Genomic DNA, 57,671 nt, shown 5'->3' on the forward strand with positions numbered 1-57,671 from the left:
TGATTTCGGGTATAGATCGCGGGATCTCCCGATTCCAGATGGCGGATGAGTTCACAGGCGCTCATTCCAAATTTTTCGGAGTCGATCCTCAGCTCCGCCCTGTAAATCTCCCGCCCTGCTTCATCTTGTACCACTCTGCCTTCAATCCCTGCCATGCCTTTGATCTGTTCCACCAGCCGGAGCATCCGCTGTTTTTGTTCCTGAGACAAGTCTTCCCTTGATTCATAGCGCTTCAGGGCTGTTAATAACCCCACAACCGCTTCCTTTCCCACCTTCATGGCTCTTCCTATTCCTTGGTACTGGGCGCGGCAGGCTTCAATCAAATGGGACCGGCCACAAATAAATCCGGACGTCGGTCCTTCAATCGCTTTTCCGCCACTATAGATCACAAGGTCCGCCCCCATGTTAATATATTTGCGAAGATCCTCTTCAGCTGCAGCATCAACAATAACGGGGATCACGCGCTCCTTTGCAATAGAAATCATCGTTTCGAGTGATTGCATCCCCTTTTGAACAGCATGGTGTGATTTCACATAAAAAAGAGCCGCTGTTTGATCTGTGACGGAGTGGATCAGATGGTCTTTTTCCACATGGTTGGCCTGTCCGGCTTCAATGACTTTTCCTCCGCCTAAAGAAATCATCTGTGTCACTGAAGCACCAAAGTGAACCGCGTGCCCTTTTTGGATCAAAATTTCATTTTTAAGCCCATCCGAAAAAGGCAGCTTTTCAATCCGGGTCAAATTTGTGCCCGCAATAACAGCGGCCACACTGATCGCGATTCCGGCGGCGGCCCCTGAAGTCGGGCATCCATCCTCAGCCCCGGTGACGGTTGCAATCGTTTTGCCTGCTGCAACCATTAGTTCTTGAATATCAACATAATCCATCGCTGCCTCGGAAATCGCCCCGGCCACTTTCGGATGGACCGCACTTGCACCCAGTGCAGTCATTTTCCCGCTCGCATTTACAATTTTTTTTAAACCAAAGTTCTGATAAATCCCCATACGAACACCCCTCATAAAAAGAGGGCTGAAATACAGCCCGGATTAGTTTGTGGAAATGGGAAAAATGGCTCCCATCACCATGGCACCCAGAATAGCCCCTCCGGCAATTGGCTTTTTATAAGCGTAGAATACGGCCGCCCCAACCGTCGCTCCAATCCCTACCGGAATTGAAGCCATAATGGCCGCAATCACAATCAACGGTCCCAAATAACGTCCTGCTGCGTTCCCAGCCCCCATCATCACATCGGCACCAAAGGTGGAGTTTGTGGAGCGGATTGTAAATTTACGAATGAAAATAATAATAAAACCAATCAATGCACCGATTCCCGTACCCGTTACAATTGAAAAGGGAAAGGAAGTTAAAGGAGCGGTTATTCCCGCGGCCAGCATGATGGCGGGAATTCCAATGCCAACACCGGTTTGCAAGGAGCCGCCAATGTCGAGAATCCCGACCAGCGGGCCTTCCAGGATCCGGGCGAATAAAAAGCTGGCTCCAAATGCGGCAGCAGCACCAAAGCTGCCTCCTTTCATACCGGCCTCCAACATTGCCACAACCGCAATGTCATTAAATGCACCGATATGATAAACATAGTATGTGAGTTCCCGCAAAAATTCCGGCTGAAAGACAAGCAACAAACAGGATGAAAGCATTTTCGGAATACCAGAAACCTTGATAGGATGAATCCAATTTACTTCACCTCCGAACCAAAAAACTTGTGAAATTCGATCAGCCACTCTGGAACCTCTGCATGGATGCTTTGCAACAATTTTGCATCAAAGCCGCGGAAAAACGCGCTGAGCACAAACAGCAGAACTACAGCAATCACAAGTGTTTTGGTAATTCTGTTCCAGCCGCTGTCATCGACACCTTTCCCGATCAAAATGCCCAATACTATGCCCGGAACGGCATTCCCCATGATCAAGTGTGCCATCCCTCCCAGAACAGTTCCCCATATCCCTGTACGCTTTCCGGCATCCATCGCCGCCGTCCAGAATACAATCGGCATAATCGGGTTTATCAACCAGTCCGCAGCAGGAATCAGAACTGTAGTCGCTACCTTCTGCATCGATTCAGGGATTGAAGCCGCCGTAGAATTCATTACAGTTACAACGATCATCCCTGTAATCGCACCTGCCAGTGCCATCTTTTTGGGATTGTGCAATGTCTCTGCGACATTTTTGTTTTTCCACAAGAGGGCAGCAGCCGCCCAGTTAGGAATAATCCTGTGTTCAACATCCTGGGTAAGCGCTCCGGCGCCTACGACAGATGCCCATGAGTTAAATAAAAATCCCAGGCCAAAAGAAAAATGGGCAATAGGGTCCCCTTCACAGGCATTCAATTCCCCAAAGGTACGGAAAGCGCCCATCCCTTGTACTCTGGGAGCGTGAAACATTCTGGCTGCCCCCGCGCCAACACCGAATCCGACCAATGCGCCGATCATGATGGATTTTAAAACAATGATGAAGGTATCCATATTATCCCTCCCATAGCGAGACTCGGGGCTGATCCCCTGCAAGGCTTGTATTTCTCCGGTCTTCTGACAGCTATGTGATATCCGGAAATTTACTCCATGCGAATCAGGTGCTGAAGCGGTGACATCTCCTTTTCTTCTGTCTCAAATTCAATCTTTTCAACATCAATCATCCGCACTTGAACAGTAATTTTTGCTGTTATTTCATAACGTGTCCGTGTCCTTGGAAAGAAAATTCCCAAAAATCTTTCCGTGTAAAAGGTTTTCTTAGCCTGGAGGATTTCAACGTTTTGCGGCTCGATCCGTAAAGGCAATCCGTCAACTTCCCGGGCGATTTTGCTTTTAACCTGTAAGAAAATCTGATTAAATGCGGCCTCCTTTGTTTCTCCCGCTCCGCTCAAAGTTAAATGATGGACCAACGATTTAACCATTTCTTACCCCCCAATCCTTTTCATATATGCTTGTGTAAGCCGTCTCCCCAACTCTTCCGTATCCATAAATCCAAACCCGATCACTTTCTTTCCGTCCTGCAAAGCCCTCACACCGGCTTCAACCGAACGAAGACTATATTCAACCGGATATTGATATTTCGTTTTTGCAGTTAGTGCACCTGCTCCGCCGCTGCCGCAAAAACAGATGCCAAAGTCTGCTCCTTCTGTATGCATAAAATCCCCAACCTTCATGTCCGCTCCGACACCCGGGATCAAAATGGGGATTCCACCGGCAGCTTCAACTCCTTTCGCCACCTGTTGCCCTTTTCCTAACCGGTCACCAATGACCACTTTTACTTTTCGTTCCATTTTTATTCCCCCTGTTGTTCCATTTTTGCCGTCTCAAAATGCAGGGCAAGCAGAAGTATCTCAGTATTGCAAATATTTCGTCCATTATGATGGCCATAAGCTTCAAGAACAAGCCGGCTAACCTCTTTCATTTCATCACTTACTTCTTCCCACACTTCCGCTTCAATTGGCGGGAGAGATTCCCCCTTCTCCATGCGCTTTATAAAGGCCAGCAAGTGAACGGCGACTGCCATCCAGCGCTCCTGTGAAAGAGACAGCGAGATCTGTTCCGTCCGTTTTTTGATATTGAAAAGCAAAGATGTTAATTCGGTTTTTTCCTGCCAAACAAGCGGATTTTGTTGTGAAATCTCCTGAATCAACTGATCAATCATGTCTCCATACCTTTCCAGATTTAATAGTGTACTTTACTTTCAGGTAAGAATTTGCTTTCATCTGTTGATTTTCCGAATCAACAAGCGTAACAGGCTCAGGAATCCGTTTTAGAATGGTGACATCAGCAATGTTCTGTTTTTTTAACGTCCCTATTTCATCGCTTAAACCCAACACTTTTGCCGGTGTCCACGTGGATGCTTCGATCACCTCACTGAGCGGGAATCCCAGAGATAAACATTTCGCCATCGTCATAACCAGACTGAATACCGGACCGTTCACATTCCCGCGATAAATATCGGTACTGATTGTATGAGGGAACACCTGAAGTTCCTTGGCCCTTTTCATCGTTTGAAAGCTAAAGCTTGAACTGCCGTGCCCTACATCAAAAAGCACCCCTCGCTTTAATGCCCGATCCGCTTCCGGAATCAAATGCCCATCTTCATCCAGGATCCCCCCTCTCTTTCCGTGAAATGCGTGTGTGACAACATCACCCCGATCAAGAAGGTCTAAAATATCTCCAAGCCCAGGCGGGGAGTTTCCGATATGAACCATTAAAGGAAGTCCTGTTTTTTGTGCCAGTTTCTTGGCAATCAAGAGAGGCTTTATGCCATTTTCCTTCACGACAGATCTGCTCATACGTGCTTTAATGCCTCGAATAAGCGGATACTGCTTGATCAGCTCTTCCGTTTCAGCCGGTTTCAGCATACTTAGATCAGACAACTCTGAAAGGCCATCACAAAGCCCCTGAGATGCGATATTGATCCACAAAAGGACCCGGGTTTGATTTTTCTCCACAACATTCCTGAGAAAGGAACGAAAATCACGACAACCTGTGCTGCCCGCATCCACAATCGAGGTTACACCCTGCTCCACTCCGACATGATCTGCATTTATTCCCAAAGCCGTTCGTTGTTCAAATACATGAGTGTGAAGATCAATCAAACCCGGGGTCACCAAACAACCGGAAGCATCAATTGTTTCTTTTGCAGAATCTTCCGGAACCGAGCCTGGCTGAAATATTCCCGCCATTCTTCCGTTGTTTATTCCGACATCAAAGGAACCGAAAATGTGTTGAGAAGGGTCTATAACCGTTCCGTTTACAATCAACAGGTCCATCAGACTCTCCTTTCTCAGACAAAATAGCAAAGAATGGCATTAATTTCACTCTCAGGCACATCTAACTTTTTTTCTTGTAAAATCCGTATCAGCTTGGCCCGAATCGTCGCCATTGGTTCCGTTTTCCACTCATGATTCGCTCCTGTGCCGTCGTATAAGGCGCCAAATGCCATTCGGTTAACCATTAACATCAGATGCAGAGCCAGTCCCTCCGCACGTTGATCACTCAAATACTCCCTCATTTCTGACCGTATGGTCCGGCTAAGATCAAATCCCTTGCAGATCACCTCCTGAGTAAACCGCTCCATCGCCGGAAGATTCATGAAATTTTGGTCAACCGCGGGTTGAAGGTGATGGTTTGAACGAAGTTCTGTTATCGTTTCTTCAATGAAAGTAAAATCTTGTTTGGTCGGAATGCTGTTTACCACCACAACAGGAATTGACGCCTCCACATCGACGACACTTATGACTAAATCAGGTCTTTGCGATTGAATTTGACTTTCCAATCCAATCGCTGAACAGCATCCAATCACTTTCAGGTGCCTGATTTCCTGCTCTAAAATGGTCTGTAAGAATTGCGCAGTCCCTCTTCCGGTTCCACACACCACCAACGCTCTACATTTCTTTACCTCTTCCTTCCGCCTGATTGAGGCAAGAAAATGAAGAACGATATAGCCAATGTCCGGGTCAGCAAAATGGATCTTCCGTTCCCCAAATACATCATGGCAAGCTTTTTTTACAATTTTAAATATATCCGGGTAAGAGCGTATGATATCAGAGATGAGAGGATTTGGGTCGGCGACACCACATTGATATTTTGACAGCTTTTCTGTCATATGCGCCAACAGATGTTTGATCAAAAGAGCATCCTCTGCAAACGCAACCTTCATTTGCACACTTACTTGTGCAATAAGCTCCAGGGTTAAAGTATAAAAGTCCCGCTGTCCCAGTTGGGTTAGAGATGTAAATCCCCTCATAGTGTGCCGGCAGATAAAACACGTTTCATGATCAGTCACTTGCAGATCTAATAAGACAGATAACCGGGCCAGATTTTCCTTAAATATTCCGAATAAGTCTGATTCCTTTATTTCAAGAAACTCATCCTTCTTATAGACAATCTCCTGATGTAAACGCAAACGTTGGACAACGATACACAGCCGAATAAAAATCCCGATCACCATTCGATCTGTAAAATCAATCCGGGCCTCTTTTTCAGATTGCTCGGCGATACTCTTTACAACTTGAAAAATGGACTTGAGATCATACCGTGATAAGCGAAACTTTTTCATCACCCGTCTGACCTGCAACGGGATATCACTTCCCTGAATAATCGCCCGGACAATATCAAACATCTCGCTTCCGGTCAGCATCTCTTGCACAGTATTTTCCAAAGCGGCACGGCGGAATATTTCAGTGGCTGCCAACCGAATCCCCAGCCGGCTTCGTTCAACATTTACATTCCAATCTTTAAGCAGACTTTCCGCCACAGACAGATCAGAGACAAGGGTATTCCTGCTTACATTCAAGTTTACGGCCAGCTCATCCATTTTGATAAACCGATCCTGCAGCAATAATTCCAACATCAAATATTTCACCCGTTCCTGCGGTTGCAGGAACACATTTGTTTCCCCGCTTTTTTCCAAAATACGCTGCAAATTGTGACGAGTGGCAGGCTCCCCGCCAATCCAGATCCCTTTATTCGGTTTGGAGTGCAGTTCAATTTGGTGGCTGTTTAACCAACTCCGCACAGATTCGAGATCATATTTTACTGTCCGCTCACTCACCTGCAATTCCCGGGCAATATCTTTAATCCGGATGGGTTCCTGCGAATTTAAAATCATGCACAACATTTTATGGGAACGTGATGTTATCAGCATGATTTTCCTCCCGCAAAAGCTCCTTGTTTATAGAAATTATATGATAAGCGCTTATATTGTAAAAAGAACAAATTTATTCACCATAAATTAGTGCAACTTTTGATAAACTGGATATATTATTCAAAAAATACAAAAAAGTATTCGTTTCATGCGCTTAAATATGTGCCAAAGCGTAACATATGGCCTTTACCGGGTCATCGGCAATCTGCCCCGTCCGCCCCTCAAATTATTTTAGTCTATTGGTATAGACAACTTTACCACTTTAGAGTAAACTACGAATAGATAGAATATTTTATCCTTTACGAATCATTGTAAACGCATACACCAATAGGGGCTTTTATCAGTTTTCGCCTGTGCCACAATTTATCCAGTAAAGAAGAGGTGGGAATGTTGATCTTAAGAGGAAAGCAGACAGCGTTGATTGCTTCGCTGATCGCGGTACTTATTTTTAGTACCTTTCCGGTAGCGGATTCCACAAATGTTTTTGCGGCGGGCAACCAAGTGAGTGCAACAACCTGCCAGGAACCGGCTTGGAATGCGTCAACCGTCTACCATGGAGGGGACCGGGTTTCCTATAACGGTAAAATTTATGAAGCGAAATGGTGGACACAAGGTGAGCAGCCGGACCAAAGCGACCAATGGGGCGTATGGAAATTTATCGGTGACTGCGGAGGCGGGGTTGAAGATACAGAAGCTCCCTCGGCTCCCGGCGGGTTGACGGTTACCGGAACCACCAGTTCCAGTATCTCTCTTTCCTGGAATGCATCAACAGACAACGTTGGCGTTTCAGGATACGACGTATACCGTGGCACCACTCTCGCTACAAGCGTAACGGGTACTACAGCGGTTGTATCCAGATTGGCGTCAAACACCACCTACTCATTTACCGTAAAAGCAAAAGACGCGGCAGGAAATGTCTCCGCGGCGAGCAATCAGGTAAGTGCAACAACCAAGCCCGGCAATTCAAACGAGATCACACGGCGATATGTAGCCTACGCAAGTACGTGGAATACGAGTCTTTACGATCTTACACCCGGGAATATTCCGAACTACATCACTAATGTGAACCTTGCTTTTGCGAGGCCGGATACAACCTATCAAAAAGGTTCGTACGAATTTGACCAGGCGGTGGCCGGCTTTGAGTTCGTCGAAGGGGCGACGACCAGCAACGGACAGAAAAAACTTACCCCTCAACAGGCACAGGATCTGCGCAATCATATCGCGGCTTTGAAGGCACGCGGCACAGAGGTCTGGGTTTCGGTCGGCGGCTGGGCGTACAGCCAGGGAAGTCAGTGGTCCAACTTTAACGCACAGCGCGTAGTCGATCTGGCACTCGATTTGGGCGCATCCGGCATTGATATTGACTGGGAATCCAGCGGCAGCAGTTGTAACAAACTGGAGGCCTCCCAGTTCCAGTGCACCAAAGACGGTGAGATTGCCGGCATCATCACCAGCCTTTACAATGAGATCCATTCGCGCGGGGTAAACCTGAAAATCTCCATCGCCGGATGGTCGACCGGCGCTTATTACGTCAAAGGGACACCGTTTGAGGAAGGAAAAGTGCAGTGGGGTTCTCCTTTCGGCGGAACGATGTACCGTGTTGTTAAGGATCATGGCGACAAAATTGATTTCATTAACCTGATGTCCTACGATGCGGGTGACTATTATGATCCGCGCGAGGGGTATGAGTCTTACCGCGCCATCTACAACGGTCCGATCAATATGGGGATGGAGATCGCTCCCGAGGGTTCCGGCGGAGCTATTCTGGAGGTAGAAGCCCCACCCGGCACCGTGTATGACGCTGAGATGCTTACCGGGCAAAATAACATAGCGTCCAGGTACTACAATGTCGAAACCATGGTCAACTACATTAAGAACAAAGGCAGATCCTACGACGGCTTCATGATCTGGCAGCTCTGGAAACAGCGCGTCCATCAACCGGCTCCGGCGGGAGCAGCAACAGAGAACAGTGCGGGACAATACGTTTGCCGCAACCTGCCGCTGGCGGGAGACTGCAACCAGACGATCCCGAACCTGCCGAAGCTGACTCCTTGATCAAAAGCTACAAAGGGTAATTTGCAGGCAGACTGCTTATTGCCTGTCAACCGGTTCGTGTAAAGTCCTGTTCTGACAAGACATGTTCAAAAACAGAGGCAATCAACCGGTAAGAGTCCCTTCACGCCAAGAAGGAGATTCCGGAATTACCATTTAGCAGAAGTGGTTCAACTATCGGAGACCGTTAGGATTCCCTGGGGAGGGATAACGGTCTCCTTTTCCTCTGGCAAAAATCTATTCTTCTTATAAAAATGATATTCACCAGGGCGTTGCATTTAATCTTTTAATTATAAAATTCCCCTGCCTGTGGATCAAACAGAATGGCGTTATAATCTTCCGCAATCATTTCCAGGATAAATAGTACTTCGTTAAAATACTCCATCTCCACATCATCATCACCAAATGTTTCTATCATTTGTCTCGCATTTCAGAAAGTTTGGAAGGCTGTCTCCACATCAGAAGGTATTGCTGCATGGTTTATGCCAAATGATTTTCAGCCAAAAGTCGGACATGAATTTACTTTGCAGTCACCTTTCGGGCCCTCCCCCTGCAAAGTCCTGGAACTTGATCCTCCCAAGCGGCTTTCCTTTGCCTGGGATGAATCCGGCTGGCGTGTTACTTTTGAACTAACAGAACTGGAAGGAAAAACAGAGTTCACACTCATTCATTCCGGCTGGGGAAAACCGGATGAAATTGTTGCAAAACCGTCAGAAAAAAATTCCGTGATACGCGACAGAATGAACAAAGGTTGGGAGGGGCTTGTTAACAACAATCTTCGCAAGGTAGTTGAGCTCTAATGTCATCCCAGCCAAAGCATGATATATTTCAGGCAATCGCCGATCCTACCCGGCGTCAGTTACTGAGATTGCTTGCTGACAAGGAATTGCCCGTTACCGTAATAAGCAAACACTTCCCTATGAGCCGTACAGCCGTTTCCAAACATCTGCGCATTTTGTCAGAGGCGGGACTGGTGGGGGAGCAGAAAGTGGGGCGGGAGAAAAGGTACAGGCTCCAAGCGGAACCATTGATCGAGCTGAAACAGTGGCTTTCCTTTTACGAGCGATTCTGGGAAAACAAGATCTCCATGCTTAAACATTTTGTGGAAAATGAAGAGACAGCCGATAGGAAACTTGTGACCTCCGACCGAAACAAGCGGGAATCAGAGGAATAATCGCTGCGGGAGGTGCTGTACCCGCACATGCAGCCATTCAAGAAGAAGGCTGGTTTGAGATTAGCAAACATGAAGCTCCCCCGCTGATAGAAGCAGGGGAAACTTAAATGTGTACTGCATCGCCATGTAAATTGAGAGTTCTTTCGCTTATCTTAAACTTCTGCAAGTATCGATTTCATTTCATTTTACATACCACGATGCAACTCTGCCTTTATTTTTCCGTGAACCCTTTCATCTATCTTCCACGTTTCCGGGAGTAATACACTCATCATCCCCGCCGCAATGAGCAAGGCAATGCTGATCGAAAATGACAGCTGGTAACTTCCTGACCAGTCAAAGAGCAATCCCGGTATGTATGATCCAAGGGCTGAACCAATCTGATGGCTCATAAATAACCATCCAGTAATTAGACCGATCGATTGCTTATGAAAGTAGGTTGACAGCAATTTAATTGTTGGAGCAACGGTTGAAAAATCCACCAACCCGAATGATAATGAGAACGCAAACAGCAGAACCGGGTATTCCAGGAATATGGCGAGCAATCGGATATCGCTGGAGAATACCAAAAGAAGAGCAATCGTCAAAGCCCTTATAAAGTAGAGCAGAGATAAAAAAATTCGATTACTCCATCGGTCGGCCACTATTCCGGAGATTAATGTACCGATTATATTAAAAGCCGCAAGTGTAGCCACTGCAACACTGATAACGCCTGGCGCAAAACCACAGTTCTGTGTAAACGGAATCAAGTGGGTATCCATTAATCCGGTTGTCGTAAAACCGCACACAAAAAAAGGGATGATCAGGAACCAGAACGCCCGGCTTTTAAGTACACTCTTATCAGTTGCCAGTTGATCCGGCATTGCAGTCTTCGCGTCATTCTCCCTCCGGCCATACGCGCTTGCTCCTACATCAGACGGCTCATTTCGTAAAAAGAAAAGCAATACTGGAGTAACAACTGCCACAATGAACATTCCCAGGATCATGACGGTATATTTCCATCCTACATAGCCAATCAAAAGGACAGAAGCAGGCACCAGAATCATCTGTCCTGCACCAAAGCCTGCCTCCACCAAACCCAGAGCAAACCCCCGTTTAGCATCAAACCATTTCGTAACAGCTACAGAAGCCGTTAACCCGGAAGCACCCCCGAATCCTAAAGATGCAATGATTCCATAGATGATCAGTAATTGCCAGACCGATGTGGCATAAAAGCTGCACAAAGTAGCTCCACCCACGACTAACATACTGATGATAAAAACACTGCGTATTCCAAACCTGTCAATCATCTTTCCGATGAGAGGCTGGGAGATTGCAAATACGATATAACTGACAAAAGAAATAGCAGAGATCGTTCCCCTGCTCACAGAAAACTGTTTCTCCCACGGGCCGATAAAAGCTCCAAACGAAAGGCGAACACCTTGTGCAGCCAAAACACCCAGAAAAGAGATGATTAAAATAATCCAGGCATAATGAATATTCCGTTGACTCATCTTTCTATTTCCCCAATTTTGGCGAGGATTTTTGTTAATACATGTTTTTCTTCTGCGGACAGATCCAATAAGATCTCTTCATGTGCCTGGTTCATCGCTTCATTTAATGAGGTTTTGAGGGAGATTGCTTTTTGGGTCAGATGGATCGTATTAATCCGGCGGTCAGTATCATCCGGACGCCTTTCAATCATATCTTTTTGCACCAGACGATCCAGTAAACCAGTCATTGTTGCTCCATCCAATTTTAAACGTGCGCCTAATTCGGCGCTATAGAGTCCATCCTTCTCCCATAAAACAAGCAGTAAGGCATATTGAACCGGAGTGATTTGATATGCATTCAACTTTTGTTTGGCAACTTGCTGGGACTTCTGATAAGCCTTTCCTAAAAGAAAAGTGATGCATTGTTCGATTTTTTCCATTCTGCCCCCTCCAATAGCAGGATTGTGATGATTATTATAACACTTAATATTTGATTACAAAATATTTGTGTACAAATATTTTTCGTGAAAGAATGTTCACATCAAGAAATGCCGTCTATCTTTAAGCCCGTTAAGAGAAAGGATCCGCCAGGAAGCCTCATTTGGGTGTTTGACTTATTCCGATATGGAACAGCTGTCATATGATACTCATATATCACAAATCATCAAAAGTACCACAAAAGGAGCGTATAACATGCATCACAAGTATTACATGAAGCCTCACATGGACCGTCACGAGATGTATAAAGCCTATTACCATTGCAAAAAAGCCTATAAATTGATGAAGCGCTTGATGAAACATTGTCATTACGGCAATCCGCACCACTATTACCATAATCCTGACGGCTTCTTTATCCCAAGTCCCGAAAGTCCGGAGAGCCCGGAAAGTCCCTGATACTTAATAAGGACTACAGCTGCCTGTAGTCCTATTTTTACAGAGTAAACTCAAATCCCGGCTTCGATCCCTCTGATAAAAGGGTTTTACATGTCAAATTCAGTTAAATAAAACTTGGAAATACACTGATACCCTAAAGATTCGTATAACTTGACAGCTGGTATATTATCGCTAAACACATACAAATATACATCTTTGGAGATTTCCCTTCCCTTGCGTGTAAGTTCTGCAGAGATTCTTTTCCCCCAGCCTTTTCTCCTCATATGTTCAACTGTCCCTATATTTCCAACTTCAACATAATCGCGATCAAAGATATGATATCCACCAACAGCAATCAGATCTTCATTTTGCATAACTCCAAAGAATGGAAAATTGAACTCTTCTTCTATAAAAGCCATAGCGTTGAACTCTTTCATTTTCAATTGAATCATATCAAAATGTGTGAGATCTAATCTTATGACTCTGTCATCTGTCGGGGGAAGACAAGCAAGATCTGTATGTTTCATCAATAACATTTCTTTCACGGGATGAACAGGTTCAATTTGAGATAAGAAAAAGGTTTGATCCCGTTCATTGACAAGGGTACTCCCAATAGAGCCATCCGGAATCCTTAAATCAGTCTTGATATAGGACAGCAACGGATGGATTTTAATAGTTTCCTTTATAAAGTAATAGGAAAAGGCATGAAACGGCAACCCCTTTAAATAGGCGATAATCCCCAATAGTTCACCATCATCAGTAAATTGGCCATAGTGAATGGTTTTCTTCTGTCTGACGGTAAGATAACTATAGAAAAGGAGTTGTTTTTCTTTTTTGATATCCTTTAAAATGCAGTCTCTCTCTTTTTGCTTTAACCGTCGGTGAAACATAAAAAAACTTCTCCTTGTCTGCTTGTTACTCACCATGATGTTTGCAGGACATTTTTACATAAAGAGTAAGGGTTAACGCAGGGGCAAGGTCAACAGATTATTCTTTATTGGCAATGATGTTCATCAAGTTCGGGGTTAAACTTTGATCGCCATCAAGTCCTCATCCCAATATTGCCCGTTCATTTTTAAAGCATTGCATTCTGTTCCATATCTGGTAAAGCCAACTGATTCGTAGAGCTTTTTCGCTGCAATGTTGTTTGCAACTACAGTTAAATGAATCTGCTCTAAACCGGCACATTTTTTTGCCCTTTGAAGCAACTCTGAAATCAATCTGTAACCTACCCGCTTTCCACGGAATTCAGGAACTACGTACATCCCAAATACATATCCCTTATGCGTGATTTTGGGTTTACTTTCCCGCACAAATGTAACAATTCCAACTAACTCATCGTTGTCCGTAAAACAACCTAAAGTAAATTTAAAATCTGTATGTTGAAGATTCTGCCGTGTGGTCTCAATCGGTTTTTCTCTCTCTATTTCATAGGTCGTTAAAAAAGCTTCAGGGTTTTCCTGTAATGACCTGAGTCTGATCTCCCGATAAATTTCAGCATCTGAAGGCTCCAGATATCGTATATGCACTGGCACTACTCCTTTCTAACACAATAGAAATAAGGTAAATTTTTATAATTATATAGTTTTTCATGACGATCAAACAAGGTTGTAATCAGGAAAAAACCTATTCTACCAACAACCTGAAAAACGCGGCACTTTCTCGTCATCCGTACGGTTGTTCCAAGCGTCGGCATATGTTGAAAGGACTACAGCTGCAAACTGTAGTCCTTTTCTCCAAATCTATCCGACTCCCTTGACCATGGACCTTGGTCAAGTTGAACATGTCCCTTTCGGGTAAGTTTGTTCCAGCCCATAGAAACTCCTTTAAATGCAGAGATAAAAGAACGGACAACCACATACGACATGAGCTGTCTGTATACAAAACGCTGGATAAACAGCCAGATCAGCGGCTTGGGATTTTCTTTTTCCTGTCTAAAAGCAAAGTAGGCGGCCAGCAGATCAAACAGCAAAAAACCAATGTAAAAAGTAGCTGTGTTTACTGCATACTCGGTAAATAAACTTAAAACAAACAGAAGATCTACGAACAGAGAAAATGTTTGTACCCCGTACTGAAAGATCCACATATTAGGAAGGGAGACTAATCCCAGCGCTTTTTGCTCTCTGGAAAAAAGAGCGCCTCTGTGTTTCCACAGACACTGCAAAGTTCCATAAATCCAGCGGATTCGTTGTTTAATGAGACTTTTTAAGTCCTCAGGAGCTTCTGTATAGGCAAATGCGTGATCTTCAAACTGCACCTTATAACCGTGCCGCAAAAGCGTAATTGTAATATCGGTATCCTCAGCCAGTGTATCATGTTGGAAATATCCCACTTCTTCCACTGCTTTTTTACGCCACGCACCGATGGCTCCCGGAACCACAGGGATACAGTTCAGATTATCAAAAGCCCGCCTTTCCAGGTTAAAACCTGTAATATATTCGACATGTTGCCATAAAGTAAGAAGGTTTCTTACGTTTCCAACCTTCACATTACCTGAAACTGCGGCAACTTTCTTATCTTGAAAATGTCTCACAAGAAGCGGAACCGTATTGTCTGCAATCAGTGTATCCGCATCGATAGATATGATGATTTCTCCTTTAGCGAAGCGATATCCCAGATTAATCGCGGCTGTTTTGCCGCTGTTTGGTTGTGTAATCACATGGACTTGAGGGTTCCCGGAAAATTCCCGTTTAATTACCGCCTCTGTTTGATCCTTGGAGCCGTCATTTACAATGATCACTTCAAGCGGCGCATATTTGCTTCGCAAAACAGAATGAATGGTTTTATTAATTACTTTTTCCTCGTTGTAAGCAGCAATGACCACACTCACCAAAGGATTATATTCGATGAGTTCCGACCCCCGCTTTAACCAGCGATTGCGCCTTTTTATTTTCATTCTCTGTCTGAAGGAGAAGTACATCAGAATAGCGACGCGTACAAATCCCAGGCCAATCCCTGCATAGATCATAAAGGTAAAACTGTGCTGAAACAAGCCGCTAACTGTATAAACGGCCTTAGCAAACGGCATATAAATCTTTTCTTCCGGCTGAATGGATGGCATCGCCTGCTCTCTGGATTTTCCCGTCAGTTCACTTGCCGTTACAAATTGATACCCTTTTGCCTTTAGCTCCCTGATTAAAACAGGCAAAGCTTTAACTGTAGCGGAACGGTCTCCTCCTGCATCGTGCAACAACGCGATATGCCCCAGATTCAGCTGTTTTATGGTTCTCTCTGTAATCTTTTCGCTGGGCGGGTTTTGCCAATCAAATGTTTCAATGTTTTTGCTGATCATCGTATAGCCATACCTGTGTCCGCGCACCATAGCCAGGATTTCATCCCATTTTTGGGGTTCAGATTCTACTTGATACGGAGGGCGGAACGTAGTCATGGTATGATCGGTAAATGCCTGGAACAGGCGCTGGATTGAATGTAATTCCAATTGTACCCGCAGCGGAGAAACCTGCCCCAGATGGGGATGGGAATAGGTATGGTTTCCAACTTCATGCCCTTCTTCATATAACCGTTCTACCAGACCGGGATTTAAAACGGCATTTTCGCCCGTGATATAGAAAGAAGCTTTCACGTTGTGTTCCTTTAAGATATCTAAAATTTGCTCTGTATACTTTGAATCCGGCCCGTCATCAAAGGTAAGGGCTATTTTCTTCTCTCCAGTTTTTCCAAACCGTTGAACTTGCAGAGGAGCGGAAGGAGAACGATAATCGACATTTTGAATCCAATTACCTTGTTCCAATTCAACAGAACGACTTCCCTGTTTGGCCTCGGCCGATACAGACAAGATCTCCCCGTCTCCGATATACTCAGGAATAGGGCTCGTTATTTTCTCCATCGCAGAAACGGAGTTCTGTTTACCTTTCAGTAAGTCCCAAACCGCCGGATCTTCCGATCCCAACCGCCAAAATGCAATCCCTTCTGCCCCGTATTGCCGGATCAGACGCAGCTGGTTATAAAAAGCGGGACCATCTAAAAACCAGACGATGTGTTCTTCATTTCCTTTTTTGTAGCGAAGGTAAGGGTGACTGCTGGCCGTGTCCCACTCTACTTTAAGATGGTGACGATCTGCCAACATCATCACTTGATGAAAGGTTAATGCTTTGGCAGAGCTGCTTTTTCCAACAGTCCAGTCATACCCGTATGCACCCAAACTGATGATTCGCTTGGAGGCCGGAATCGGCAGACGTTCCAGGGATTCTTTCATCCAGTTAAATGAGGCAATGGGGCCCGGCTTACCTTCATTATGATGCTGCTCGTACATGATAACATCCATGTAATCAGCAATGTTGGCCAGTGTTTTATAATCATAGGCAGGGTCATCGGGGGGGAACACTTTGGATCACTTTTAGCCCGTCCCGATGGAAAACAAGCACTAATTCTTTCATAAATTTGGTTAATAGTCTTTTGTCTTTTGGTCTCAATTTATCAAAATATATATTGATCCCCGCATAGCGGTGTTTTTTTACATCCTGATGCAACTGCTTTATCAAATCCGTCCGCTTTTGCGGCGAAATGAGCATTTGATGCACAACCGACTCATCCCAGTTTCCGTCCACAACGTTATTGATTCTCGGGAATATTTGTACACGATGTTTCTTAGCCAGTTGATCCACATTTTCTTCTCTTTTGATGTCAATGGACAAATCAGAATTAAGCGAGTACCACTCCGGAATGAGAACATCTATATCTTTGATACGCCCCAGGCTGTTCAGGTCAAACCATCCTTTTGAGTCCCAGGGAACGTAAAAGGCGTAAGTAGTGAAATCTTTTTGTTTTTCTTGACTCACAAAGACAGGAAACGAAGGTTCCCTGCTGTTTGAGCTATTTATTTTTTGATTGATGGGCTGGATCGACGGGTCCGGGGGCGACGCCTGTATCAAAGGCGTGACAACCGGATGGTCATACAGACTGATACCAAACACCGTAAGGGTGACAAGAGACAGAACAAATAAAATAAGAATTGTCCGTTTCAAAAACATCCATCTTCTTCCTAAATCGTGAAAGACAAACATTTTCTCATCATTTAATAATTCTCTTTTATGTACATCTTTATAAACCCATCGGAATACCAAGTAACACAAAGATAAAAAAAAGAGTCCCAGCAAGATATCCAGTACAATCGAGTCGGGAGAGGAAAATAAACTCTCCAGTCCCAACCAGTGAGCAGCTACGACAATGAGCGGGAATAGCAGTGAAGTGATAATTCCGACATAGACGGCTAAAATATTGAGGCGAAAGATCAGGCAAAGAATCAACCCAATGATCCAGGCGATGTGACCAATCGGTAAGATTCCCAACAGAACACCAAGCGTTCCCCCGACTGCTCTTCTCTGATAGGAACCTAGAAAAAAGATAGAAAAGAACAGATTTGCAATTTTCCTTCTCATGTTGTAATCCCTTTCTATGTACACAAATCAACTAGTTAAAATTATCTATGCCTGTAAGTCCCGGAGTGAAAAAATGGCTGTTCTATTTTGTTTGAAAGGATCACATCCTCTCAGTATACTTCACAAATCCCCTTAATAAAAGAAAGATCCTGCAATAGGATTATACTTATTTATATAATTTACATATTTATTCGTAACCGCATTCAAATTTAATGTTTATTTCTCGCAAATTCATTCGTTTTTTTAAGTATTACTTTTTTTGTCTGTCCTGAAAATATAAAAACCCCCCGAAAAAACTCGAGGGATTGTAAATGGGAAATTATATTTAAAACGGGTCCCTAGAAACTCAACGCTACAAAGATATCAAAAGCAATAAGAGTCCCGCAAAGCTTGATTATCGTTATTCTATAAATTCAGGTGGTTCATTCTGATTCCCTTCGTATGTATGCATATTCAGCTCTTTAAAAATACTGTTGTTCATGGATTTGGAGCTGTTGCTGGAAGAAGTTTTAATATTTTTTAACTCAGCAAGCAACTGTTGAATATCTTCTTTCGTAGCCGGTTGTTTATTTGGCTTCAGTTCATAGCCCAATTGCTCGTTAACCTCTAATGTAGCTGTCTTAACATCATCAATAGACGAGATCCCCTCTTATCATCACCTCTTATCGATTATTATCTTTTCCGAAGCAAGTGCATATACAGGGATCAGTATGTATCATGATAACTTCATATAAGAAGAAGGAGGGAGAAAATTGCGCATTCCTCCCCGACCTGTAGAGGATCGGGGTCTCCTGCGCCAATTGAAGATGAAAATGGATGGTGTTCTGCTGTGGTTATGTCAAACGATCCGATTGAAACAGATTTCCCATTCTATTTTTTCGTAACGCCTGTATAGATGTGAATCGCGTCTCTCAGGAATTCTGTCATACCGGGCTGCTTTTCATAGTAAGCCTTAAACCGTTCATCATCCACATACATTTGGGCAAGGCCCGCGTGCGCTCCTTTGCTGTATTCGCTCCAGTAATATATAAGCCACTGCTTATGCAACTCCGCCGTTTTTTGTGCAAGCTCTCCGGCCGGGTCGCCATTTGCAAACGCTTCGGACAGTGTTGCCAGGACTTCATCCTCGAGACGGGCAACATCTTCATACTCTTCTTGAGTCATGTTTTTCAATTTTTCATTGGACCGGTTCACGACATCGTCGCCATATTTCGCACGGATCTCTTTTCCGTACTTAGCCTCGTTGTCTTCAATCATCTGCTGCTTGAAACCCTCAAACTTCTCTTTATCGGTCATGATAATTCTCCCTTCCATTGAAGCGATTGTTTTTTCCACATTGGCAATTAGCACTTCCAACTGCTTTCTTTTGTCGAGGAGCTGTTCACGGTGTTCCCGCAGAGCTTTGGCTCCGTCATAGGAAGGGGAAGTAACGATTTCTTTAATCCTTTCAAGACTAACCCCTAATTCCTTGTAAAAGAGGATTTGCTGTAAACGGTCTACTTCCGCCTGACCATAGATACGATATCCCGACGAGTTGATTCTTGCCGGCTTCAGAATCCCAATCTCATCATAATACCGAAGCGTTCTGGTACTAATCCCCGCCAACTGAGCCAGCTTCTTCACGGTGTACTCCATGTCATCACCTCCTGACACCTTCACTGTACACCTTGACGCATACGTCAATGTCAATATTTTTTCATCAGGAATGTGCCTATTTTCTTATTCAATATTCAAATGCAAACAAAAGCTGATTTCCCTGGATAACCACGGTTATCAGCAGAGAATACAGCTTCATTGAAATCGACGGATTGTTTCGATCATCTGCTTGATAAGGAACCATTTCATCATTGTTTAGAAAAAATATACCGTATTAAAAAAGAACTCAAAATAAGAAAGTAAAACTGAGATTCAGTCAGCGTTGATGGCGACTAAGACGAATGATCCGGACTGTTATAAAAGGGCTGAAGAGTTGTATCTCAAAAGTTGAGGAACGATACCATTTGGAAGATGAGAACGGTCAAAAATGAGATGCCATGATTGGACAAGTGTTTGGCAATTTTGCTTCATTCAGATGACTGTCACGGCAGATAAGATAATGGGGGTCTGCGGGAGCCCATTATTTTTTATCATCTGCATCCTCGATCTTCTCATCTATTTTATTTTTTTCTTCTTTCCACCATAAGGCTTCTTCAGGATCTTTTAAAACAGCCTGTATTTCATGTTTCTCTTCAACCGCTGGCGGCGACCCGCGAAGTGGTCTGCCTGATGGATCTTTGACAAAATAGGTGACGACCAGAATCCCTATAAGGGCAGCCGCAATAATATAATAAGCCGGTACCAGATGATTCCCGGTCATATTAATCAACCAGGTGACAACCAACGGGGTCGTGCCCCCAAATAATGAAGCCGATATGTTGTATGTTATAGCCAATGCCCCGTATCTCACTTCAGTAAAGAATAAAGAAGGCAGAACCGACGGCATCGTTCCTTGAAATGAAGCCAAAAAGATGGCTAATATCATCAAGCCCAAAAAAACCAGCCAATGATTGCCGCTTCCGATCAATAAAAACGATGGGATCGATAAGATAACCAATCCGATCAAACCGCCTTGAATGATTCGTTTTGCCCCAATACGGTCACTGTAATAGCCCATTATTAAAACAATCGGGATCATAATTAACATGACGATTAAAATTAGCAGCAGCCCTGTCGTTTCCCGATAACCCAGCACGGCGTTTAAGTGCGAAGGCATATAAGACAAAACCATGTAGTCAACGACGTTATAGAAAAAAACCAATATCATACCGATCATCAAAGGCTTCCAATGAAAGGCAAAAATATTTTTTATAAACTTATGTTTATCGGTGTTCTTTGTCTCTTTTTCCATTGCTTCAAAAGCAGGTGTTTCTTCTAAGTGGTTGCGTAAGTAAAGACCGATGAGGCCAATAGGTGCGGCTATCAAAAAAGGAATCCGCCATCCCCATTCCAGCATTTTTTCAGATCCTAAAATAAAGGTGAGCAATGTGACAATCCCGGAGCCCGCAACAAATCCCACTAAGGTGCCCACTTCCAAACCACTTGCCATCACGCCCCGCTTCTTATCCGGTGTCGATTCGGCGATAAAAGTCATTGCACCGGAATACTCTCCGCCCGTGGAAAATCCCTGTACCAACCGGGCGATCAGCAATAATACAGATGCCGTTACACCAATGGATGCGTAACCTGGAATCAACCCGATACTCAGGGTAGCTACCGCCATTAACACTAATGTCATTGCCAAAGTATTTTTACGCCCCAATCGATCTCCCAACATCCCGAAAAATATCCCACCGAGCGGCCGGACAAGAAAGGCTGCAGCAAAAGTGGCAAAAGAATAAACTAATTGAACCGTCCCTTTCATTTCAGGGAAAAATACTTTTCCAATCGTAACAGCCAAATAAGAATAAATCCCAAAATCAAACCATTCCATGGCATTGCCGATTGCTGTTGCCACAACCGCTTTTTTCGCAACTTGCGCATCTACAACGGTAATATCCTCTTTATGTAATGTTTGTTTCGATCTTTTTTTGATCGAAAACCTTGATCGCTTTTGATTGTATTCTTTTTCATCCAATCGTTTACTCCTCCTTGCACGATCATTGGATATACTTCTCCCGTCTAAATCCAGTATTAGTATTAACGAGTATCTATTTCCTAACTCAAATCTTCGTCATCCGAATAATCTGCTTACTTGTGGTGGACATGAAAAAACCTCCTTATCACGCGTAAATAACGTTTTAAGAAGGTTAGGTAAGTTCCTATATAATTGTTTTGTCTACAGTTTATGAAAATGACCTCTGTTCAGGCCAGGAGCCTTGTAATTTGCGAATTTGCACAATTTGTCCCGTATGGTAGGCATCGTGCAGCACAATGTTGGTGACTTGCTGCCAAACAGGCAAGACAGGGGAAGGTGTGTCCAACTCGCTTTCTTGCAGGGAGAGCAACTTTTGCTTTAAGGCTTGATGGACTTCGATTGTGCGGGAGACAACAGCTTGCCAGGCGGCTTCATCATCAGGGGAACTTTGAAAAAACGTGTCATCATTGTCAGAGAGCATAGAAAAGGATTCAGCTTTACCGGACAGGCGAGCAAGTAATCGTTCTTTGTAGATGAGTAAATGATTGACATTTTCCCAAATGGTGTTTGCCGCTTTCCCCTCCGGCCGCCAGCATGCCTGGGTGGATGTAACACCTTTTAGTGCTTGTTCTAATGGGGGATACCATGCTTCTTCATTAAAAGCTTGATTTATGCAATCTAATATCATTTCTTTTCTGCTCATGGAAGTTTCCTCCTCTTTAATTAATCATCGCTTAAAAGGACGAGTGTTAAAGCAGCTTATAAAACGATATTGTAATGGGTAAAATTGATTAAGGTAGTTACATTTAATTTATCATATTTTCTGTCATTTGGGCAAAGGAAAGGGGGATTTATTTTATGGAGGTTTTATGTTTTGACTTTCTTAATAGTGATTGGCGGGATTGGCGTGGTTCGGGGCGTCGGGAAGATCGTTTACTGAATGAAGAGTGGCTAAAATCTTTCCTTGAGAAATGGGACTTAGCTGCGGATCCGGTATTGGAAGAAGATACATATCAAGTGCTGGTTAGATTACGTGCCCGTTTGCAAAAGATGGTGGAAGCGTTGGTAAACCACCAGTCACTGTCGCCAACAGACATCACATTTCTCAATGAGTGGCTTCAACAAACTTCTTATCATCTGCAGCTGGTCGGTCATCTTGATAAATTTAAGCTGGAGCAAGTGGCTGCTGCTACCGGGTGGACACTGGTGATGGGACAAATCGTCCGTTCATTTGCAGAGTTATTGGCGCATAATGATGTTCGCCGTATAAAGATCTGTATAAATAAAGATTGCCGCTGGGTTTTTTATGATGAAAGCCGTAATCGGAGCCGGCAATGGTGTGATCCCCGGATGTGCGGAAACCTGTTAAAAGTACGACGGTTTCGGGAACGAAAAAAAGGAACAAAAGGAAGAGCCCGCTAAGCGTTCATGAAAAAAGAACCGTTTGCGGCAAATGCAGACGGTTTAAGCATGTTCCGGGTCTGCCTATTTATTCGTATCCTACTCGGTTTTTTATGTGTAACATCTGTAATGCTATCCTATGCCAAACAAATTCCCGCTTACTAAATTGGAAAGCAAAAATAAGAGTATATGAACCTGAATCGACAAAAATAATAAAGCTTAAGAGTAGATTACTTTAAGGATTGTCACAATACCTCATCCTTTTTCTTATATATTAGCAGAGAGTAATGGTAAACCTTTTGTCTTCCAATCGGTCCTTCTCTTCTTCGACCCTTATCCACAAATCCCGATTTCTCATACAAGCGTTGGGCTGCAATATTTTTTTCATTCACCACTAATACAATCTCATCAACTTCTGGAAAGTGATTAACCACAAACTTTGGAAGTCCGGACATAGCCTGTAGAGCATAGCCTTTCCCTTGATACATATGATTAATCGAAAGCGCGCGAAGCAATAAGGCATTAGGTTGATCCGTAAACTGCTCCCAATCCTCTGCCTTATGCAGAACAAAAAAACCAATGGGTGTATGCCCAAGCAGAATAACAACCGGATGTCTATTTTTATCCTCGATCGCTTGTTTTATGATCTCATTGGGGAGAGCTGTAAACTTATGCTGTTTCTCGGGAAGAAGAAATGTTTTCAGAGTTGCATCAAATTCGGGTTTATAAAAAGATAGATGAATCTGTTTGCATTCTGTTTGCAACGCCTATTCCCCCTGACTCCTCACGGCGGACATCCTTGCCTTGAGCTAATGGTTACTGCTATCTTCATATTGTCGGGTAGGGTAGGCTCCTTTCGGAGCCGTCCCCCCTAAGAACGGATCGTGCGAGTTTCCCCGCAATCCGCTCAAGCCTCTTAAACGCCCCGTGGGGGACGTGGTTTCTTAACGGTTAACTTTCGGCTATGGACTTGTTGATGACAATTCGGGTGTAGTAGGACTCGATTTTCTTGTGTGTCTGCTCCTCCTTTGGATCTCCAAACCATATGATGGTTGTGCCATCCTGTAGAGGCGGTGATCTTTTCTCTGCAAACCGGGCAAATGCCACCTTGTTCTTTCCAAAGTCGCAGTAGTTGCTTTCTTCCTTGTACCCTTGTCTACCATTTGTTTTGCAATTCGGCTTTCAAAATAGGCTTCCCATCCCGGATCAAAGGGATTGGCCTCTGCTTTGATCTTGACATGGCGCTTGATCGGAACAGAGGATGCGTGAAATAAAATATATTCCCTCCCCTCATCCTCACCGGCCGTTCGCAAAAAGAGTGCCTCTTCATTAGTTGTATACAGTACAGGCAGCTCATCAGGGCTAAACTTTTTCATCTCAGCTGTACATTGATAACGTGCCAGAATCACATTGGCTAACCGGATAAATTCATAAGCCTGTTCACGCTCAGCCAGTGATAAGTCGGTAAAATTTTGTGAGAAGGAAAGGGGATCGACGTGTTTAACTGCAAGCTCAGGAAAAACTTGGGGCAAGCGCTGGATCAGTTCAGCATCATGTGTATAACCACCATTGATCACACAGATCGATTGGGATTTAGCGACTTGGCTGATTTGACGGTACTCATCCACACTAGATGTAAACAGGACCTGCTCAGACAGGGAACGAATTTCCTTCATTTTTTTAATGCCGAGTGTTGTTTGGAAAGGCAGCCAGTCAATAAATAGCGCATACAATTCATTATCTTCTTTGGCAAGTGATTTGATCGATTCATAATGAATTTGGATAATCTGCTTCAAAAGAGTTGGATTGGTATGGACCAGATGGATCAGATACTCGCGAATCCCGTCACCCAGCTCTTTCCGTACCATATCCAACATCGGATCATCATAAAATTCTTCCCGGGAAGCAGTTGGCCTGAGTTGGGTCACATTTAAGACACTGGTCACAAAGAAAGACCAATCAGGTAAAATCTTTTCTACCTTCTCGGAGAGGAGCATTTGTTTTACATAGACCCGGTGTGTTTGTTTTGCATTGATTCTTACCGGATATGGGAGGATAAAGGCCATCCCTTTCGCTTCTCCCATCGTTGAGGTTAAAGGAATTGCATCTAAAAACGTTTGATCATATTTTATTTTCATAAAATGAAGCGCTTCAGCAGGTTGCATATCCCAAGGCGCTTTCTCCGCATTAAGCCAAGGATGCAGGTCATGAAATAACGATTCTGGAAGCAACCGAAAGAGTAGGGGGGCGTGTATTAACTATTCGCTCTCCTTTTAAAGAGGGTGGATATATTGATGTGGGGCCGATGCGGATTCCCAATACGCACTACTTAACAATGGAGTATATCCGCAAATTTCATCTACCCATCAATCCATTTATTAATACAACGCCGAACGATATCTTTTATGTAAACGGAGTCTACACTCGTCGAAAGTGTTATGAACAAAATCCCAGTATTCTTAATTACCCTGTTGCACCAAGGGAACGGAACAAAACGGCTTCCGAATTACTACATATATTATTTCAACCGATTTACGATTTCATCAATCAGAATCCCGCAAGAAATTGGCCAATAATCATTAAATTCTTTGATAAGTATTCGTTTGACATTTTTCTTACACATAATCCCTTCGGCATCCGGCTATCACACGGAGCAATTGAACAAATCAAGGTGATTTCTGCCAATGAAGGAATGGCAGAGTTATCTTTTCTTGATATTTTTCGTGAATACTTAGTTTTTCTAAATCCATATAACCGTTTCTATGAAATCACTGGCGGTAATGATCAATTACCAAAAGCTTTTTTACCACAGTTGAAAGAAAATATTCTCTTCAACCAAGAACTCAAGAAAATCGTATATCACGAGAGCAACGTAACCTTTTACTCTATCCATACAAAAACAGGTGAACCTCTTCAAATCACTGGAGACTGTGCAATTGTTACAATTCCTTTTTCGGTATTACGTTTTATTGAAGTCGAACCGTACCATGCTTTTTCACACAGTAAGCGCAAGGCGATTCGTGAACTACATTATGTTCCTTCTATCAAAACGGGTATTCAGTTTCGCGAAAGATTTTGGGAAAAAGAAAAGATATTTGGTGGTCAAACCATTACGGATTTACCCATTAGGCAGGTATATTATCCTAGTCATGGCTTTGGTCAGAAGGTGGGAGTGATTTTAACAAGCTACACTTGGGAAGATAGTGCACAAATTTTACAGAGGTATTCAGAGAAAGGACAAATTCAACAAGCTTTAGAAAATTTGGCTGTGATCCATGGCCTGCATATTCTTAACGACTTTGTAACAGGTGTCTCTCACAGTTGGACTCAATATAAGTATGCGACAGATGCTTTTGCTTTTTTCAAGCCAGAACAAGAAGTTGAACTATACCCTTCTATTATTGCACCAGAAGGGAGAATTCACTTTGCTGGTGAACATGCTTCCTCTGACCGTACCTGGATTCAAGGGGCCATAGAATCGGGAATACGTGCGGCGTATGAAGTGAATAGCCGACCTTACTGCATCTTATATATACCATTTATGATGACTATGACGGACATAAACTCTTGAAACATTCTGTAATGAAATAGCTCATACCTTTGATGCTTTTGTCCTTTTATTACTTGAAATATTCCATCATTTGATTTTTTCAGCCTATTTCTAAAGAATACAGGCAAATATCATATTCCGGTATTGGGCGAGTGTGAGCAAAGCCCGCCACAGCTTCGCCCTTTTTTTCATATCACCCGGAAGTGCTCAGAGCGCCAAAAAAACGCAGTATCCAGCGTAAAGGACCCTACACTGCCAAATAAAGCTGTTGGATAGCCTAATCGCCAATTTTTCCAATCAATCAGAATGAATCCGAGAAACCAGGACAGGAAGAAGTAAGCCAAAAAAATCAAGAGAGTGACTCCCCTTTCTTATGAGAATAAATGCCTGTAAAAACTCAACTTTATCGGGAATTGGTTCATCATTTGTTGAAACCTTTGCGCACTTTGCTGTTGAACCTGACCAATTTGGTTGAACAGTTGTTTGGCTTCCGGATTGGTACAGTTATGAGCGTAAAAGGCATATTTTTTCGCTGCTAAATCCTCTTGCTTGAAAGCATCACGGGCAATGTAATAATCTTTGGCCAAGAATCACACCTCCTTTATATAAGCACATACTTATTTTGACCCAAAGTTTTTTTAATATGTGTACATCATTGATATTTACCAAGAGTCGAATTCTGAAAAGATAACTAACGAAAAATAGTTGTATTCTTAACCGAATAGGGTAACTCTCATCTTTACTTGCCAGTCTTTTTTATTTGTACAAAAATAATACATTCTCTATTCAAGCCGGTGTCTTATTTTATAGGGAGTACCAAAAGGGTTTGCTTTGAAGGAAAATGAAGAAGGGCCAGAATACTAATTTAGAATTAAATTCTTTTCATATACCAAACTCTAAAAAAAGTACCCACTTCCTTTTACATGAAGGAGTCGATACTCTTAACTTATCGACAAAGTTTGTTCAACAGGTCGACGAGCACCCAGTCTCTGCAAGGGATCGGATTTCTGTTAGAAAAGGGAAAGAATCGCCCCGCCCATCGCTGAAAACACCACCACAACCCAGGGCGGGAGTTTCCAAATGGTTAACAACCCGAAGGCAATCAGTGCCAGACTAAAATCAGCAGGGCTTTGAATCGCTTTCGTCCAGACAGGGTCATAGAGAGCGCCGAGCAAAATTCCTACGACTGCGGCATTAATTCCGTTAAGTGCCGCTTGAAATTTCGGTTGGGTCCGAATCCACTCCCAGAAAGGTAATGCCCCGATAATCAGCAAAAAGGAGGAAAGAAAGATCGCCACCGTAGCCAATAGGGCTCCTGGCCATCCGCTAATCACTGTCCCTAAGTATGCAGCAAAGGTAAAGAGGGGACCCGGAACCACTTGTGCCGCTCCATAACCGGCAAGAAACTGATCCGAACTCATCCATCCCGTCGGTACGACTTCTGCTTGAAGGAGCGGAAGAACCACATGGCCTCCGCCAAATACCAGTGAACCCGTTCGGTAAAAACTATCAAACAGCGCCAGCCACTGACCCGAAGAGATTTGCCGCATCAGAGGGAGAAGGAGCAAGAGAGCAAAAAATAGCCCCCAAGAAATCAAAGCCGCTTTCCGACCCATAGGAATTCGAATCGACGAAGACTCAGAAACTGAGCGCTTGGGCAATAACCACCACCCGATGAATCCGGCTGTCACGATAATGAGTACTTGACCTAAAGCGGTTTGCCAGGTAACCGCGGCAATCGCAGCCAGAAAGGCGATCGTTGCCCGGGGACGATCAGGTGCTAAATTTCTGGCCATTCCCCATACCGCCTGGGCAACGACAGCCACTGCAACCACTAACAACCCATGAATCCAGCCCATCTCTTGAATCTGAAATCGCTGTACTACATATGCAAAAATGACAAGGGCTAAAGCGGAAGGAAAAGTAAAACCGATCCATGCTGCCAATGCCCCCGGCAAACCTGCCCGGATCATTCCAATGGCAATTCCCACCTGACTGCTTGCCGGACCCGGCAAGAATTGACAAAGGGCAACCAAATCGGCATACGCTTTTTCATCCAGCCATTTTCTGCGATTCACATATTCGTCCCGAAAGTATCCTATGTGAGCAATGGGCCCCCCAAACGAGGTAAGTCCTAAACGTGTAGCAACTCCCAATACTTCAAGGACAGAATTCCCCTCTTTCGATGGGTTGGCCTCCTTCTTTTTTTCATCCGTCATCACTTCATTACCTCCGAATTAAGTCTATAAATTGTTATATATCTTTGCCCATTGTCTTTTCTGTTTTAGCCATTGAAGTCTTTTTCAACTTCCAACCCTTCCGATAAAAAGACATACCCGACGAAGATCCGGATAAGAAAATTTTGTTCATTGAAAAGCCTCCTAATCCTTTCTATTTATTTTACACTTTATAGACGTTTTGTATGTTTATGATTAATTTATATTTACAAATGGGAGATTGACGGATGTTACTTATCTGCCGATCCATGGTGGCTTCGTATATCTATCAGCGATTCAGGATTTATACAATAATGAAATCATCGCTTATCACGTCTCGAAACGGAATGATCTGTCATTGGTCATGAAAACATTGGAGAAAGCATGTGAGAACAGAGAAGTGGTGAAAACCCTGATTCATTCAGATCAAGGTTTCCAGTACACTTCCCGGCAGTATAGCAAGAAACTCGAGCAACTAGGAATGGTTGGGAGCCATTCGCGTAAAGGGAACTGCCTAGATAATGCTTGTATCGAATCGTTCTTTTCCCATCTTAAGTCGGAGATGTTGTCCCTTCAATGTCCGGAAACCCTTGATGAGTTGCATCGAGCTATTGATCAGTACATTACGTTCTATAACCATGAACGCTCCCAAAAGCGACTTGGCGATCGGTCCCCGGTCGAATACCGGGAAGCGATCGCCGCATAAATACTTGGGCTTTATTTACATAGTCTACTTTACAGGGTTAATACCACAAATTGGGCTTTAATATATTAATTGAATAATGATATCCAGTTTCATGAGGGTGAACTTACTTATTACCTGCAAACCACTTTTTCAATAAGTTCCAAAGAGTATTTTTTCTTTGTTGGTCATCTCTTTTAGATATGCCTGTTCCCCCACAGCTTAAGCAGATCGTTTCCATTGGAACGGGAAGCATCGTTTTAATCTTTCCTCTCCCTTTGCAAACGGAACAAGTCCCCAACTGTAGACCTCCCTAATGGATATCCCGCTTCTTAAACCGCCCACCTCGTACATCATGGATGTTCCCAATCGCCAGGAAAGCTTGGGGGTCAACATCCTCCACAATGGCTTTTAACTTGGCTTCCTCTAAACGAGTGACCACACAGAAGATCACTTTTTTAAATTCACCTGTGTATGCCCCTTCCCCACTTAAGTACGTGACCCCACGTCCTAATCGGTTCAGGATACATTCCCCCAACTTCTCAGGTTCGTCACTGATAATCCAGACAGATTTGGTTTCCTCAAATCCTTCAATAGTAAGGTCGATCATTTTGAAGGCAATAAAGTAAGCGATGAGTGAGTACATGGCCCGATCCCACCCAAATTCAAATCCCGCACTTCCCAGGATGAAAAGGTTAAAGAACATCACGATTTGTCCTACTGAAAAGGGTAATTTTTTGTTAAACAGGATGGCCATGATTTCTATTCCGTCCAACGATCCCCCGTATCGGATGACGATACCAATTCCGATACCAATGATAATCCCTCCAAATACAGCTGCCAAGAGAGGATCATCTGTTAAAGGCGGGACCGGGTGAAGTAAGTTGGTTCCAATTGCCATAACCACAACACCAAACAAGGTGGAAATCGCAAAGGTCTTTCCAATTTGTTTGTAGCCAAGAAAGAAAAATGGCAGGTTCAACACAAATAAGATGGCTCCTAAATTAAGTCCGGAAAGATGGGACAAAATGATCGAGACCCCCACAATTCCTCCGTCAATCACTTGATTGGGAATCAAAAAAATCTCCAGGCCGACCGCTACAAGTACCGCACCAAGTAAGATGAACGTTCCACGCTTTAACATTTTGGTTTTTGTCAGCTTTTTATGATCGATTTTTTCCAGTTCAGGTACAAACACTCCCATATACCAAACCTCCTTCTTTTAAGTCTCCAGGTGTTAACATGACCCTTACACCGATAAGGAGATACCCGCTCCCATCCAATCATAAAGGTCCCGGGTCTTTTTATCGACTCCCCATCCCCATAGAGCGGAACCTTACTTACCCTATTACGTTATATTGAGTTCAGCGAATTAAAATGATCCATTTGCTTATAATGACTAGTGTGATCCATACAAGCTGTTATATTAAGCAGAAACAGAAAAAAAAGGAAATAGGATTGCGGATCAAATCTCGAAATAAAGGCTGGAAACAAAAACATTTGCTGCTAGTAGATGAATCTCTTCAGGTCATCTCAAATATGGAAAGGGGATATACTTACCCAACCCCTATCCAACTTGGTAAACTCGCAAAAGCACTGGGTACGACCACAGATTTTATATTAGGAGTCATGGGCAATCCATCCCCCTCCCTACCACAGAGACCCAAAACGATTGATCTAAAAAAAGCATTAGATGAAGATACAACCCATTGGGGAGATCAACTCATATCTCAGGGGCAAAAAGCACTGATTAAAAATTTGATCGCAGTAGTAGAAAATGATTAACCTTTAAAAGCCCTCATTTTTGATCAGTCCCATTATATCAGAAATAAAGGCCTATAAACCTGGCACGTAAAAATCCCAAAGAGGTTCACAAACTTTTTAAGTTGGGTCGCTTCATGTGACTAATGCCTTTTATAAAAAGAACCGTCTGCGGTTAAAGCAGACGGTTTAGGCATGTTCAGGGTCTATCTATTTATTCGTGCTCTACTCAGGACTTTTTAGTTTCCATTTTGTAACATCTGCTACATTAACAAGTGCCCGAATAAATTTTTATTGATGGTGAAAACTACATGTTGTAAATATCCCTCAGCAAGGAGTAGATTTTCATGACTATAGGTACAAAGATCCAACAAACGATTGCCACTGCAGAAAGTGTAGCTGCCAACCTCAAATCCTTTGCACTCGATACGAATGATCAACAAGCTAAGCAAATGTATAACCAACTTGCTCAGAACGTTGATTCCATTCTCCAACAACTAAAAAATCGAGAGCAGCAAGTGATGGCAGAAGAGCCACAGTATAAACAGCAATAACAAAAGGGGACTTTTAAAGTTTCTTCAACATACAAAAAACGCTGTAACCTTGATAGGGAAAGCAGCGTTTTTTGTATTCCCTTGTTTTATAATAAGAGTAGAAAAGATAGAACCCACGGTCTCCAGTTTCGTTTGCAATCGGATGACCTAAAAACGAGCGTTTCAGGATATTAATTATTTTTACAAATCTGACACATTTACCCTCCTATACAACCAGTACAATATAATTGTTGCTATTACTTTTATGGGAGGAACTCCATTCGAATGGTATTCAAAAAATTTATGGCTAAATTAGGCAAAGGTGCGGCTCAAGTCGACCTGGTACTGGACAATCAGGAATACATGCTGGGAGAGCAAGTGAACGGAGAACTCATCATTCAAGGTGGAACCATTGAACAAGACATCAATAAGATTGACGTTGATTTCCTGATGAATGTTCGAGTAGGAGAGCATGAGCATACCGCATTGATCCATCGTTTCCAGTTCCATGATTCCTTTAAGATTCAGCCTTCAGAAAGAAAAACATTCCCGTTTTCCTATGATCTCCCGCAAAATCTCCTGCTTTCCGGATATTCTGTTTCCTATTACTTTATCACCCATTTAGATATCGCAGGGGGAGTGGATTCTACAGACAGGGATCACATTCATGTAACTCCTCCACAACGCTTTCAAAACATCCTAACTGCTTTGGGGCAACTCGGATTCCGTGAAAAATACGGCTCTCGTTCCTTTGACGGCCATATGCAAGAATTTGAATTTACCCCCACATCCTTTTTAAAAGATGAAGTTCAAGAAGTGGAATTCGTTGCTGCTATTGAAGAAGAAGGAATTCGCTTATTATTGGAAGTAGATTTGTATTCCTTTACAGGCGAAAAAGAGGTAAAACGAGAGGTTTGGTTAGAAAATCAAATCCTTGACGATCCGGACCAACTTGTCGCTTATCTACAGCAAATATTAGCGGATACCGTTCAAAATCCTAGTGTATACTACTATGACAAAAAACATTTCTATCATAAAATTTCCGGTTTATCGGGAGCCATCGGTGCTTTTGCAGTAGGGCTCATTGCTGCTGAGATCTTTGAGGAAGCACTGGAAGAGATATTCGAAGACGAGGAGACTGATGAAGAGTCACCCGATGAAGACGAAGGATTTTTAGAAGATTTTTTTGGCGGCGATGAAGAGGACTAATATCCAAAAAGTGAAAGCAAGCCAATTTCGGCTTTCATTGTTTTAATTTACTGTAAAATCGTTTAAAATGTTAACATGCAAGGAGCAGGATACGGGGGAGCAGCCATCTATATGGATGGCTGTTCATTTATTTTCCTCTCATTTTCATTCTCATGTTCGATTGGCTTGACTAGGAATCTCGTCAATCTGCGCTGGTGAACATCCTGAACTAAAAAACATATGTTTATCATACGTTACCTGGTCCCCAACTTCGGGGACTTTTTCAAGCTGCGAGAAAATCCAACCCCCAATGGTATCATTATCCCGATCTTTGATGTCTATCTTGAAATACTCATTAACTCCTTCAATTTTCCGATGTTCGCCGCAACGGTTACAATGAGACACGTGTTGTCCTATATGAACTGCCTCACAATATCTTTCGTGCCTTTGCCCCTGCCATTTGGGAGATCAGTATAGAAGCCGTTCCAATCGCTAAAAATACCGCAAAGTAAAATTGCAAAATAGCGTTGGTTACCCTCCCACAGCCGCCACCATTAAGGGGATCTAGTATGAAATTGGTGATTTTTTTACCGTCCATTTGTTCTATTACTTCATAAACCCGATCCCATTTTGGTAAAGCTTCTACATGATCAATTCGATCTACACTTAACTCCCATTCCATCAATTTACCCCTTCTTTCACTTGTCTTCAGTAGGATAAGGTGTATTTAATATTTTCCGTGTACATCATATTTCAGCTAAGCGAACACCCAAAGGCAGACTCTAAAGACCTCACTGTGCTACGTTAAACCTACGTTTAATTTCTTTCAAACAAGCTTCAACTTCATCTTTATTGTGAGGATTTCGGGTTAAATAATCTTCGCTTGTTTCTTTTAAATATTGATAAAACGTTTCATAGTCTACAATTGCATTTTCTTCAATAAAACCGGATGAATTAAGTCACCCGTTCTAAAAATATTGTCATACCTTGTATCAATAAAAGGGCTTTCATGGAGTATTCACGGGCATATGGGTGTAAGTCACAACACCAATCCTCCCCTTGTAACCTGGTTATCAGTTTTTGCAGGGTCTACACACAATTCCATACCTTTACCATTTCCATTATTAATAATTATCATATTTATATTGACATTCGCCCTATTTCATATTATATTCAAATCAAAGTAAATAGGTTTTGTTTCTTTTTAAAGTCGACTATTTAACTCTGTTTTGTCATGATTTTAAAGAAAAAATTGTTGTTATTTGTTTATTTTATTCGACAAAAAAGGATGGTACGGTAGTCCTCTCAAGTAAGTACACAATAAAGAAAAGCTTTTTTAACCTCTCAAAACAACGCAAGCAGATTGGTTTTATTCATATTCATGAAGATGATGATAAGGGTCTCACATTGCTGGTGCTATGCATACGACGTGATCTTTCATCATAAAGTTGACTAATATACTCAATATTATCAAGCTTTATCAACAATAAACTCAACCCTTGTTTTTTGATCAAATATAGAAAAATTGCTCCGACTAAGGAGGGGGGTAGAGATGCAAAAACTGATTATACTGGGATTAATCGGTTTTGCTGCGCAGTTAGTTGACGGATCATTGGGGATGGCTTATGGAGTTACTTCTTCTTCTTTGTTGCTTATGTTTGGTATTGCTCCGGCTGTAGCATCCGCTTCTGTCCACATGGCAGAGGTGGTTACAACAGCTGCCTCAGGCATCTCTCATTTACGGTTTGGAAACGTGGATAAAACGATTGTGAGAAGCTTAATTATTCCGGGCTCCGTCGGGGCCTTTGCAGGTGCTTGCTTTCTCAGCAGTCTGCCCGGTGATTTGGTAAAACCATATGTATCTGCATTTTTATTTCTACTCGGTTTTTATATACTCGGGCGTTTCCTGTTCGGAAATCCGTCTCTACCGGGCAAATCGAAAATCACCAGGCGTTTCCTGATTCCATTGGGCTTAATTGCCGGATTCGCAGATTCTACCGGAGGCGGAGGATGGGGACCTTTAACGACTCCCATCCTGTTGAGCAGAAAAGGAATCGAAACACGAAAGGTGATTGGTTCTGTCGATACGAGTGAATGTGCGATTGCTATTTCCGCAACAGCAGGGTTCTTTGTTTCACTTGGCTGGACAAATATCAACTGGCCATGGGTAGCCACATTAATGATCGGCGGGGTTGTCGCCGCTCCGATTGCTGCCTGGCTGGTCAAGATCATTCCTTCCCATGTGCTTGGCGTAATGGTCGGGGGATTGATCATTCTCACCAATGTCAAAACGTTACTTGACAGTTTTAAAGTCATTTCCCCCTTCTGGCACGGACTGCTTTATATTGTATTGTCCCTTATATGGGCAGTAGGCATCGCTATGGCTGTCTACAAGCATAAAAATAAGTTAAAGAAAAAGATGACTGTTCCTTTGCCGAAATAAATGTTAAGTTAAACGTGATACCGGTAAAGGGAGACAAGATTATGAAAGTTTCTACCAGAGGAGAATATGCGCTGCGTGCCCTCATCATCCTTGGGCAACGCCCGAACACCGTGGTACCTATTGCTGAGATCGCTGAAAAGACTCTGGTTCCAGTTAACTATCTGGAGCAAATTCTTTTGCAACTGAAAAATCTTGGATATGTAAAAAGCAAACGGGGAATACGGGGTGGATATACACTCCGTAAATCTCCTGAACTGATTGTGATTGGAGAAGTCATCCGGCAACTGGAAGGTCCTTTGGCCCCAATGGGATGTGTGAGCATAACGGCTTATGACCCTTGTTCGCTGGAAGAAGGCTGTTTGCTAAAACCACTATGGACCCTGATCCGCGATACGGTGGCCTACCTTTTGGACCACTCAACATTGGAAGACCTGCTGTCTGGACGGCTTCCAAGTATAAAGGAGGATGCTGGAATCAAATGAGAGCCTTAACCACTACCGATGAGCAGATGGGCCGCATTTTAAAAGCATTGGAAGGTTTGAAGTATGGTTCTGTACTCATTACGGTTCATGATTCCCATATTGTCCAAATTGATCGTACGGAGAAACAACGCTTTTCATTGGAACCTGCTTCTTTTGCCAAACCATCTGGCCGCAAGAATCAAAAAAAAAGGGAAAACCGCTGAACATCGCCGACCGGATCGCCGGAGGCCCCATTATCCTGGTTTAAATCAGGGATGGGGTCTTATTGTTTATGAGGAGGTTTCTAAGATGGCTGTTCGAATCGTCCATGGAACAATGGCTAAACAGCTTCGTTTGTTGACTATTTTTCTGTTGGTCACTTTTTCTGCAGTGTTAGCCACCGGATGCAATTCAGATGCATCAGGTAATGAAGAACGAGTCCTGAGGATCGGGTATCAGAAATTCGGGACATTAAGCATCTTAAAAGCCAGGGGAACCCTGGAAAAAAGCTTACAAGCACGAGGAGTCAAAGTACAATGGATACCCTTTCCCGCAGGACCTCAACTATTGGAAGCGATAAATGTTGGGAGCATTGATGTTGGACACACCGGAAACACTCCGCCCATCTTTGCACAAGCGGCAGGTGTCCCCTTGGTGTATATCGGTACCGGAACACCCAAGCCCGAGAATGAAGCGATTGTGGTACCAAAAGATTCTCCGATTAAGAATGTCAAAGACTTAAAAGGAAAAAAAGTGGCGCTGAACAAGGGGTCCAATGTTCACTATCTGTTGGTAAAAGCCTTAGAAAAAGCCGGTTTAAAGTATGAAGACATTCAACCTGTCTACCTCCCTCCTGCGGATGCCCGGGCGGCGTTTGCCAAAAAAAGCATCGATGCATGGGTAGTGTGGGATCCTTATTATTCTGCGGCTGAGATCGATTTAGGAGCAAAAACAATTACAGATGCCAGAGGATATACATCCAACCGTGAATTTATCCTCGCATCCGTCAGTTACGCCGACAAACACAGAGCCGAGATCAAAATCCTTCTCGATACGTTGCAAGAAACGACCGATTGGTTTAACGAACACCCGGATGAAACGGCCCAACTGCTTTCAAAGCAAATCGGGATGGATATTAAACCCGTGAAAAAGACCATTCAGCGGTCGAAATACGGATTAGAACCAATTGACGATTCTATCGTCAAAGACCAGCAAGAGATCGCGGACACCTTTCTGCGGATTGGGTTGATTCCCAGACAGATCCGTGTTCAAGACGTGATTGGGTCTAAAAATAAAACTCCATAAAAGAAAGGTTGTGAAAATATGCAAGTATTTTGGTTTATTCCCACTCATGGCGATGGACGGTATTTAGGTACAGCAAAGGGAGGGCGCAGTGTGACTTTCCCTTATTTGCGCCAATTAGCGCAGGCAGTGGATCACCTGGGTTTCAGCGGGGCATTGTTACCCACCGGACGATCCTGTGAAGACGCATGGATTGTGGCCTCCTCCCTGTTATCGGTAACCGAGCGAATGCACTTTCTGGTCGCTATTCGTCCCGGCCTGATCTCCCCTTCTGCATCGGCGCGTATGGCAGCTACGTTTGATCGGCTATCGGGAGGGCGGTTGCTCATCAACGTAGTAACTGGCGGGGACCCTGTTGAACTGGCCGGGGACGGTCTTCATTTGGACCACGATACCCGGTATGAGTTAACTGATGAGTTTCTGGATGTTTGGAGGAAGGAAATGCAAGGACAGGAGGTCCATTTTAGCGGTAAACATCTAAACATCAAAGGAGGGAAACTGCTGTTCCTTCCAGTTCAAACCCCGTATCCCCCTATTTACTTTGGAGGATCCTCTCCGGCGGGCCAGATGGTGGCAGCCAAACATGTGGATGTTTATCTCACCTGGGGAGAGCCCCCCTCCCAGGTTGAAAAAAAGATCGGGCAAGTGCGCAAATTAGCAGCCGAGCAGGGAAGAACCATCCGTTTCGGCATTCGCTTGCATGTAATTGTGCGGGAGTCGGAACGAGAAGCCTGGTATGCGGCCGAGAAGTTGATCCGTTATGTAGACGATGAAACGATCGCGGCATCTCAGCGAGTTTTTTCCCGGTTTGATTCGACGGGGCAGCACCGGATGTCTCAACTTCACGGAGGAAGGAAAGACAATTTAGAGATCAGTCCCAATTTGTGGGCAGGGGTTGGCTTGGTTCGCGGCGGAGCCGGAACCGCTCTCGTTGGAGACCCCCAAACCATAGCCAAACGAATGCGGGAATATGCTGACCTGGGAATTGAAACCTTCATTCTCTCGGGCTACCCCCATTTAGAAGAAGCATACCGGGTAGCTGAACTGCTCTTCCCTGAGTTACCACTGCAAAGCAATGCTTTTGCTTCAGAGCAATATGAATATGGTCCATTCGGAGAAATAATAGCCAACAGCCAATTTCCCGAAGAAAGAAAGGCAGATTAGCCGATGATCAAAGATTTTCCGCTCCATAAAATCATTGATTCGCTCATTCCCTGGAGTATTCCGGTTTTACTGGTGATACTCTGGCAAATTCTGAGCCAGCTTGGCTGGATTTCGGGAGAAACACTCCCAGAACCGATGGCCGTAATCCTGGCTGCCATCCAGCTGACAGAATCGGGGGAACTTTTCCAACATATTGGTGATAGTACTTACCGTGCCTTGCTCGGACTGCTGATTGGCGGGGGAATCGGACTTGTATTGGGCTTTTTAAACGGGCTTTTTCCGGTTGCTGAGAAACTGCTGGATACTACGGTTCAAATGCTACGCAATATCCCTCATCTCTCCTTGATTCCCCTAGCTATTCTATGGTTCGGAATCGGTGAAGAGGCTAAAGTGTTTCTCGTCGCTCTGGGGGTATTTTTTCCGCTTTATTTGAACACGTTTCATGGTATTCGCTCTGTAGATTCGGGCTTGATTGAGATGGGAAAAGTATACCGTCTAAATGGCGGGTCGCTGTTTATAAAGGTCATTTTTCCTGGTGCGCTGCCGTCCATTTTGGTAGGCTTCCGATACTCCCTAGGTATTATGTGGCTAACCTTAATCGTAGCAGAAACCATCTCATCTGACTCGGGTATCGGATATATGGCGATGAATGGCCGTGAATTTATGCAAATGGATGTCGTCCTGTTGAGTATTCTACTTTACGCACTTCTAGGTAAATTAGCCGACATATTAGCAAAGGTTCTCGAAAGGCAATGCTTGCGTTGGCAAATAAACAAATAACATATACCCAACGGGTTGAACGGAGGTGTTTCAACTGGGCAATAAGATTTCAGGGACGCGATTGGATATACGCGGATTACAAAAACAATTCGGCAGCCGTCTTATTTTGAACCACGTTGATCTCTATGTACACCCTGGTGAATTTGTCGCGATCGTCGGCCGGTCCGGGTGTGGGAAGAGTACGTTGCTGCGGTTAATTGCAGGTCTGGAAACTCCAGACAGAGGTACTATTATCCAGAACGGGAACCAGATCTCCGGTCTAAACCCTGAGGCCAGGATGATGTTTCAGGATTCCCGTCTCTTGCCATGGAATAAGGTTTTTGACAATGTCATGCTCGGTGTAAACAATGATGATAGCAATAGAAAAAAGCGGACAAAACAAGTACTCCAACACGTTGGCTTAGCGGAATACGAGCAGGAATGGCCAGGTATCCTATCCGGAGGGCAACGTCAACGGGCATCCCTGGCACGGGCACTGGTCAGCCGACCCCGCCTGCTCTTGCTGGATGAGCCGCTGGGAGCCCTTGATGCATTCACACGGATCGAAATGCAGCAATTAATTGAAAAGTTGTGGTTGGAACAAGGATTTACTTCCCTTTTGGTTACCCATGACATGGAAGAGGCAGTCGCTTTGGCTGATCGGGTTATTTTACTTAAAGACGGGAAAGTTACTCTGAATAAACCGATCTCCCTCGCCCGTCCCCGTCAACGGAGCAGTGCGTTGTTTGCCTCTCTAGTCGGAGACCTTTTGGAGCAGGTTATGGATTCCCACGTCTGTACTAAGGCAATGTTGCAGAAAATATCATCTGGCGGATCAAAGAATCGCTAACTAGAAGAAGGTACGATTAAAAATTCATACCCGTATACCATAAGGTTACGGGTATCGCTTCAACGTTTTGGGGGCGATTAGATATCAAAACATAAAAGGATTTACCCACGTTTTCCGGATTAATAACAATTCCCCTCTCTGGCCGAGTTGGAGAGATCAATTCACTCTCCGTAAACTCTCATGTCCCTAATTGGGGGAGAGTAAACGTGAAAGGTTATCAACTTTTCTCCGGAAGAATTGCACATGCTGTGAATTTGCCCTTTTGTAGCATAAAAGAATTCACCTTTCATGAATTTATTTTTCTCATAACAGAATGGCTTGTTATCTTTTTCAAGTACGTATAGCTTGTTAATCAGACTCCCCTCCACAACATAAGCGCATCCAGTGGAATTCCCGTGATCATGAACAGATGTTTTCCTCATTCCCGGTATACAGATAACAACTGCTTCTAAATTATTGGACTGGTAAATGACATTTCTGCCATATGGCAGGATGTCGGGTTCAGTGACATAAGAAAGAATTTTTTCACTCGTGCATCCTATTGACGAAATCGCTTCTTGTAACTCACGAAGTGTCGGTTGTGTCAATCCGGATAAAACCTGATTGACACATTGCAGAAAGTCCATATCAAGATTAAGCACCCTCTTTCACCATATATTTAATTTATGTAATGACTTCATTGTTTGTTAATGGACTTTAACTGTGGCTTGTCCTTTTTCTCTGGAACATATTTTCGAAAGGGTGACCATGGTGAGCTATATCAACTTAAAAGAGAGGTACTTTCTGATAAAGGAACTGATAAAATTGGCCAAAAAGTCTAACGAAAGAGATCGGTTCATTATTACTTCCATCCTTAATAAAATCGGCCATCCTGAAATTGTATTTACGTTCGAAGAAACAGACTTTCTAAAAGATAAAATCGATTGTTATCTCGATGAGGCGATGGACCACAGAGATGAACATAAGATTGAATTTTTAAAACAGCTTAAAATGAAAGTATAATAGCACCTCTTCAGTCACCGCGGGAGCCCGATTGATATTAGGAGGCTGAAAAGATGGCTATTAAAAAGCAACCAAAGATTAAACCCTGTCCGGTAACGGTCAGTCTGGAACCGGAAAATCAGGAAACACCGGTTCATTTTGTGGAAGACTGGATTACACCGGAAGAGTTTTTTTATAAGCGAAACCACTTCCCTTATCCTCCCCCTGACGATGTTCCCACTACACTAAAAATCGAAGGTCTGGTAAAACGTCCTCTGGTGTTAGACTATAAACAATTGCTCTCTTTACCTGCCAAGACCCTTATTGCCACCCTGGAATGTGCAGGAAACAAGCGTATCCTGTTTCATCCCCGAGTGTACGGCGTTCAATGGCAAAAGGGGGCAATCAGCCAGGGGATATGGGGTGGAGTTCCTCTTTACACTCTCTTAAGAATGGCGGGAATCAAACGTTCAGCCAGAGACATTGTGTTTACCGGAGCGGACCGGGGCCCCGACCAGAGTGTTTACGAGAGAAGTCTGCCAGTTGAGAAAGCAATGCATCCGGATACAATCGTTGCCTATCAAATGAACGGTGGCCCGATCCCCCATGCACACGGATTCCCTTTCCGTCTGATCGTTCCCGGATGGTACGCAATGGCCTCCGTAAAGTGGTTATGTAAAATCACCGCCATTGATTCCGCCTTTGAAGGTTCCTTCCAGACGACAGATTATATGTATTATCCCCATGCGGATACAGATGATGGAAAAAAACCTGTCACCACCATTAAAGTAAACTCGTTCATTCAACAGCCACAGGATTATGACACCCTGAAAAAGGGGCTAAACCTGATTAAAGGATTCGCATGGACGGGGAAGGGAACCATTTCGAAGGTAGAGGTGAGTACCGATAATGGTGTATCTTGGAAACCGGCATCACTGTTTAAATCTCAACATCCTTATGCATGGACTTTTTGGAAATACGAATGGCAAGCAGAACAAAAAGGAGAATTCATCATCTTAGCCAGAGCCAAAGACTCTACTGGCAGGGTCCAGCCCATGGTACCAGAATGGAACCGTAAAGGGTATGGGTACAATGCCATAACCAGCATAAGAGTGCAGGTTAAATAAATCCAAATTATTCGTAACTTATGCGCAATAATCGAGTAGGAGGGGATGAGACTCCCCCGTCCTTTCAGTTGAGTAGCACAGGGGAATCTCACCCCTATACTCTCATCCGACTCCTATCGTTCATCCGTTACTCAAGATTGGAATTTTTGTCAGAAAAGAGCTATGGCTATCTGGAATTGGAGCGAAAAAGGACCAAAAAGCACTGATCAAAAAGCTCATTGCAGCCGTGGTCAATAAGGATGAACAATATGATTAATCATTCAAAAGCCCATGACGTCAATAACATAAAACATTAGTTCAGCTGGGGAAACTTACAGCATAAATCCTTCCCATTTTTTTGAGTAAACTGCATGATATTAAAGCTGACAAGCTGAGCCGCTATAAAAATAGCGGCCTCCTTGTGTTTAAGAAGAACTAATAAATTATCATTTATGTGTAAATAACCACCATCACCTGATCCAGACCGGGAACACAACTGTGCAGTTCTTCTATAAATTTTTTCTTATATCTTTATTCGGTAACGGCAACTGTACTAGAGGGTTACTTAGAAATGGTATTTGGCCAATATTGATTGAGTCTTTTAAATAGATTTTGGAATTATTGGTACAAGAAGATAAGAATCTCTGCCCCCACCTGCATGTAAAGAAATTATATTATCAAAAATCTCCCGAGGTCGATCCCGCTCATCATCGTGCCAAAATGCTCCCGAACCAGTCATATCCTTTCCATGGAACTTTGTACCTTTTTCGCAATTTTTGTAATCTGATCCGCGAATTGTCAGCCCTAAACGATAATCGGGAGGAATGATGATACAAGTAGGCCAAATTTCGATGTCTAATTCATAAACCTCATTTGGCACCAATGGCTGCTTTTCGTCATGAGTGTGGTATGGCTGATAGTCAGTGCTTTCCACAGGATCAAGCTTACGGTGTGATGCCCGCAGCCACCCCTGGGAAAGGGGAGTACGAGGGTCCATCGCACCATTAAATAAGATCTCATTGCCTTTCGGATCAAAAAGTCTGGCCACAAGGAATAAGTCTGCATCAACCGTTGATGATGAAACAAAGAGCTTCGCTGCCATTGGGCCAGTGATCTCTGTCTCTTGTTCAAAAGGCGGGGTCAAAAAGGTAACACCATCACCAAAAGCTTCATATTGAACTTTACCTTCAGAAGGTATCTTATCTTTGCTTAAACTCATACTTTCTGGATCTAGATAAAGCTTCGTCCACTGTGTACGGGCTAGCGGCCATTCTTTTTCCTTCCGCTCAATAAATTGTCCATCTACCGTTCTAACCTGTAATAAAACGGGCGGCTGTTCCTTCCAATCCCCCTCCTCATTCTTAAGAAAATAGTCAAAGAAACGACGTTGCAGTTCCACGCCATATTGAGTATAAAAATGTGTCCAGTGCTCAAGTCCATGTACCTCAAGCCACTTTTGTTTTGATGCGGCACGTTTATAGCCCTCAAAATTACCGCGTGCGTGAAGACCAAGACCTCCCCAATTGGCAGCAGACAATAACGGAACAGTTACTTTTGACCAATCGACTTTCCTTTCCTCGTAATATTCATCATTAATCAGTGGACGTGTCACGATATCGTGATCAAGATCGGTACGGTTTTTTGCTAACTCTTCTTCAGACAGCGTGTCCGGTCCGGCCACCAGCTCACCAGTATTTTTATTAATACTTCCTCTTTCCCCTACACCATGCTGAACAGCTAACACTTGAGGTTCATACCAGGTTGACCAGAATGTTGAAAGGATACCTCCATGGTGGGTTGCATCCCGGTAAAAATCAGATGCGCCTTCCCAGGGGCAGATTGCCGCAAGGTGCGGTGGCTGAAGGGCGGCTACCTGCCATTGATTCATAGCGTAATAAGAAATTCCCAGCAGACCAACTTTACCGTTGCTCCATGGTTGAACACCCGCCCATTCAATACATTCATAGAAATCCTTTGTTTCACGTTTTGAGAAAGGATTTATATAACCCGGTGATCGACCCGTACCTCTTGAGTCAACACGGACACAAACATATTCATATGGGACCCACTTCTCCGGGTCCACAGTCTCCCAATTTTGATATTTGTTTGTAGACCCTTCTGTAACATCCGGATGAGCTTCGGTCATCACTTTCCATTGCCTGGGGTACCCTTCCTGGAAAGCCAGTCCCTTGCCGTATGGACCGTACGTTAGGATAACCGGATAGCGCCCCTCTTTCACCGGACGATAAACATCGGCACGAAGTATGATCCCATCATCCATTGTTATAGGTACATCCCAATCAATTCTCATTCCATCTCTTATCTCACTTTTTATTCCATCTCTTTCCTCACTTGTTTGGCTCATTAGAATATCACCTCTTCACTAATTTATCATGCTTAATTTTTTTCAAATTTGAATTGAAAAGAAAGATGCTTAAAAATGCCAATTTAGCACATAGATTAAATGGCCGTCCAACCACCATCGACACGTATTGTTTCTCCCGTAATAAAATTAGCCATATCTGAAGCCAAAAACAGAACGGCGCTGGTGACATCATTTGGTTTTGCCAATGAACCTAATGGAATACGATCTAATACATCTTGATAAAATTCCTCATCTTCAAACATCTTTCTTGTAAGATCAGTTTCAATAAATGTCGGTGCAACGGCATTTACTTTAATATTGTACTTTGCCCACTCGATCGCCAGTGCTTTTGTCAGTTGAACAGCTCCGCCTTTACTTGAACAATAAGCGGCACGTTTAATGTAACCTACAAAGGCCATTTGAGATACAATATTTATAATCTTACCCGGCTGCCCTTGCTCAATCATACTCCTGGCTGCCCGCTGGGAGCAGAAAAACGTTCCTTTCAAGTTCGTATCAAGGACAGCATCCCAGTCCTGTTCAGTTACCTCCAATGCAGGCTGTGGAATGTTCAAGCCTGCATTGTTAATGAGGATATCGATCCGACCTTTTAGCGCCAGGAATTTATCAATCATTTCATAGATTTCATTCACCTTTGTGATATCAGCAGACAGATAGGAACAATTTGGATTGATTTGTTTCAACTCTTCAGTTGTTTTAGTTAAAGCCTGTTCATCCCTACCCACAATAAATACGTCAGATCCGAGGCGGGCGAATTGAAGTGCGATATCTTTACCAATCCCCTTACTTCCACCTGTAACGAGCACATTTTTTCCTTTTAACTCAGAAAAATAATTCATTTCATTTGCCTCCCGTTTTTCCGGCATAAAAAGTGGAATAGAGTATTTTTTTAAGCAGCTAAGCATAAGGCTTTTGCCTTATGCTCGTTCATTATAAGTTTTAGGCAGATTCAATTTTATCAACCTTCATATATTATAAGGGTGTATATTCCTTTACCCATATTTTTTTATACGTATAAGCGCTTGCTCCCTGTGCCCCATAAAACGCTCTATTTTACATAGCCTTTCAGCATATTTACCTACAAATACACTTGCTTCAGGGGTGCATTTCTGATACGTACATGTTTTTAAAAATTTACCTACCCAGAGCCCTCCCGTATACCGTGCAGCTCCTTTTGTAGGCAGGGTATGATTTGTACCGATAACCTTGTCCCCATACGCTACATTCGTTTCTGGCCCCAGAAATAAAGCACCGTAGTTTGTCATGTTTTCTAAAAAATAATCATTATCTTCGGTAAGTACTTCGACATGTTCGTAAGCCAATTTATCTGCCTCGATAACTGCTTCTTCTTTATTGTCAACCAGAATAATAGAGCCGTAATCTCTCCAGGCAACACTTGCCACATCGGCAGTCGGAAGCGTTCTCAGTTGCCGTTCAATTTCTTTGACCACTTCTTCTGCCAGCTTCTCTGAAGTAGTAATCAATGCCCCTGGAGAAGTGGGGCCATGTTCCGCCTGACCGAGGATATCGCACGCTACTATTTCTGGATCGGCCGTGTGATCTGCAATTACGAGAACTTCAGTAGGACCCGCTAATAAATCGATTCCGACCTTTCCAAACAGTTGTCTTTTCGCCTCCGCTACATAAGCATTTCCCGGGCCTACTAGCATATCTACAGCTTCGATGCTCTCTGTTCCTAATGCCATAGCAGCCATAGCTTGAACTCCACCCAGAATATATATTTCATCAGCTCCGGCAAGCGCCATCGCTGTTACTGTAGCGGCAGGCAGCCCGCCATCAATTGGTGGTGTACATGCAATCACACGTTTAACCCCTGCCACTTTTGCTGTAACAATGCTCATATGTGCGGAAGCGACCATTGGGTATCTTCCTCCCGGCACGTAGCAGCCTACACTGTTTACCGGGATATTTTTGTGGCCCAAAATGACTCCGGGCAGCGTTTCCACCTCAATATCCTGGATGGCTTTTCTTTGCTGGATAGCAAAGTTCCTCACTTGTTCTTGAGCAAACCGAATGTCATTAATGGTTTGTTCGGGAAGACTATTGATACATTCTTCTATTTGCTTCGCGGATAGTTTGAAACTTTTTGGAGACCACTTATCAAATCGTACAGAAAATTCCCGTACAGCCTCATCTCCACGTTGTGTTACTTGCTGGATAATGTCTTTTACAGACTCGGTTATTTGAGTACTTAGATTTTCGATCTCACCTTGGCGATCTCCAATCTTCAAATATTTTGCCATATTATCTCTCCTAACCATTATCATTTAACTATATCTTTTAATTTCATCGGAATCCTCATACCAATCAAAGGATTGCCGATCATAATTTACGATGATACTTTTTACTTCAGTATAGTCTCTGAAGCATTCAACTCCATTTTCTCGTCCGATTCCACTATCCTTTACTCCACCCCATGGTGAAGAGGGGTCCAGCCGATGGTGATCGTTAATCCACACGATCCCGCATTCCAATTTATCCGCGACAGCATGGGCGCGCTTCACATCGTTCGTCCAAACGCCCATTGCTAAGCCAAAATCGGTTGCATTAGCTAATTGGATTGCCTCCTCCTCTGTTTCGAACGGAATGAGACAGGTAACAGGACCGAACACTTCTTCCTGGGCTATTCTCATTTCGTTATGAACATCCTTAAATATGGTCGGCTGATAAAAATACCCCGCCGGCATTTCTTTCGGACGAGTTCCTCCGTATAGGAGAGTAGCTCCTTCGTTAAGGGCAATTTGAACATAATCCTCCGTTTTCTTTAGCTGCATTTCTGAAATAAGCGGTCCCATTTGCGTTGATAGTTCCAGCGGATCCCCCAGACGGATTGATTTCGCTTTCTCTACCAATCTTTCAGCAAACTCGTTATAAATAGATGTGTGAACGAGCAATCTAGCTCCTTGGACACAGGTTTGACCTGTTGCAATAAAAGAGGCAAATGCAGCACCATTAACAGCTTGCTCCAAATCGCAATCCTCAAAAAACAGCACAGACGCTTTGCCCCCTAATTCACAAGAAACCTTAGCAAGATTACTGCCCGCCATACTTGCCACTTTCTTGCCCGTTTGAGTTCCGCCTGTTAGATCGATCTTATTTATTTCCGGATGATTGCATAATTCTGCCCCTGCTACTGGACCAAACCCAGTTACTACATTAAAGGCACCCCTTGGCAATCCTTCATCCAACGCGATACGGGCAAGCATTAATGTCGTAATCGGTGTAAACTCTGACGGTTTCACTACCACTGAGTTCCCGGCAGCCAGAGCAGCCACTAATTTTTTAATTAAAATCAGCATCGGATGGTTCCAAGGCGTTACAATTGCAATAACCCCTAAAGGAACTCGTTTTGTATAATTCAAGTAATTCCCGGAAAAGGGAGGAACCGTCCCTTCAAAGGTTCGAATTAATCCTGCGTAATAGTCAAACCATTCCGGCAATCTTTTTAATTGTGCCGCCATCTCCCTAATTGGCCGTCCTGTACAAAGTGATTCTAAATAGATGAATGTTTCCAGTTCTCGTTCCAATCTATCTCCTATTCTCTGTAAAATTTTTGCCCGCTGAGAAACGCCCATTCTTGACCAAATACCTGATTCAAAACATTGTCGAGCTGAGTTTACAGCAGAGTCAACGTCTTCTGCCCCTCCTTCGGCCACCTCGGTGATCTTTTCTCCAGTCGCGGGATTATATACTTGAAAGTATTTATTTGTAGAGACTTGTTGCTCCTCTCCATTAATAAACAGGTCATATCTATTTTTCAGTTTTACCAATTTGACCATCCTTTATTTTATAAAGTTTAATGGAATTAAAGTTTAAGCAAGCGAGCAGCATTTTCTCCAAATATTTTTCTTTTTTGAGATACGCTTAGACCTTTTACACTATTAATTAAACTAATTGGGTCTTCATCTCCCATATCGAACGGAAAATCTGTTCCCAGAACCACACGGTCTTCCCCTTGGGTCTCAATTAAAAATTTCAATGCTTCTGGGTTAAATGTAATCGTATCAAAGATTAATTTTCGAACGTCCTCAGTTGGAGAAGACTCCAGGTTTAGTTTTGTTTCAGCGCGAACTTTGTGCCCGTGCTCCAGCCTGCCTACCTGGTAAGGGATAAACCCTCCACCGTGTGCAAAATATAATTTTAACTTAGGAAACTTCTGTAATAGTCCTCCAAATACGATATGTGAAATCGATACGGATGTATCAATGAGATTTCCCAATAGGTTCGTTAAATAATAGGATTCCAAACCTTTTTTATTGCCCAAGTAATACGGATGAAAAAACACTAACATATCTAGTTCTTCAACTTTTTGAAAGAAAGGAAGGAATCGCCTATCATCAAATTGAACCCCTTCGACATGAGATCCTAACTCGATTGCGTTTAGTCCTAATTCATCGTGGCACCTCTGCAATTCAAGAATCGCTTCGTCGGGATCATTCAGAGGAACAATTCCCATTCCTGCAAAACGATCCGGATTGGCCCTTACAAATTCAGATACACTGTCATTATAGATACGGCATACGAGCTTAGTAGTTTCTAAATCAGACCAATAGTAGAAAATCGTTGGTGGAGCGGATAAAACAGACATATCCAGCTTTTTCATTTCCATGTCCTGTAATTTTGCACTCACATCATAAAATGTTCTAAATAAAGGGTACTTAAAGCCCTCTTTGTGGTTAAAAAACTCCAAATCTCCATTTTCCTCAACCTGTATTCCAAAACGATCCGGTTCTTTTCTTACTTCTTCTATAAACCTTTCAGGAATAAAGTGGCTGTGAATATCGATTCTCATTTAAAACGATCACCCCAATTCCTCCAATAATTGCTTTGAGTCCTTTACGCTTCCGTAAGCGCTTTCAATCACCTTTAAAGCAGCCTCATGAAGTTCAGGTCCATCCATGCTGTCCACACAGTTTTTTACGATCACTACCCTGTAATCCAGGCAGCTCGCATATGTGCTTGTTGCTAAAACACAACTATTCGTGTTGACACCTGTGATCAATAATGTTTCTATTTGCAGTGAATCTAGTAAAAACTTTAAATCCGTATGAAGAAAGCAGTTATATCGTTTCTTTGTGTCAACAACATAGTCTCCATCCTCGAAAACGCCTGGCATCAACTCCAGCCCCGCAGAATCCTTCAAATTATGATTCAATATGTTTTTCCTCGAAGCACTGTCATCTGACTGAATATCTTTCCAGTACCGATTATTTAAGATCTCTTCTTGACTTCGATATGCCGTAACGACATGAATAACGGGAATGTTTAATTCACGGATTTGTCTTAGAAACTCTGAGTTTTCCTTCACCACTCGTTCAGATTGCTCTGTGCTTAATGGTAATGTCGCTACTGATGGATCTAAATGTCCCCGATGCAAATCTATTGTTAATACTGCACATTTCCCCAATAATTTGTTCATCATACTCCTCCTTCATCATTCAATCGTAACACCCTTTGTTTCTTTAACAAAGAAAGTGGCGATCAGACCAATCACAAAGACACATGACAGAACAGCAGCTGCATTGCTGATTGAACCGAAAGCGGTTACAAGAAAAGGAATGGTCAAAGGAGCAAAAGCTACAAGATAACGGCTAATATTGAAACAGAATGTGGAACCCGTTCCACGAACATGGGTAGGATAGATCTCCGCGAGCCAGATGGCCAATCCGCTAAACAATCCAAATACAAAGAATCCTAGGAATGGAGTAGCAATCATATAGCCTTCATAGCTATCGACACTGAGAAAAACAATAGGGGCAAAAATCAATGAACCAGCCATTGAAAAAATGAATGTCTTCTTTCTTCCCCACCAGTCGGCCAAAAATCCCCAACTCGCATAGCCGAATACACCACCACCGTTATAAAGCATCGCCACGATACTAACTTTTTGAGCAACTATTTTCGCATCAAGTCCTTGTTCAGATAACATTGTATTTACGATTGTTGGGATCCATCCGCCGATAGCCCAGTTGCCAATAAGGGCAGCAGTTGCTATTACTACGGCTATAAATGTGATTCTGCCATACTCATTTTTAAAGATTTCTTTAAGAGCAAATCCCTTTAAGCTTTTTTCTTCTTCAGTAAGTGCTTTTTTGGTATTTTTTAATTCCTTCCGTCTTTCGTTTACTTTTTTCCATTTCTCAGGTTCTTCAAGATGTTTTCGAATGTATAATATTAATAGTGCCGGTAAGACGCCGACCAAAAATACCGAACGCCATCCAAACCCTGCAGTACTTAAAATGTAATACAAAAGTGCTGAAAGGAAATAACCAACACTATATCCGCTCATCATGATTCCAATTGCCTTTGCCCGGTGTTTAGCTTTCCAAACCTCGGTAATCAGGGCTGCACCGATGGCAAATTCTGGACCAGAACCTAAGCCGGTAAAAAACCGGAAGATTGCTAATTGAGTAATGTCCTGTGCAATCGCGCATAACCCCGTAAATACGGAATACATCAGAATTCCGATTGTCAGGACTTTAACCCTTCCCCAGTAATCAGTAAGCAGTCCAAACAAAATTCCGCCAGTTGCCCATCCAACCAGATAAGTGGTCATTACTATCGATCCGTTCGATGCTATTTGCTGGGTTGTCGCTGTCCCCCCTAAAATTTCGGTAACAGCTGGCTTAAGGACTAAACCAAAAAAACTAGAATCTAAAGCATCCATCATCCACCCTAAAAAGGTTGCCCACAGGACAATATAGGAGTAACGGCTGATTTCATTCTTTTCTTCCAGTCTGAGATCTTTAGATGACTGCACATTCTTCCCCCCCTTGTAAATTAACAATGAAATATCGTTGTCAAATCACCTTTAAACACATATTAATTGTATTGAATATCAATTTTTATATTGGACCGTTAAACAAGAGATGTCTTTTGACATTTTCCTCCTACCGTTCTATTTTCAATCTCATTTGCTGAATTGGCTTAGATCTGCTTCATTTGCGCATGTTATTATTCCCAGAGAGCAAGGGCCCGGACAGGACACCCAGTGCCTCCTACTAATCTTAGGGGTGTCATCAGAAATTGAAAGCGATGAACAGGAATTTTATTCATATTAGCAATTAACTCTGTATGAACAACTAATCTTTCACCATGTCTCGTATGATTTGGGTACGTAATATCTGCAGGATTATCGGTACTGATAGCGTCTGTGCAAACGTTTACAACTCCTTGATCTAAAATCCAATCAGTTGCTTCTCCATCTAACCCCGGATATTCGGTTACAAATACTTCAGGGTCATTCCATTTTTCTGACACACCTGTGTAATACATCAATGTATCACCTGGTTGGATCGTAACCTTTTTATACAAGGAATAAAATTTCATGATTTGAAAGCATATGGGTTGAAAAATCCTATTTATTAGTATAAAATGCTTTATTTTCCATATTTTTTGTAAAAATAAACAAATATATGCCAAAAATTGGATATTATGTGATTGATCACGTTAATTTTGTTTCATAAAATGAAAAATACTTTATATGAAATTTGGAATTGTTATGAGCTGAATAGTAAAATTTCCTGTCAGTTTAGTGGAATTACTATAAAATTGATTTTCATTGTTATGAATAAGGATACAAAGTGGTGGAATCTACAGTGATCATACGAAGAGCTAGTTTTATCCGAAGTTGGCGATTGGACTTTTCATCATGGGACGGAAAAGTCCTTTTGAAAAAATCATACGGAGTTTCCGATCCTTTCTTTGATAGCGTCGAGTCATGGACAAGCACAAGATCTTTCCAAGCCTTCATTTGTTCTTCTCTTTCACGAAAAGCCTGACCATTTTCCCAATCGGAGCTGACACCCAAAATTTAAAAATTAGGGGTACGGACACATAACCATCAAGTTAAGATTTATATCACCAAAAAGAAAAAACACATTCTCGTATGTGACGGAAGTCCATGTCATAGCTTTTTGTAGCCGGATCCTAACTCTTTGCAATGTAGCGATAAGCGTTAATCATAATTTGGATCTGGGTTATCTGGCGAATCTGGATCATCTTCTCCAGTAAAGGATCCTGATCGTACTTACCGTAGCGATATAACCATAAGTCGCTTCTGCTCTGCCAATTGGCTTGTACAACATCTCCACATCGGTACGGGTGTTATAACCATGGTAGGAGGTTTGATCACCTATATCTTTATGGTTAATCAGTGCCAGACGTTTGCTTGCTGAAGATCACCTGTAGGTTGACAACCTTAGCACCTTCGAGTGCTTTCAATACTTCTCTGCTCAGACCCAGGTCGACAAAATCCGTGGTTTTGCCCAAATTCAGTATGCCATGACCACCCATTGGGGAGATCAACTTATATCAAAGGATCAAAAAGTACTGATTCAAAAGCTGATCGCAGCAGTACTCGACAATGGTTAATCTTTGAAAGGACCTGAGAATATAAAAAAACCGTCTGTGGTTTAAATGCAGACGGTTTAGTCATGTTCAGGGTCTTTATCTCTTTATTCGTATCCTACTCAGGACTTTTAGGTTTCCATATTGTAACATCTACTAAATGATCGAGTTCCTGAATACATTTTTATTGATTGTGAAAACTACGTGTTGTAAATATCCCTCACCAAGGAGTAGATTGTCATGACGATAGGTACAAAGATCCAACAAACTGTTGCCAGTGCAGAAAGTGTTGCCGCTAACCTCAAATCCTTTGCACTCGATACGAATGATCAACAAGCGAAACAAATGTATAACCAACTTGCTCAAAACGTTGAGGCCATTATCCAACAACTCAAAAACCGAGAGCAGCAAGTGATGGCAGAAGAACCCCAGTATAAGCAACAATAACAAAAAGGGCCTTTTAAAGTTTCTTCAACATACAAAAAACTCTGTTTCCTCTCAAGGTTACAGCGTTTTTTGTATTCCCTTGGTGGATTCCTCTGTCCTGGAAGTGTTGTTATTTTCAGTAGATCAGCCTAAATCCTGCTTTCGTGTATCCTGCGGTGACCCGTAGAAATTAGGCATTGCGCCCCATTTTTTCCTGTATCATTTTTTCTATTCGTTCAAACCTTTCGTCAATACTTACCATCCTTCGTTGAATTTCTTCTGCTATCCTCATATGCTTTGTGATGATTTGTTCCACGTCTTCAGACTTTCTCCTTTTTGCACCTTGAATAGGGATCTCTTCACCATGGATGGGAATCGCGTATGGCCTGTATGGATAATAAGGATAACCAGAATACATTTTCTCACTTCCCATTTTGTTTTAGTGATTTCCCTCCCCATTATATGAGTTGTATAGGATTCTGGCCGGGATTACTCCGCCTATATTTAGTGGTTTAGGCTTATTTTTTCAAAACGTCACTTTTTATACTCATTGGAAGATGAGACTTTCTCCTTAACAATATCGTTTCTTCAACTTACTTCACTTTTGTAAGTGCTCCTAATGCCTTTTAGCGTAAGGTACTTACTTTAAGTGTGTGATCAAAATGTGATCATTTGGCCTTTTCTGACCCGATTCCATTTCCTTACAAACGCGAAAACCCCCGGAACACCGAGGGTTTGGTTGGTGGAGCATAGCGGGCTCGAACCGCTGACCTCTACACTGCCAGTGTAGCGCTCTCCCAGCTGAGCTAATGCCCCATATCAACAATTTTATTTTCATCAACTGACGGCAAGACTTATTTTAAAACAGTCCAGCGAAAAAGTCAAGCACATATTAATCATCTATTGATCATCTATTTTATATATTTGCGAGGGAGAAAACCCCTTGCTTTAACTATGGGGATGAAAGTGAGCGTCGGACAGGGGAGGGTTGATCCCTCTCGCATGTCCGACATTTTTTTGAAAAATACAGTACAAACACATGTTCCTTTGTTAATATTTACCTAAGTTGCTCTTTGAAAAGTGGATAGCATATCGGGTTGTGCAAGCCAATCGTCTTGCATGTAAAATGCTATGCGTACCTGATTGGCCAGGCTGAAAAGCGAAAACCAAGCAGTAAGTCCGGCCTAAAACGTGGCAACTACATTCTCTTTTAACCGTGGGGCTCACGGGGTTAGCCTGGTAAACTTCTCTTCGATCGAAGGGATTACCCAAGAATCCCCCGCATTCATGCGTGGGGAGTGGTCAAACCTGTATTTCCCAACCATTAAGTGTACCATCCGCTCTCCTTCCCATAGCCAGGGTTCTCCGGGCAACCTCTCCCCCTTTTCCCACTCACATCATCTTTTACAATTGCTCAATTGCAGTAGCGGGTAATAATTCCGTTCTCTTTTCCCGCATATACATAATCCCATGCATAAACTGAACGCGTCACAAAATAGTAAATAAACACCGGACATTTTTTTATTGACATTTCACTTTATGAAATTTATCATATGAATTATTCGCTTAGCGAAACATTTACACTAAGAATATTTTATGGAGTGAAATGATGTGGTGAGCGATGAGCAGATTAATGACCTTGTGTTTGCTTTGTACCGGACGACGAGGGTTTTTTTTGATGCATTTAAAGAGTTGATTAAAACTTACCAGTTAACGATTCCTCAAGTGAGGGTGTTAAGCGTATTAAGAGAGGAAGGGCCTCAGTCATTGGTGGAGGTAAGCAGGCGGCTGGAATCTTCCACCAGTTCATTGAGCGGGATTGTAGATCGTCTGGAACGAATGGGGCTGGTCTGCCGGGAGCGTGACGAAAAGGACCGGCGGGTGGTTCGGATCAGCTTGAGTGAAAAATGCCAGGAACTGATCAAGCATTTTCCCGCCAGGCAGGCTGCGCACTTCCGAAAATATATAGAAAAAATGGATACGGAAGAGGTTATTGATTTAACAGAAAAGCTAAATAAGCTGACACGTATTCTTGAGGAAGAATCCAACCTGGAACAGCAAGGAGAATAGCCGATGAAACGCTTGATGATCAGTGTAATCGCAATGGCTTTTTTAGTGGCGGTCATCGGGGGAGGGGCCTACTACTTCAACCAGCGTTCGCTTTATGTTACGACTGATAATGCCCAGGTTAAAGCGGATATGGTTGCCATCTCTCCGCCAGCCACCGGGAAGCTGAAGGAATGGCCGGTACATACCGGAGATTCTATTGAAAAAAATGAGATTTTGGGAAAAGAAGAGATATTGAATAGCGGACAGGGTAAGATGCTCGCCCCGAATCAGCAAAAGCGTTCCGAAGACAAACTGAAATCCAGCCGGCAAAATGCAAATCGAGCCAAACAGCCGAACATGCCGGTTAGCAACATTACCTCACCGATCTCAGGGGTAATCCTGCGAACCAATGTGGTTCCCGGAGAAGTTGTGGTTCAGGGGCAACCGATTGCCATGGTTGCCGATCTGTCAAAAGCTTATGTTTTGGCCTATATTGACGAGAACCAGATTGCGGATGTCGGGGTCGGGAAAGAGGTAGACGTTGAGCTTGACGCTTATCCGGATCAGGTATTTAGCGGCAAAGTGTCGGAAATCGGGAAAACGGCCGGCGATATTCTTTCGGCAGGCTCTCTTTCCCAGGAGTCTGGGGGTAACAGTACCAAAGAGACAGAACGTGTTCCCGTAAAAATTGCTGTCAGTGATTTTGCCGGAAAAAACATCATTCTCGGGATGAATGCAATTGTAAAAATCCATAAATAGAAATTGGTTATCAGAGAGGAAGAGGAGATCTGTTATGAAGACGGGACGATTTTTATTGTTGAACACGCTTATCTTTATCGTGATCGTCGCACTGGGGATCGGCGGGTATTATTACTACTTTAACCAGTCCAACTACATTGATACGGAAGACGCCAAAGTGGCCGGAGATGTGATACCGGTTTCCGCTGACAGCGCCGGCAAATTAACGGAATGGAAAGGGCAGACCGGTACGGTATTGAAACAGGGTGAGATGGTCGGCAAAGTGGCCGTGGGAACTGAAACCAAGAATATTACAGTCCCGGTCAGCGGCACGATTGTGCAAAGTAAAGTGAATGAAGGACAGATGGTTGCTCCCGGACAACCTTTGGCACAAGTGGTAGATATGGATAAGCTCTATATTCTCGCCAATATTGAGGAAACCGATATTAAAGATGTAAGTGTCGGCCAGGAAGTAGATATTACCGTCGATGCACAATCAGATACGAAAATTAAAGGGAAAGTGACGCAAATGGGTCTGGCGACAAACTCGGTATTTTCTCTTTTGCCTCAACAAAACGCGAGCGGCAACTACACAAAAGTAGTACAACGGATCCCGGTTAAAATTGAAATGGAAAGTTATCCAAATGGCATTGTTCCCGGAATGAACGCCACCATCCGAATCCACAAATAGAAAGGGGGTTTCCCAATGGCTTCTGAGAGTGCAGACAATAAAGGGATTAAACAGCACATTCCTTTATTAACTGTCCTGATGCTGGGGACCTTTCTGGCCGTCTTAAACCAGACGTTGTTAAACGTCGCCATTCCTCCCCTTATCAATGAATTTGACATTACTGCTTCGACAGCTGAATGGCTCTTAACCGGATATATGCTGGTGAATGGGATGTTAATTCCGTTGTCGGCCTATTTAATTGATCGCTTCGGCGTCAGGCTTTTATTCCTTTTGGCAATGTTTTTCTTTACCAGCGGATCACTCATCTGCGGTTTGGCTCCCACTTTCTCTGTTATGCTGGCGGGGCGCCTGATCCAGGCAGTGGGAGCCGGAATCATTATGCCACTGGTGATGACGATTATCTTGTTCGTCTTTCCGCCGGAAGTTCGCGGGAAAGGAATGGGATTATTCGGACTGGGGATGATGTTTGCCCCCGCGATTGGCCCGACTTTATCCGGCTGGGTAATTGAAAATTACAGCTGGCGCCTGCTCTTTGACGGCATCGTTCCGCTGGGAGTCATCGTTCTGGTTGTCGCCTCTTTCCTGCTGCGCGACGTCAAAGAACGCAAAAAACTACCCTTTGATTTTTGGGGCACCTTCACTTCAACCCTCGGTTTCGGCACGTTCCTGTATGGGCTGAACCAGGCCGGATCAGATGGCTGGACAGATCCGGTAGTTCTGGCTTGTCTTGTAACCGGAGTTTTTCTGGTCAGCCTGTTTGTCATTCAACAACTCAACTCCAAACGGCCCATGCTTGACTTTCGTGTCTTCAAATATGACATATTTTCTTTATCCAGCATCATTAATGTCATCGTGACCATCGCCATGTTCTCGGGGATGTTCCTGCTCCCGATCTACTTGCAAAATCTGCGCGGATTTACTCCTTTGGAGGCAGGCTTACTCATGTTGCCGGGGGCGGTCGTGATGGGGATTATGTCTCCGATTTCCGGTTCACTCTTCGATAAGCTGGGTCCGCGCCCGCTGGCGGTGGTTGGTATGCTGATCACCACTGTCACCACGTATGAGTTTACACGTTTATCACTTGATACCAGCTACACATTCATCCTGACCCTGAATATGATCCGGGCCTTCGGGATGTCTCTGCTTATGATGCCGATTATGACTGCCGGGTTAAACCAGTTGCCCCCGGAACTAAACAGCCACGGAACAGCTACCTCAAATACGATGCGGCAAGTGTCGGGTTCCATCGGCATCAGCTTGATGACATCCATATTTACAATGCGCAGCTCTTTTCACCTCGGCAAACTGAGCGAGCAGGCGGACATGATGAACCCTGCCTTCAGCGAAATGTTTCAGTCCGTGACAAACGCATTTGCCAGTGTAACCGGAATGCAAT

General features: G+C 43.3%; 60 protein-coding genes, 1 tRNA gene and 3 pseudogenes (2 of these 64 running past the window's edge). 24 read left to right on the plus strand and 40 right to left on the minus strand.

Annotated elements, in window-relative coordinates; genetic code table 11:
• The 8 genes and pseudogenes from I8U27_RS07990 to I8U27_RS08025 all read right to left on the minus strand — a co-directional run.
• On the minus strand, positions 1-1,001 hold the 5' portion of the coding sequence (locus I8U27_RS07990; protein WP_181751137.1) for a DgaE family pyridoxal phosphate-dependent ammonia lyase. Its footprint begins 154 nt before the window's first position; the window shows 1,001 of its 1,155 coding nt (coding positions 1-1,001); it begins with the start codon at positions 999-1,001; the stop codon falls past the left edge of the window.
• Positions 1,002-1,043: 42 nt separating this feature from the next.
• A pseudogene (locus I8U27_RS07995) lies at positions 1,044-1,689 on the minus strand (DUF4310 family protein).
• Between the two features lies 1 nt (position 1,690).
• Entirely contained in the window at positions 1,691-2,476 is a 786-nt protein-coding gene (locus tag I8U27_RS08000) for a DUF4311 domain-containing protein (protein ID WP_181751138.1), read from the minus strand.
• A gap of 89 nt (positions 2,477-2,565) precedes the next feature.
• Positions 2,566-2,904 carry a DUF4312 family protein gene (locus tag I8U27_RS08005; RefSeq protein WP_181751139.1) on the minus strand — a complete coding sequence of 113 codons (339 nt, stop codon included), beginning with the start codon at positions 2,902-2,904 and terminating at the stop codon, positions 2,566-2,568.
• 3 nt (positions 2,905-2,907) lie between these two features.
• The gene (locus I8U27_RS08010) at positions 2,908-3,273 is read right to left on the minus strand and encodes an SFCGS family glycine-rich protein (protein WP_181751140.1); all 366 of its coding nucleotides are present in this window, start codon (positions 3,271-3,273) and stop codon (positions 2,908-2,910) included.
• 2 nt (positions 3,274-3,275) lie between these two features.
• Positions 3,276-3,644, minus strand: a complete 369-nt coding sequence (locus tag I8U27_RS08015) for a PRD domain-containing protein (protein ID WP_181751141.1) — start codon at positions 3,642-3,644, stop codon at positions 3,276-3,278.
• A complete protein-coding gene (locus I8U27_RS08020; RefSeq protein WP_181751142.1) occupies positions 3,637-4,761 on the minus strand; it encodes an amidohydrolase/deacetylase family metallohydrolase in 1,125 nt (374 codons plus the stop codon). The genes I8U27_RS08015 and I8U27_RS08020 overlap by 8 nt, the downstream gene beginning before the upstream one ends.
• A 14-nt stretch (positions 4,762-4,775) precedes the next feature.
• Entirely contained in the window at positions 4,776-6,638 is a 1,863-nt protein-coding gene (locus I8U27_RS08025) for a BglG family transcription antiterminator (RefSeq protein ID WP_181751143.1), read from the minus strand.
• 387 nt (positions 6,639-7,025) lie between these two features.
• Between I8U27_RS08025 and I8U27_RS20965 the strand changes: the two genes are divergently transcribed.
• Entirely contained in the window at positions 7,026-8,693 is a 1,668-nt protein-coding gene (locus I8U27_RS20965; protein ID WP_181751144.1) for a glycosyl hydrolase family 18 protein, read from the plus strand.
• 283 nt (positions 8,694-8,976) lie between these two features.
• Here the strand turns inward: I8U27_RS20965 and I8U27_RS20970 are convergent, their stop codons facing one another.
• Positions 8,977-9,108, minus strand: a complete 132-nt coding sequence (locus tag I8U27_RS20970) for a hypothetical protein (RefSeq protein ID WP_258567747.1) — start codon at positions 9,106-9,108, stop codon at positions 8,977-8,979.
• On the opposite strand from I8U27_RS20970, the gene I8U27_RS08035 reads away from it, so the two are divergent.
• Both I8U27_RS08035 and I8U27_RS08040 read left to right on the plus strand, forming a co-directional pair.
• On the plus strand, positions 9,074-9,490 hold the full coding sequence (locus I8U27_RS08035) for an SRPBCC family protein (RefSeq protein WP_181751238.1): 417 nt from the start codon (positions 9,074-9,076) through the stop codon (positions 9,488-9,490). The genes I8U27_RS20970 and I8U27_RS08035 overlap by 35 nt on opposite strands.
• Entirely contained in the window at positions 9,490-9,864 is a 375-nt protein-coding gene (locus I8U27_RS08040; RefSeq protein WP_181751145.1) for an ArsR/SmtB family transcription factor, read from the plus strand. Before I8U27_RS08035 ends, I8U27_RS08040 begins: the two co-directional genes overlap by 1 nt.
• Positions 9,865-10,049: 185 nt before the next feature.
• On the opposite strand, the gene I8U27_RS08045 is transcribed toward I8U27_RS08040, so the two are convergent.
• Positions 10,050-11,354 (minus strand): MFS transporter, encoded by a 1,305-nt coding sequence (locus tag I8U27_RS08045; protein ID WP_181751146.1) that lies wholly within the window; start codon positions 11,352-11,354, stop codon positions 10,050-10,052.
• Positions 11,351-11,773, minus strand: a complete 423-nt coding sequence (locus I8U27_RS08050; RefSeq protein WP_181751147.1) for a MarR family winged helix-turn-helix transcriptional regulator — start codon at positions 11,771-11,773, stop codon at positions 11,351-11,353. The genes I8U27_RS08045 and I8U27_RS08050 overlap by 4 nt, the downstream gene beginning before the upstream one ends.
• A gap of 253 nt (positions 11,774-12,026) precedes the next feature.
• Here I8U27_RS08050 and I8U27_RS08055 point away from each other — a divergent pair, with 253 nt between their 5' ends.
• Entirely contained in the window at positions 12,027-12,227 is a 201-nt protein-coding gene (locus I8U27_RS08055; RefSeq protein WP_181751148.1) for a hypothetical protein, read from the plus strand.
• A gap of 86 nt (positions 12,228-12,313) precedes the next feature.
• On the opposite strand, the gene I8U27_RS08060 is transcribed toward I8U27_RS08055, so the two are convergent.
• The 8 genes from I8U27_RS08060 to I8U27_RS08095 form a co-directional block, all read right to left on the minus strand.
• Complete coding sequence (locus I8U27_RS08060; RefSeq protein ID WP_181751149.1) at positions 12,314-13,096, minus strand: GNAT family N-acetyltransferase; 783 nt, start codon at positions 13,094-13,096, stop codon at positions 12,314-12,316.
• Between the two features lie 135 nt (positions 13,097-13,231).
• The gene (locus tag I8U27_RS08065) at positions 13,232-13,735 is read right to left on the minus strand and encodes a GNAT family N-acetyltransferase (protein ID WP_181751150.1); all 504 of its coding nucleotides are present in this window, start codon (positions 13,733-13,735) and stop codon (positions 13,232-13,234) included.
• Between the two features lie 179 nt (positions 13,736-13,914).
• On the minus strand, positions 13,915-16,551 hold the full coding sequence (locus I8U27_RS08070; protein WP_181751151.1) for a glycosyltransferase: 2,637 nt from the start codon (positions 16,549-16,551) through the stop codon (positions 13,915-13,917).
• Positions 16,535-17,605, minus strand: a complete 1,071-nt coding sequence (locus tag I8U27_RS08075) for a hypothetical protein (protein ID WP_181751152.1) — start codon at positions 17,603-17,605, stop codon at positions 16,535-16,537. Before I8U27_RS08075 ends, I8U27_RS08070 begins: the two co-directional genes overlap by 17 nt.
• 400 nt (positions 17,606-18,005) lie before the next feature.
• On the minus strand, positions 18,006-18,197 hold the full coding sequence (locus I8U27_RS08080) for a hypothetical protein (protein WP_232345310.1): 192 nt from the start codon (positions 18,195-18,197) through the stop codon (positions 18,006-18,008).
• A gap of 278 nt (positions 18,198-18,475) precedes the next feature.
• Positions 18,476-19,240, minus strand: a complete 765-nt coding sequence (locus I8U27_RS08085) for a MerR family transcriptional regulator (protein WP_181751153.1) — start codon at positions 19,238-19,240, stop codon at positions 18,476-18,478.
• 481 nt (positions 19,241-19,721) lie between these two features.
• A complete protein-coding gene (locus tag I8U27_RS08090; RefSeq protein WP_181751154.1) occupies positions 19,722-21,218 on the minus strand; it encodes an MFS transporter in 1,497 nt (498 codons plus the stop codon).
• Between the two features lie 208 nt (positions 21,219-21,426).
• Positions 21,427-21,921, minus strand: a complete 495-nt coding sequence (locus tag I8U27_RS08095; protein ID WP_181751155.1) for a DinB family protein — start codon at positions 21,919-21,921, stop codon at positions 21,427-21,429.
• A 155-nt stretch (positions 21,922-22,076) separates the two neighbouring features.
• Between I8U27_RS08095 and I8U27_RS08100 the strand changes: the two genes are divergently transcribed.
• Positions 22,077-22,640 (plus strand): CGNR zinc finger domain-containing protein, encoded by a 564-nt coding sequence (locus I8U27_RS08100; RefSeq protein WP_181751156.1) that lies wholly within the window; start codon positions 22,077-22,079, stop codon positions 22,638-22,640.
• Between the two features lie 224 nt (positions 22,641-22,864).
• Here I8U27_RS08100 and I8U27_RS08105 read toward each other — a convergent pair whose 3' ends face one another.
• The gene (locus I8U27_RS08105) at positions 22,865-23,383 is read right to left on the minus strand and encodes a GNAT family N-acetyltransferase (RefSeq protein ID WP_181751157.1); all 519 of its coding nucleotides are present in this window, start codon (positions 23,381-23,383) and stop codon (positions 22,865-22,867) included.
• A 152-nt stretch (positions 23,384-23,535) separates the two neighbouring features.
• The gene (locus I8U27_RS21315) at positions 23,536-23,664 is read right to left on the minus strand and encodes an HNH endonuclease (RefSeq protein WP_374057910.1); all 129 of its coding nucleotides are present in this window, start codon (positions 23,662-23,664) and stop codon (positions 23,536-23,538) included.
• A gap of 1,161 nt (positions 23,665-24,825) precedes the next feature.
• Between I8U27_RS21315 and I8U27_RS08115 the strand changes: the two are divergent.
• Positions 24,826-26,190, plus strand: a pseudogene (locus I8U27_RS08115) (flavin monoamine oxidase family protein); the annotation flags it as partial.
• A 350-nt stretch (positions 26,191-26,540) separates the two neighbouring features.
• Here I8U27_RS08115 and I8U27_RS08120 read toward each other — a convergent pair.
• Both I8U27_RS08120 and I8U27_RS08125 read right to left on the minus strand, forming a co-directional pair.
• Positions 26,541-26,756, minus strand: coding sequence for a spore coat protein (locus I8U27_RS08120; protein WP_181751158.1), 216 nt, complete (start codon positions 26,754-26,756; stop codon positions 26,541-26,543).
• A gap of 423 nt (positions 26,757-27,179) precedes the next feature.
• The gene (locus tag I8U27_RS08125) at positions 27,180-28,388 is read right to left on the minus strand and encodes a chromate transporter (protein ID WP_181751159.1); all 1,209 of its coding nucleotides are present in this window, start codon (positions 28,386-28,388) and stop codon (positions 27,180-27,182) included.
• A 238-nt stretch (positions 28,389-28,626) separates the two neighbouring features.
• Between I8U27_RS08125 and I8U27_RS08130 the strand changes: the two genes are divergently transcribed.
• Entirely contained in the window at positions 28,627-29,091 is a 465-nt protein-coding gene (locus I8U27_RS08130) for an IS3 family transposase (RefSeq protein WP_181751160.1), read from the plus strand.
• A gap of 289 nt (positions 29,092-29,380) precedes the next feature.
• Here I8U27_RS08130 and I8U27_RS08135 read toward each other — a convergent pair whose 3' ends face one another.
• Entirely contained in the window at positions 29,381-30,271 is an 891-nt protein-coding gene (locus I8U27_RS08135) for a YitT family protein (protein WP_181751161.1), read from the minus strand.
• A 45-nt stretch (positions 30,272-30,316) separates the two neighbouring features.
• A pseudogene (locus I8U27_RS21320) lies at positions 30,317-30,367 on the minus strand (hypothetical protein); the annotation flags it as partial.
• 158 nt (positions 30,368-30,525) lie between these two features.
• Here I8U27_RS21320 and I8U27_RS08145 point away from each other — a divergent pair.
• The 3 genes from I8U27_RS08145 (at position 30,526) to I8U27_RS08155 (ending at position 32,570) form a co-directional block, all read left to right on the plus strand.
• Positions 30,526-30,852, plus strand: a complete 327-nt coding sequence (locus I8U27_RS08145; RefSeq protein WP_181751162.1) for a helix-turn-helix domain-containing protein — start codon at positions 30,526-30,528, stop codon at positions 30,850-30,852.
• A gap of 323 nt (positions 30,853-31,175) precedes the next feature.
• On the plus strand, positions 31,176-31,382 hold the full coding sequence (locus I8U27_RS08150) for a DUF1657 domain-containing protein (RefSeq protein WP_181751163.1): 207 nt from the start codon (positions 31,176-31,178) through the stop codon (positions 31,380-31,382).
• A 264-nt stretch (positions 31,383-31,646) separates the two neighbouring features.
• Positions 31,647-32,570 carry a sporulation protein gene (locus I8U27_RS08155; protein WP_181751164.1) on the plus strand — a complete coding sequence of 308 codons (924 nt, stop codon included), beginning with the start codon at positions 31,647-31,649 and terminating at the stop codon, positions 32,568-32,570.
• Between the two features lie 150 nt (positions 32,571-32,720).
• Here the strand turns inward: I8U27_RS08155 and I8U27_RS21325 are convergent, their stop codons facing one another.
• From I8U27_RS21325 to cdiI, 3 genes are all read right to left on the minus strand, one after another.
• On the minus strand, positions 32,721-32,954 hold the full coding sequence (locus tag I8U27_RS21325) for a transporter associated domain-containing protein (protein WP_181751165.1): 234 nt from the start codon (positions 32,952-32,954) through the stop codon (positions 32,721-32,723).
• A 22-nt stretch (positions 32,955-32,976) separates the two neighbouring features.
• On the minus strand, positions 32,977-33,231 hold the full coding sequence (locus tag I8U27_RS08165) for a hypothetical protein (protein ID WP_181751166.1): 255 nt from the start codon (positions 33,229-33,231) through the stop codon (positions 32,977-32,979).
• A 109-nt stretch (positions 33,232-33,340) separates the two neighbouring features.
• Positions 33,341-33,490 carry a ribonuclease toxin immunity protein CdiI gene (gene cdiI, locus I8U27_RS20980; protein ID WP_181751241.1) on the minus strand — a complete coding sequence of 50 codons (150 nt, stop codon included), beginning with the start codon at positions 33,488-33,490 and terminating at the stop codon, positions 33,341-33,343.
• Positions 33,491-34,101: 611 nt separating this feature from the next.
• On the opposite strand from cdiI, the gene I8U27_RS08175 reads away from it, so the two are divergent.
• The 7 genes from I8U27_RS08175 to I8U27_RS08205 all read left to right on the plus strand — a co-directional run bounded on the left by I8U27_RS08175 (position 34,102) and on the right by I8U27_RS08205 (position 39,528).
• On the plus strand, positions 34,102-34,992 hold the full coding sequence (locus I8U27_RS08175; protein ID WP_181751167.1) for a sulfite exporter TauE/SafE family protein: 891 nt from the start codon (positions 34,102-34,104) through the stop codon (positions 34,990-34,992).
• Between the two features lie 41 nt (positions 34,993-35,033).
• The gene (locus I8U27_RS08180; protein ID WP_181751168.1) at positions 35,034-35,474 is read left to right on the plus strand and encodes an RrF2 family transcriptional regulator; all 441 of its coding nucleotides are present in this window, start codon (positions 35,034-35,036) and stop codon (positions 35,472-35,474) included.
• Positions 35,471-35,677: a YezD family protein gene (locus tag I8U27_RS08185; RefSeq protein ID WP_181751169.1), complete on the plus strand. Its 207-nt coding sequence runs from the start codon at positions 35,471-35,473 to the stop codon at positions 35,675-35,677. The genes I8U27_RS08180 and I8U27_RS08185 overlap by 4 nt, the downstream gene beginning before the upstream one ends.
• Positions 35,678-35,762: 85 nt before the next feature.
• On the plus strand, positions 35,763-36,758 hold the full coding sequence (locus I8U27_RS08190; protein WP_232345312.1) for a sulfonate ABC transporter substrate-binding protein: 996 nt from the start codon (positions 35,763-35,765) through the stop codon (positions 36,756-36,758).
• Positions 36,759-36,776: 18 nt separating this feature from the next.
• Positions 36,777-37,919 carry an FMNH2-dependent alkanesulfonate monooxygenase gene (gene ssuD, locus I8U27_RS08195; protein ID WP_181751170.1) on the plus strand — a complete coding sequence of 381 codons (1,143 nt, stop codon included), beginning with the start codon at positions 36,777-36,779 and terminating at the stop codon, positions 37,917-37,919.
• Between the two features lie 3 nt (positions 37,920-37,922).
• The gene (gene ssuC / locus I8U27_RS08200; protein WP_181751171.1) at positions 37,923-38,699 is read left to right on the plus strand and encodes an aliphatic sulfonate ABC transporter permease SsuC; all 777 of its coding nucleotides are present in this window, start codon (positions 37,923-37,925) and stop codon (positions 38,697-38,699) included.
• A 34-nt stretch (positions 38,700-38,733) separates the two neighbouring features.
• Positions 38,734-39,528, plus strand: a complete 795-nt coding sequence (locus tag I8U27_RS08205) for an ATP-binding cassette domain-containing protein (RefSeq protein ID WP_198065861.1) — start codon at positions 38,734-38,736, stop codon at positions 39,526-39,528.
• Positions 39,529-39,689: 161 nt separating this feature from the next.
• Here the strand turns inward: I8U27_RS08205 and I8U27_RS08210 are convergent, their stop codons facing one another.
• Entirely contained in the window at positions 39,690-40,115 is a 426-nt protein-coding gene (locus I8U27_RS08210; protein WP_181751172.1) for a cysteine dioxygenase, read from the minus strand.
• A gap of 163 nt (positions 40,116-40,278) precedes the next feature.
• On the opposite strand from I8U27_RS08210, the gene I8U27_RS08215 reads away from it, so the two are divergent.
• Positions 40,279-40,530, plus strand: coding sequence for a hypothetical protein (locus tag I8U27_RS08215; RefSeq protein ID WP_181751173.1), 252 nt, complete (start codon positions 40,279-40,281; stop codon positions 40,528-40,530).
• Positions 40,531-40,583: 53 nt separating this feature from the next.
• Complete coding sequence (locus tag I8U27_RS08220) at positions 40,584-41,636, plus strand: sulfite oxidase (RefSeq protein WP_181751174.1); 1,053 nt, start codon at positions 40,584-40,586, stop codon at positions 41,634-41,636.
• A 580-nt stretch (positions 41,637-42,216) separates the two neighbouring features.
• On the opposite strand, the gene I8U27_RS08225 is transcribed toward I8U27_RS08220, so the two are convergent.
• The 8 genes from I8U27_RS08225 to I8U27_RS08260 all read right to left on the minus strand — a co-directional run bounded on the left by I8U27_RS08225 (position 42,217) and on the right by I8U27_RS08260 (position 51,351).
• A complete protein-coding gene (locus tag I8U27_RS08225) occupies positions 42,217-43,896 on the minus strand; it encodes a CocE/NonD family hydrolase (RefSeq protein WP_198065858.1) in 1,680 nt (559 codons plus the stop codon).
• 179 nt (positions 43,897-44,075) lie between these two features.
• The gene (locus I8U27_RS08230; protein WP_181751176.1) at positions 44,076-44,840 is read right to left on the minus strand and encodes an SDR family NAD(P)-dependent oxidoreductase; all 765 of its coding nucleotides are present in this window, start codon (positions 44,838-44,840) and stop codon (positions 44,076-44,078) included.
• Between the two features lie 153 nt (positions 44,841-44,993).
• Positions 44,994-46,265 (minus strand): histidinol dehydrogenase, encoded by a 1,272-nt coding sequence (gene hisD / locus I8U27_RS08235; RefSeq protein ID WP_181751177.1) that lies wholly within the window; start codon positions 46,263-46,265, stop codon positions 44,994-44,996.
• Between the two features lie 24 nt (positions 46,266-46,289).
• Positions 46,290-47,792 (minus strand): aldehyde dehydrogenase, encoded by a 1,503-nt coding sequence (locus tag I8U27_RS08240; RefSeq protein ID WP_198065859.1) that lies wholly within the window; start codon positions 47,790-47,792, stop codon positions 46,290-46,292.
• 35 nt (positions 47,793-47,827) lie between these two features.
• A complete protein-coding gene (locus tag I8U27_RS08245) occupies positions 47,828-48,814 on the minus strand; it encodes an amidohydrolase family protein (RefSeq protein ID WP_181751179.1) in 987 nt (328 codons plus the stop codon).
• A gap of 9 nt (positions 48,815-48,823) precedes the next feature.
• Positions 48,824-49,441 (minus strand): cysteine hydrolase family protein, encoded by a 618-nt coding sequence (locus I8U27_RS08250; protein WP_181751180.1) that lies wholly within the window; start codon positions 49,439-49,441, stop codon positions 48,824-48,826.
• Positions 49,442-49,456: 15 nt separating this feature from the next.
• Entirely contained in the window at positions 49,457-50,782 is a 1,326-nt protein-coding gene (locus I8U27_RS08255; protein WP_181751181.1) for an MFS transporter, read from the minus strand.
• A gap of 194 nt (positions 50,783-50,976) precedes the next feature.
• Entirely contained in the window at positions 50,977-51,351 is a 375-nt protein-coding gene (locus tag I8U27_RS08260) for a cyclase family protein (protein WP_258567748.1), read from the minus strand.
• Between the two features lie 1,260 nt (positions 51,352-52,611).
• Here I8U27_RS08260 and I8U27_RS08265 point away from each other — a divergent pair.
• On the plus strand, positions 52,612-52,818 hold the full coding sequence (locus I8U27_RS08265) for a DUF1657 domain-containing protein (RefSeq protein ID WP_181751183.1): 207 nt from the start codon (positions 52,612-52,614) through the stop codon (positions 52,816-52,818).
• Between the two features lie 169 nt (positions 52,819-52,987).
• Here I8U27_RS08265 and I8U27_RS08270 read toward each other — a convergent pair whose 3' ends face one another.
• The 3 genes from I8U27_RS08270 to I8U27_RS08280 all read right to left on the minus strand — a co-directional run bounded on the left by I8U27_RS08270 (position 52,988) and on the right by I8U27_RS08280 (position 54,170).
• Positions 52,988-53,215, minus strand: coding sequence for a hypothetical protein (locus I8U27_RS08270; RefSeq protein ID WP_181751184.1), 228 nt, complete (start codon positions 53,213-53,215; stop codon positions 52,988-52,990).
• A gap of 322 nt (positions 53,216-53,537) precedes the next feature.
• Positions 53,538-53,613, minus strand: a tRNA-Ala gene (locus tag I8U27_RS08275).
• A gap of 407 nt (positions 53,614-54,020) precedes the next feature.
• Entirely contained in the window at positions 54,021-54,170 is a 150-nt protein-coding gene (locus I8U27_RS08280) for a hypothetical protein (protein WP_181751185.1), read from the minus strand.
• Between the two features lie 241 nt (positions 54,171-54,411).
• Here I8U27_RS08280 and I8U27_RS08285 point away from each other — a divergent pair, with 241 nt between their 5' ends.
• The 4 genes in view from I8U27_RS08285 to I8U27_RS08300 are tightly spaced (at most 34 nt apart) and all read left to right on the plus strand, a layout consistent with a single transcriptional unit that may run on beyond the window.
• A complete protein-coding gene (locus I8U27_RS08285) occupies positions 54,412-54,867 on the plus strand; it encodes a MarR family winged helix-turn-helix transcriptional regulator (protein ID WP_181751186.1) in 456 nt (151 codons plus the stop codon).
• A 3-nt stretch (positions 54,868-54,870) separates the two neighbouring features.
• Positions 54,871-55,605 carry an HlyD family secretion protein gene (locus I8U27_RS08290; protein WP_181751187.1) on the plus strand — a complete coding sequence of 245 codons (735 nt, stop codon included), beginning with the start codon at positions 54,871-54,873 and terminating at the stop codon, positions 55,603-55,605.
• A gap of 34 nt (positions 55,606-55,639) precedes the next feature.
• Positions 55,640-56,275: an HlyD family efflux transporter periplasmic adaptor subunit gene (locus I8U27_RS08295; protein ID WP_181751188.1), complete on the plus strand. Its 636-nt coding sequence runs from the start codon at positions 55,640-55,642 to the stop codon at positions 56,273-56,275.
• 15 nt (positions 56,276-56,290) lie between these two features.
• A protein-coding gene (locus I8U27_RS08300; RefSeq protein ID WP_181751189.1) for a DHA2 family efflux MFS transporter permease subunit crosses the window boundary here: on the plus strand, positions 56,291-57,671 show its 5' portion. Its footprint extends 245 nt past the window's final position; the window shows 1,381 of its 1,626 coding nt (coding positions 1-1,381); the start codon lies at positions 56,291-56,293; the stop codon falls past the right edge of the window.

This window comes from Paenactinomyces guangxiensis, from assembly GCF_016055185.1.
Taxonomy (GTDB): Bacteria; Bacillota; Bacilli; order Thermoactinomycetales; family Thermoactinomycetaceae; genus Paenactinomyces; species Paenactinomyces guangxiensis.

Excerpts from the sequence above, each read along its gene's own strand:
- I8U27_RS08290 (WP_181751187.1), top strand. The coding sequence starts at position 54,871 with ATGAAACGCTTGATGATCAGTGTAATCGCAATGGCTTTTTTAGTGGCG.
- I8U27_RS08185 (WP_181751169.1), top strand. The coding sequence starts at position 35,471 with ATGAGAGCCTTAACCACTACCGATGAGCAGATGGGCCGCATTTTAAAA.
- I8U27_RS20965 (WP_181751144.1), top strand. The coding sequence starts at position 7,026 with ATGTTGATCTTAAGAGGAAAGCAGACAGCGTTGATTGCTTCGCTGATC.
- I8U27_RS08220 (WP_181751174.1), top strand. The coding sequence starts at position 40,584 with ATGGCTATTAAAAAGCAACCAAAGATTAAACCCTGTCCGGTAACGGTC.
- I8U27_RS08225 (WP_198065858.1), bottom strand. The coding sequence starts at position 43,896 with ATGGATGATGGGATCATACTTCGTGCCGATGTTTATCGTCCGGTGAAA.
- I8U27_RS08100 (WP_181751156.1), top strand. The coding sequence starts at position 22,077 with ATGGAGGTTTTATGTTTTGACTTTCTTAATAGTGATTGGCGGGATTGG.
- I8U27_RS08180 (WP_181751168.1), top strand. The coding sequence starts at position 35,034 with ATGAAAGTTTCTACCAGAGGAGAATATGCGCTGCGTGCCCTCATCATC.
- I8U27_RS21315 (WP_374057910.1), bottom strand. The coding sequence starts at position 23,664 with ATGGTTTGGAGATCCAAAGGAGGAGCAGACACACAAGAAAATCGAGTC.
- I8U27_RS08190 (WP_232345312.1), top strand. The coding sequence starts at position 35,763 with ATGGCTGTTCGAATCGTCCATGGAACAATGGCTAAACAGCTTCGTTTG.
- I8U27_RS08175 (WP_181751167.1), top strand. The coding sequence starts at position 34,102 with ATGCAAAAACTGATTATACTGGGATTAATCGGTTTTGCTGCGCAGTTA.
- I8U27_RS08265 (WP_181751183.1), top strand. The coding sequence starts at position 52,612 with ATGACGATAGGTACAAAGATCCAACAAACTGTTGCCAGTGCAGAAAGT.
- I8U27_RS08245 (WP_181751179.1), bottom strand. The coding sequence starts at position 48,814 with ATGAGAATCGATATTCACAGCCACTTTATTCCTGAAAGGTTTATAGAA.
- hisD (WP_181751177.1), bottom strand. The coding sequence starts at position 46,265 with ATGGCAAAATATTTGAAGATTGGAGATCGCCAAGGTGAGATCGAAAAT.
- I8U27_RS08270 (WP_181751184.1), bottom strand. The coding sequence starts at position 53,215 with ATGTATTCTGGTTATCCTTATTATCCATACAGGCCATACGCGATTCCC.
- I8U27_RS08055 (WP_181751148.1), top strand. The coding sequence starts at position 12,027 with ATGCATCACAAGTATTACATGAAGCCTCACATGGACCGTCACGAGATG.
- I8U27_RS08095 (WP_181751155.1), bottom strand. The coding sequence starts at position 21,921 with ATGAGCAGAAAAGAAATGATATTAGATTGCATAAATCAAGCTTTTAAT.
- I8U27_RS08085 (WP_181751153.1), bottom strand. The coding sequence starts at position 19,240 with ATGGAGTACACCGTGAAGAAGCTGGCTCAGTTGGCGGGGATTAGTACC.
- ssuD (WP_181751170.1), top strand. The coding sequence starts at position 36,777 with ATGCAAGTATTTTGGTTTATTCCCACTCATGGCGATGGACGGTATTTA.
- I8U27_RS08020 (WP_181751142.1), bottom strand. The coding sequence starts at position 4,761 with ATGGACCTGTTGATTGTAAACGGAACGGTTATAGACCCTTCTCAACAC.
- I8U27_RS08075 (WP_181751152.1), bottom strand. The coding sequence starts at position 17,605 with ATGAGAAGGAAAATTGCAAATCTGTTCTTTTCTATCTTTTTTCTAGGT.
- I8U27_RS08150 (WP_181751163.1), top strand. The coding sequence starts at position 31,176 with ATGACTATAGGTACAAAGATCCAACAAACGATTGCCACTGCAGAAAGT.
- I8U27_RS08045 (WP_181751146.1), bottom strand. The coding sequence starts at position 11,354 with ATGAGTCAACGGAATATTCATTATGCCTGGATTATTTTAATCATCTCT.
- I8U27_RS08260 (WP_258567748.1), bottom strand. The coding sequence starts at position 51,351 with ATGAAATTTTATTCCTTGTATAAAAAGGTTACGATCCAACCAGGTGAT.
- I8U27_RS08250 (WP_181751180.1), bottom strand. The coding sequence starts at position 49,441 with ATGAACAAATTATTGGGGAAATGTGCAGTATTAACAATAGATTTGCAT.
- I8U27_RS08010 (WP_181751140.1), bottom strand. The coding sequence starts at position 3,273 with ATGGAACGAAAAGTAAAAGTGGTCATTGGTGACCGGTTAGGAAAAGGG.
- I8U27_RS08155 (WP_181751164.1), top strand. The coding sequence starts at position 31,647 with ATGGTATTCAAAAAATTTATGGCTAAATTAGGCAAAGGTGCGGCTCAA.
- I8U27_RS08135 (WP_181751161.1), bottom strand. The coding sequence starts at position 30,271 with ATGGGAGTGTTTGTACCTGAACTGGAAAAAATCGATCATAAAAAGCTG.
- I8U27_RS20970 (WP_258567747.1), bottom strand. The coding sequence starts at position 9,108 with ATGATAGAAACATTTGGTGATGATGATGTGGAGATGGAGTATTTTAAC.
- I8U27_RS08015 (WP_181751141.1), bottom strand. The coding sequence starts at position 3,644 with ATGATTGATCAGTTGATTCAGGAGATTTCACAACAAAATCCGCTTGTT.
- I8U27_RS08060 (WP_181751149.1), bottom strand. The coding sequence starts at position 13,096 with ATGTTTCACCGACGGTTAAAGCAAAAAGAGAGAGACTGCATTTTAAAG.
- I8U27_RS08165 (WP_181751166.1), bottom strand. The coding sequence starts at position 33,231 with ATGGAATGGGAGTTAAGTGTAGATCGAATTGATCATGTAGAAGCTTTA.
- I8U27_RS08050 (WP_181751147.1), bottom strand. The coding sequence starts at position 11,773 with ATGGAAAAAATCGAACAATGCATCACTTTTCTTTTAGGAAAGGCTTAT.
- ssuC (WP_181751171.1), top strand. The coding sequence starts at position 37,923 with ATGATCAAAGATTTTCCGCTCCATAAAATCATTGATTCGCTCATTCCC.
- I8U27_RS08000 (WP_181751138.1), bottom strand. The coding sequence starts at position 2,476 with ATGGATACCTTCATCATTGTTTTAAAATCCATCATGATCGGCGCATTG.
- I8U27_RS08005 (WP_181751139.1), bottom strand. The coding sequence starts at position 2,904 with ATGGTTAAATCGTTGGTCCATCATTTAACTTTGAGCGGAGCGGGAGAA.
- I8U27_RS08040 (WP_181751145.1), top strand. The coding sequence starts at position 9,490 with ATGTCATCCCAGCCAAAGCATGATATATTTCAGGCAATCGCCGATCCT.
- I8U27_RS08025 (WP_181751143.1), bottom strand. The coding sequence starts at position 6,638 with ATGCTGATAACATCACGTTCCCATAAAATGTTGTGCATGATTTTAAAT.
- I8U27_RS08230 (WP_181751176.1), bottom strand. The coding sequence starts at position 44,840 with ATGAATTATTTTTCTGAGTTAAAAGGAAAAAATGTGCTCGTTACAGGT.
- I8U27_RS08125 (WP_181751159.1), bottom strand. The coding sequence starts at position 28,388 with ATGACGGATGAAAAAAAGAAGGAGGCCAACCCATCGAAAGAGGGGAAT.
- I8U27_RS08295 (WP_181751188.1), top strand. The coding sequence starts at position 55,640 with ATGAAGACGGGACGATTTTTATTGTTGAACACGCTTATCTTTATCGTG.